60 protein-coding genes (2 of these 60 running past the window's edge) are annotated in these 55131 nt (G+C 58.3%); 32 read left to right on the forward strand and 28 right to left on the reverse strand.

Annotated features, from left to right (window positions below):
- Positions 1–1361: the 3' portion of a murein biosynthesis integral membrane protein MurJ gene (gene murJ, locus RUESEDTHA_RS04535; protein WP_180884804.1), read on the forward strand. It extends 181 nt beyond the left edge of the window; 1361 of the gene's 1542 nt are visible here — the last part of the coding sequence; its start codon lies off the left edge, out of view; its stop codon occupies positions 1359–1361.
- Here the strand turns inward: murJ and RUESEDTHA_RS04540 are convergent, their stop codons facing one another.
- Positions 1362–2048, reverse strand: a complete 687-nt coding sequence (locus RUESEDTHA_RS04540) for a rhomboid family intramembrane serine protease (RefSeq protein WP_180884806.1) — start codon at positions 2046–2048, stop codon at positions 1362–1364. It abuts the gene before it with no gap.
- A gap of 86 nt (positions 2049–2134) precedes the next feature.
- Between RUESEDTHA_RS04540 and trpS the strand changes: the two genes are divergently transcribed.
- The 13 genes from trpS (at position 2135) to RUESEDTHA_RS04605 (ending at position 13693) form a co-directional block, all read left to right on the forward strand.
- A complete protein-coding gene (gene trpS / locus RUESEDTHA_RS04545) occupies positions 2135–3163 on the forward strand; it encodes a tryptophan--tRNA ligase (protein WP_171211785.1) in 1029 nt (342 codons plus the stop codon).
- A gap of 59 nt (positions 3164–3222) precedes the next feature.
- Positions 3223–4086 carry a branched-chain amino acid aminotransferase gene (locus RUESEDTHA_RS04550; protein WP_180884808.1) on the forward strand — a complete coding sequence of 288 codons (864 nt, stop codon included), beginning with the start codon at positions 3223–3225 and terminating at the stop codon, positions 4084–4086.
- 60 nt (positions 4087–4146) lie between these two features.
- A complete protein-coding gene (locus tag RUESEDTHA_RS04555) occupies positions 4147–4602 on the forward strand; it encodes a universal stress protein (protein ID WP_171122517.1) in 456 nt (151 codons plus the stop codon).
- Positions 4603–4611: 9 nt separating this feature from the next.
- Positions 4612–5205: a 2-hydroxychromene-2-carboxylate isomerase gene (locus tag RUESEDTHA_RS04560; RefSeq protein WP_180884810.1), complete on the forward strand. Its 594-nt coding sequence runs from the start codon at positions 4612–4614 to the stop codon at positions 5203–5205.
- Between the two features lie 69 nt (positions 5206–5274).
- The gene (locus tag RUESEDTHA_RS04565) at positions 5275–5838 is read left to right on the forward strand and encodes a NifU family protein (RefSeq protein WP_180884812.1); all 564 of its coding nucleotides are present in this window, start codon (positions 5275–5277) and stop codon (positions 5836–5838) included.
- Positions 5828–6415 (forward strand): tRNA (adenosine(37)-N6)-threonylcarbamoyltransferase complex dimerization subunit type 1 TsaB, encoded by a 588-nt coding sequence (gene tsaB, locus RUESEDTHA_RS04570; protein ID WP_180884814.1) that lies wholly within the window; start codon positions 5828–5830, stop codon positions 6413–6415. Before RUESEDTHA_RS04565 ends, tsaB begins: the two co-directional genes overlap by 11 nt.
- Complete coding sequence (locus RUESEDTHA_RS04575) at positions 6412–6825, forward strand: GNAT family N-acetyltransferase (protein WP_180884815.1); 414 nt, start codon at positions 6412–6414, stop codon at positions 6823–6825. The genes tsaB and RUESEDTHA_RS04575 overlap by 4 nt, the downstream gene beginning before the upstream one ends.
- A 159-nt stretch (positions 6826–6984) precedes the next feature.
- Positions 6985–7983, forward strand: a complete 999-nt coding sequence (locus RUESEDTHA_RS04580) for a BMP family protein (RefSeq protein WP_180884817.1) — start codon at positions 6985–6987, stop codon at positions 7981–7983.
- Positions 7984–8070: 87 nt separating this feature from the next.
- The gene (locus RUESEDTHA_RS04585; RefSeq protein ID WP_180884819.1) at positions 8071–9600 is read left to right on the forward strand and encodes an ABC transporter ATP-binding protein; all 1530 of its coding nucleotides are present in this window, start codon (positions 8071–8073) and stop codon (positions 9598–9600) included.
- Between the two features lies 1 nt (position 9601).
- The gene (locus tag RUESEDTHA_RS04590) at positions 9602–10696 is read left to right on the forward strand and encodes an ABC transporter permease (RefSeq protein WP_180884821.1); all 1095 of its coding nucleotides are present in this window, start codon (positions 9602–9604) and stop codon (positions 10694–10696) included.
- Positions 10696–11664 (forward strand): ABC transporter permease, encoded by a 969-nt coding sequence (locus tag RUESEDTHA_RS04595; RefSeq protein WP_180884823.1) that lies wholly within the window; start codon positions 10696–10698, stop codon positions 11662–11664. Before RUESEDTHA_RS04590 ends, RUESEDTHA_RS04595 begins: the two co-directional genes overlap by 1 nt.
- 338 nt (positions 11665–12002) lie before the next feature.
- On the forward strand, positions 12003–12923 hold the full coding sequence (locus tag RUESEDTHA_RS04600; protein ID WP_171124458.1) for a sulfite exporter TauE/SafE family protein: 921 nt from the start codon (positions 12003–12005) through the stop codon (positions 12921–12923).
- Between the two features lie 2 nt (positions 12924–12925).
- Positions 12926–13693, forward strand: coding sequence for a TIGR02186 family protein (locus RUESEDTHA_RS04605; protein ID WP_180884825.1), 768 nt, complete (start codon positions 12926–12928; stop codon positions 13691–13693).
- Between the two features lie 3 nt (positions 13694–13696).
- Here the strand turns inward: RUESEDTHA_RS04605 and RUESEDTHA_RS04610 are convergent, their stop codons facing one another.
- From RUESEDTHA_RS04610 to RUESEDTHA_RS04640, 7 genes are all read right to left on the reverse strand, one after another.
- Complete coding sequence (locus RUESEDTHA_RS04610; RefSeq protein WP_180884828.1) at positions 13697–14425, reverse strand: SDR family oxidoreductase; 729 nt, start codon at positions 14423–14425, stop codon at positions 13697–13699.
- Complete coding sequence (locus RUESEDTHA_RS04615) at positions 14422–15954, reverse strand: ATP-dependent RecD-like DNA helicase (RefSeq protein WP_180884831.1); 1533 nt, start codon at positions 15952–15954, stop codon at positions 14422–14424. The genes RUESEDTHA_RS04610 and RUESEDTHA_RS04615 overlap by 4 nt, the downstream gene beginning before the upstream one ends.
- A gap of 61 nt (positions 15955–16015) precedes the next feature.
- Entirely contained in the window at positions 16016–16654 is a 639-nt protein-coding gene (locus RUESEDTHA_RS04620) for an acyl-homoserine-lactone synthase (RefSeq protein WP_180884834.1), read from the reverse strand.
- Positions 16655–16737: 83 nt separating this feature from the next.
- Entirely contained in the window at positions 16738–17457 is a 720-nt protein-coding gene (locus RUESEDTHA_RS04625) for a LuxR family transcriptional regulator (RefSeq protein WP_180884836.1), read from the reverse strand.
- Complete coding sequence (locus RUESEDTHA_RS04630; RefSeq protein ID WP_171122368.1) at positions 17396–17614, reverse strand: hypothetical protein; 219 nt, start codon at positions 17612–17614, stop codon at positions 17396–17398. Before RUESEDTHA_RS04630 ends, RUESEDTHA_RS04625 begins: the two co-directional genes overlap by 62 nt.
- A gap of 206 nt (positions 17615–17820) precedes the next feature.
- Positions 17821–19107 (reverse strand): crotonyl-CoA carboxylase/reductase, encoded by a 1287-nt coding sequence (ccrA, locus tag RUESEDTHA_RS04635; RefSeq protein ID WP_171122546.1) that lies wholly within the window; start codon positions 19105–19107, stop codon positions 17821–17823.
- 136 nt (positions 19108–19243) lie between these two features.
- Positions 19244–20608 carry a 1-acyl-sn-glycerol-3-phosphate acyltransferase gene (locus RUESEDTHA_RS04640; RefSeq protein WP_180884839.1) on the reverse strand — a complete coding sequence of 455 codons (1365 nt, stop codon included), beginning with the start codon at positions 20606–20608 and terminating at the stop codon, positions 19244–19246.
- A 143-nt stretch (positions 20609–20751) separates the two neighbouring features.
- On the opposite strand from RUESEDTHA_RS04640, the gene RUESEDTHA_RS04645 reads away from it, so the two are divergent.
- From RUESEDTHA_RS04645 to deoD, 3 genes are all read left to right on the forward strand, one after another.
- A complete protein-coding gene (locus RUESEDTHA_RS04645; protein ID WP_180884842.1) occupies positions 20752–22719 on the forward strand; it encodes a protein meaA in 1968 nt (655 codons plus the stop codon).
- 128 nt (positions 22720–22847) lie between these two features.
- Positions 22848–23165, forward strand: a complete 318-nt coding sequence (locus tag RUESEDTHA_RS04650; RefSeq protein WP_180884844.1) for an H-NS family nucleoid-associated regulatory protein — start codon at positions 22848–22850, stop codon at positions 23163–23165.
- A gap of 16 nt (positions 23166–23181) precedes the next feature.
- Positions 23182–23895 carry a purine-nucleoside phosphorylase gene (deoD, locus tag RUESEDTHA_RS04655; protein ID WP_180884846.1) on the forward strand — a complete coding sequence of 238 codons (714 nt, stop codon included), beginning with the start codon at positions 23182–23184 and terminating at the stop codon, positions 23893–23895.
- 249 nt (positions 23896–24144) lie between these two features.
- Here the strand turns inward: deoD and RUESEDTHA_RS04660 are convergent, their stop codons facing one another.
- From RUESEDTHA_RS04660 to RUESEDTHA_RS04705, 10 genes are all read right to left on the reverse strand, one after another.
- Positions 24145–24282, reverse strand: coding sequence for a hypothetical protein (locus RUESEDTHA_RS04660; protein WP_180884848.1), 138 nt, complete (start codon positions 24280–24282; stop codon positions 24145–24147).
- A 135-nt stretch (positions 24283–24417) separates the two neighbouring features.
- Complete coding sequence (locus tag RUESEDTHA_RS04665; RefSeq protein ID WP_170414955.1) at positions 24418–25197, reverse strand: succinate dehydrogenase iron-sulfur subunit; 780 nt, start codon at positions 25195–25197, stop codon at positions 24418–24420.
- A gap of 12 nt (positions 25198–25209) precedes the next feature.
- Entirely contained in the window at positions 25210–27018 is a 1809-nt protein-coding gene (gene sdhA / locus RUESEDTHA_RS04670; RefSeq protein WP_180884850.1) for a succinate dehydrogenase flavoprotein subunit, read from the reverse strand.
- 22 nt (positions 27019–27040) lie between these two features.
- Positions 27041–27412, reverse strand: coding sequence for a succinate dehydrogenase, hydrophobic membrane anchor protein (gene sdhD, locus RUESEDTHA_RS04675; protein ID WP_171122560.1), 372 nt, complete (start codon positions 27410–27412; stop codon positions 27041–27043).
- 10 nt (positions 27413–27422) lie between these two features.
- Positions 27423–27806, reverse strand: coding sequence for a succinate dehydrogenase, cytochrome b556 subunit (gene sdhC, locus RUESEDTHA_RS04680; protein ID WP_171211772.1), 384 nt, complete (start codon positions 27804–27806; stop codon positions 27423–27425).
- Between the two features lie 203 nt (positions 27807–28009).
- On the reverse strand, positions 28010–28672 hold the full coding sequence (locus RUESEDTHA_RS04685) for a DUF1194 domain-containing protein (protein ID WP_171239881.1): 663 nt from the start codon (positions 28670–28672) through the stop codon (positions 28010–28012).
- 57 nt (positions 28673–28729) lie between these two features.
- A complete protein-coding gene (locus RUESEDTHA_RS04690) occupies positions 28730–29758 on the reverse strand; it encodes a MaoC family dehydratase (RefSeq protein WP_180884852.1) in 1029 nt (342 codons plus the stop codon).
- Positions 29758–29964, reverse strand: a complete 207-nt coding sequence (locus tag RUESEDTHA_RS04695) for a DUF1737 domain-containing protein (RefSeq protein ID WP_180884854.1) — start codon at positions 29962–29964, stop codon at positions 29758–29760. Before RUESEDTHA_RS04695 ends, RUESEDTHA_RS04690 begins: the two co-directional genes overlap by 1 nt.
- A gap of 10 nt (positions 29965–29974) precedes the next feature.
- Positions 29975–30529 (reverse strand): NnrU family protein, encoded by a 555-nt coding sequence (locus RUESEDTHA_RS04700; RefSeq protein ID WP_180884856.1) that lies wholly within the window; start codon positions 30527–30529, stop codon positions 29975–29977.
- 6 nt (positions 30530–30535) lie between these two features.
- A complete protein-coding gene (locus RUESEDTHA_RS04705; RefSeq protein WP_180884858.1) occupies positions 30536–31393 on the reverse strand; it encodes a CoA ester lyase in 858 nt (285 codons plus the stop codon).
- A 171-nt stretch (positions 31394–31564) separates the two neighbouring features.
- Here RUESEDTHA_RS04705 and RUESEDTHA_RS04710 point away from each other — a divergent pair, with 171 nt between their 5' ends.
- Entirely contained in the window at positions 31565–31864 is a 300-nt protein-coding gene (locus RUESEDTHA_RS04710) for a hypothetical protein (RefSeq protein WP_180884860.1), read from the forward strand.
- On the opposite strand, the gene RUESEDTHA_RS04715 is transcribed toward RUESEDTHA_RS04710, so the two are convergent.
- Positions 31861–32616, reverse strand: coding sequence for a sulfite exporter TauE/SafE family protein (locus RUESEDTHA_RS04715; RefSeq protein ID WP_180884862.1), 756 nt, complete (start codon positions 32614–32616; stop codon positions 31861–31863). The two genes, RUESEDTHA_RS04710 and RUESEDTHA_RS04715, sit on opposite strands and share 4 nt — an antisense overlap.
- A gap of 147 nt (positions 32617–32763) precedes the next feature.
- Here RUESEDTHA_RS04715 and mdh point away from each other — a divergent pair, with 147 nt between their 5' ends.
- The 9 genes from mdh (at position 32764) to RUESEDTHA_RS04760 (ending at position 44014) form a co-directional block, all read left to right on the forward strand.
- Positions 32764–33726, forward strand: a complete 963-nt coding sequence (mdh, locus tag RUESEDTHA_RS04720) for a malate dehydrogenase (protein ID WP_180884864.1) — start codon at positions 32764–32766, stop codon at positions 33724–33726.
- A gap of 322 nt (positions 33727–34048) precedes the next feature.
- On the forward strand, positions 34049–35242 hold the full coding sequence (gene sucC / locus RUESEDTHA_RS04725) for an ADP-forming succinate--CoA ligase subunit beta (RefSeq protein WP_180884866.1): 1194 nt from the start codon (positions 34049–34051) through the stop codon (positions 35240–35242).
- A gap of 83 nt (positions 35243–35325) precedes the next feature.
- Positions 35326–36207: a succinate--CoA ligase subunit alpha gene (gene sucD, locus RUESEDTHA_RS04730; protein ID WP_170353524.1), complete on the forward strand. Its 882-nt coding sequence runs from the start codon at positions 35326–35328 to the stop codon at positions 36205–36207.
- Between the two features lie 40 nt (positions 36208–36247).
- Entirely contained in the window at positions 36248–36790 is a 543-nt protein-coding gene (locus RUESEDTHA_RS04735) for a DUF805 domain-containing protein (RefSeq protein WP_180884868.1), read from the forward strand.
- Positions 36787–39744, forward strand: a complete 2958-nt coding sequence (locus RUESEDTHA_RS04740; protein WP_180884870.1) for a 2-oxoglutarate dehydrogenase E1 component — start codon at positions 36787–36789, stop codon at positions 39742–39744. The genes RUESEDTHA_RS04735 and RUESEDTHA_RS04740 overlap by 4 nt, the downstream gene beginning before the upstream one ends.
- A 3-nt stretch (positions 39745–39747) precedes the next feature.
- Positions 39748–41274 carry a 2-oxoglutarate dehydrogenase complex dihydrolipoyllysine-residue succinyltransferase gene (gene odhB / locus RUESEDTHA_RS04745; RefSeq protein WP_180884872.1) on the forward strand — a complete coding sequence of 509 codons (1527 nt, stop codon included), beginning with the start codon at positions 39748–39750 and terminating at the stop codon, positions 41272–41274.
- 2 nt (positions 41275–41276) lie between these two features.
- Positions 41277–41546 (forward strand): hypothetical protein, encoded by a 270-nt coding sequence (locus tag RUESEDTHA_RS04750; protein ID WP_180884874.1) that lies wholly within the window; start codon positions 41277–41279, stop codon positions 41544–41546.
- 72 nt (positions 41547–41618) lie between these two features.
- Positions 41619–43007 (forward strand): dihydrolipoyl dehydrogenase, encoded by a 1389-nt coding sequence (lpdA, locus tag RUESEDTHA_RS04755; protein ID WP_180884876.1) that lies wholly within the window; start codon positions 41619–41621, stop codon positions 43005–43007.
- Between the two features lie 158 nt (positions 43008–43165).
- Positions 43166–44014 (forward strand): DUF533 domain-containing protein, encoded by an 849-nt coding sequence (locus RUESEDTHA_RS04760; protein WP_180884878.1) that lies wholly within the window; start codon positions 43166–43168, stop codon positions 44012–44014.
- Positions 44015–44023: 9 nt separating this feature from the next.
- Here RUESEDTHA_RS04760 and RUESEDTHA_RS04765 read toward each other — a convergent pair whose 3' ends face one another.
- The 4 genes from RUESEDTHA_RS04765 to RUESEDTHA_RS04780 are packed head-to-tail and all read right to left on the reverse strand — an operon-like array spanning position 44024 to position 46929.
- A complete protein-coding gene (locus RUESEDTHA_RS04765) occupies positions 44024–44629 on the reverse strand; it encodes a pyridoxamine 5'-phosphate oxidase family protein (RefSeq protein WP_180885906.1) in 606 nt (201 codons plus the stop codon).
- Positions 44616–45356, reverse strand: a complete 741-nt coding sequence (locus tag RUESEDTHA_RS04770; RefSeq protein WP_180884880.1) for a 1-acyl-sn-glycerol-3-phosphate acyltransferase — start codon at positions 45354–45356, stop codon at positions 44616–44618. The genes RUESEDTHA_RS04765 and RUESEDTHA_RS04770 overlap by 14 nt, the downstream gene beginning before the upstream one ends.
- The gene (locus RUESEDTHA_RS04775) at positions 45356–46255 is read right to left on the reverse strand and encodes an ABC transporter permease (RefSeq protein WP_180884883.1); all 900 of its coding nucleotides are present in this window, start codon (positions 46253–46255) and stop codon (positions 45356–45358) included. The genes RUESEDTHA_RS04770 and RUESEDTHA_RS04775 overlap by 1 nt, the downstream gene beginning before the upstream one ends.
- The gene (locus RUESEDTHA_RS04780; RefSeq protein ID WP_171122598.1) at positions 46252–46929 is read right to left on the reverse strand and encodes a cell division ATP-binding protein FtsE; all 678 of its coding nucleotides are present in this window, start codon (positions 46927–46929) and stop codon (positions 46252–46254) included. The genes RUESEDTHA_RS04775 and RUESEDTHA_RS04780 overlap by 4 nt, the downstream gene beginning before the upstream one ends.
- A 184-nt stretch (positions 46930–47113) precedes the next feature.
- Between RUESEDTHA_RS04780 and RUESEDTHA_RS04785 the strand changes: the two genes are divergently transcribed.
- A complete protein-coding gene (locus RUESEDTHA_RS04785) occupies positions 47114–47890 on the forward strand; it encodes a zinc-ribbon domain-containing protein (protein WP_180884885.1) in 777 nt (258 codons plus the stop codon).
- A 9-nt stretch (positions 47891–47899) separates the two neighbouring features.
- Here the strand turns inward: RUESEDTHA_RS04785 and RUESEDTHA_RS04790 are convergent, their stop codons facing one another.
- The 5 genes from RUESEDTHA_RS04790 to argH form a co-directional block, all read right to left on the reverse strand.
- Positions 47900–50440: a TIGR02302 family protein gene (locus RUESEDTHA_RS04790; protein WP_370456762.1), complete on the reverse strand. Its 2541-nt coding sequence runs from the start codon at positions 50438–50440 to the stop codon at positions 47900–47902.
- Between the two features lie 37 nt (positions 50441–50477).
- Positions 50478–51743 (reverse strand): diaminopimelate decarboxylase, encoded by a 1266-nt coding sequence (gene lysA / locus RUESEDTHA_RS04795; protein ID WP_180884887.1) that lies wholly within the window; start codon positions 51741–51743, stop codon positions 50478–50480.
- A 65-nt stretch (positions 51744–51808) separates the two neighbouring features.
- Positions 51809–51958: a hypothetical protein gene (locus tag RUESEDTHA_RS04800; RefSeq protein ID WP_180884889.1), complete on the reverse strand. Its 150-nt coding sequence runs from the start codon at positions 51956–51958 to the stop codon at positions 51809–51811.
- Between the two features lie 85 nt (positions 51959–52043).
- Positions 52044–52226, reverse strand: coding sequence for an argininosuccinate lyase (locus RUESEDTHA_RS04805; RefSeq protein WP_180884891.1), 183 nt, complete (start codon positions 52224–52226; stop codon positions 52044–52046).
- Positions 52226–53614, reverse strand: coding sequence for an argininosuccinate lyase (gene argH, locus RUESEDTHA_RS04810; RefSeq protein ID WP_180884893.1), 1389 nt, complete (start codon positions 53612–53614; stop codon positions 52226–52228). Before argH ends, RUESEDTHA_RS04805 begins: the two co-directional genes overlap by 1 nt.
- Positions 53615–53635: 21 nt before the next feature.
- Here argH and RUESEDTHA_RS04815 point away from each other — a divergent pair, with 21 nt between their 5' ends.
- The 4 genes from RUESEDTHA_RS04815 to RUESEDTHA_RS04830 all read left to right on the forward strand — a co-directional run.
- Complete coding sequence (locus RUESEDTHA_RS04815) at positions 53636–54202, forward strand: TlpA disulfide reductase family protein (protein WP_180884895.1); 567 nt, start codon at positions 53636–53638, stop codon at positions 54200–54202.
- A gap of 90 nt (positions 54203–54292) precedes the next feature.
- Positions 54293–54622 (forward strand): hypothetical protein, encoded by a 330-nt coding sequence (locus tag RUESEDTHA_RS04820; protein ID WP_180884897.1) that lies wholly within the window; start codon positions 54293–54295, stop codon positions 54620–54622.
- A 61-nt stretch (positions 54623–54683) separates the two neighbouring features.
- On the forward strand, positions 54684–55070 hold the full coding sequence (locus tag RUESEDTHA_RS04825; protein ID WP_180884899.1) for a hypothetical protein: 387 nt from the start codon (positions 54684–54686) through the stop codon (positions 55068–55070).
- Positions 55067–55131: the start of a sterol desaturase family protein gene (locus tag RUESEDTHA_RS04830; RefSeq protein WP_180884901.1), read on the forward strand. 907 nt of this gene lie beyond the right edge of the window; 65 of the gene's 972 nt are visible here — the first part of the coding sequence; it begins with the start codon at positions 55067–55069; its stop codon lies off the right edge, out of view. Before RUESEDTHA_RS04825 ends, RUESEDTHA_RS04830 begins: the two co-directional genes overlap by 4 nt.

Genomic DNA, 55131 nt, shown 5'->3' on the forward strand with positions numbered 1-55131 from the left:
GCGCATTCAACGCCGCGTTTGTGCCGATGTTCTCGAAACGGTTGGAGGGCGAAGAGGACGCGCAGGGCTTTGCGCAGGATGCCTTCAACCTGCTAGCGGCGGCGGTGCTGGCACTGGTCGGGCTTGCCATGGTTTTCATGCCCGCTCTGGTCTGGGTGACGGCCGAAGGATTTTATGGCGATGAACGGTTCGATCTGGCGGTCGACTACGGCTATGTGCTGTTCCCATACATCCTGTTCATGTCGTTGGCTGCGTTGTTTTCGGGCGTCTTAAATGCCACAGGCCGGTTTGCGGCTGCCGCGGCCGCGCCGGTTCTTCTAAATGTCTTTGCCTGTACCGCCCTGATCGCCGGGGCCATGTCCGGCGGGGAAGTTATCCGCTGGCTGATCGCCGTAATCCCGCTGGCCGGTATCGCGCAACTGGCGTTGGTCTGGGTCGCGACCGAGCGTGCGGGGTTCCGCATCCGCCCCGGCCTGCCGAAACTCAGCCCCGAGATGCGGCGAATGGTGCGCATCGCTGTTCCCGCGGCGCTCGCCATGGGGGTGACGCAAGTCAACCTTGTGGTGGGACAGCTTGTGGCGTCCAAGACGGAAAAGGCCGTTAGCTGGCTATTTGCAGCCGACCGCCTGTACCAATTGCCCTTGGGCGTCGTCGGCATCGCTGTTGGCATTGTCCTGCTGCCTGACCTGTCACGACGCCTGCGCGCCGATGACAAGGACGGCGCACGAAACGCGTTTTCGCGCGCGGGAGAGTTCACGCTGCTGCTCACGATCCCTTCGACCGTGGCCTTCGTGATCATTCCGAATCCATTGGTTTCAGTCCTGTTCGAACGCGGTCAATTCAGCGCCGAAGACACGGCGGCGACGGCCCTTGCCGTCGCGATTTACGGAATTGGGCTGCCGGCTTTCATGCTGCAAAAGCTGCTGCAACCTTTGTTCTTCGCGCGCGAGGACACGCGGTCACCCTTTCACTATGCGGTGGTCGCCATGATCATCAACGCTGGGCTGGCCTTTGGGCTATATCCGGTGGTGGGATGGATTGCGCCTGCGATCGCGGCCTCGGCTGCAGGCTGGGCCATGGTCGGGCTGCTGATTATCGGGGCACGGCGCATGGGGGAAGAAGCCCGGTTTGACGACCGTTTCAAACATCGAGCGTGGCGCATCATGGCCGCGTCTGCCGGGATGGGCGTTGTGCTTTTTGCCGCCATTCACCTGTTTGGCTGGGCGTTTCACGTACCCGGCTGGCGGTATCTTGCATTGATGCTGCTGATCTTGATTGCCGCTGTCACGTATTTCCTTCTTGGTCACCTGTTGGGCGCCTTCAAGGTGTCCGAGTTCAAGACGGCTCTGCGCCGTTCGTGATCAATCCCGCCGTATACGCCCCACGATCCGCGCCCAGCCACCCGGAGCCAGAAAGAACGACAGGCCAAAGCCGGTGGCAAACCCACCCAGATCAGCGACCCAATCCAGCGTTCCGCCAAATAGAAGGCCGAACAGCAACTGAATGCCCATCAACACCGCAATCAGGCTGAAGGCGCGCGACTGGTTCTCTCCGACCAGCGACAGCTTTCGCCACAAAATCCACGTGAACGCTCCAATCAGGCCGTAGACCGGGGGGAATCCTCCGACCAGCGGATATTGCGGATCAAACGGCACAGCATAGATCAGTGCGCCGCCGATGCCGGACAGCACAAAGATCACCAGCATCTGCACGCTGCCAAACACTTCGGCCACCATCTTGCCCATGGCCAGCACAAAGACACAGACAAAGACGGCCTGGGTGAAATTGGCCGACACGAACGGATAGGTCACGAAACGGATCAGATGTTCGAAAGGCCACCGGCCATTCTCAACCATCCAGTCAAAGATGTCGGGCGAAAACGAATACTGCTGCAACGCGTCCAGCCGCCAGCCGATAGCAGACGGCCCTCCAACCAGCCCGCGTGAGCCTAGCATAAAGATCAGCTCGATCCCGAAGATGAACAGAACCAACGCCACAACAACAGGCGGCAGAGGGTTAACGGCTGGCGTATAATGCTCACTGCTCATTGGGCTGGCCTTTCGCGGCTGTTGACGTCCCTTGACCTCATGGGTAAGCGACGGGGGCTGATTTTTCCAGACGGGAGTTCCCTTCGATGACCGAAACCCAGTTCACACCGCGCGTGTTTTCCGGCATCCAGCCTTCGGGAAACCTGCACCTTGGTAACTATCTGGGTGCGCTCAAGCGTTTTGTGGATATGCAGGGCGAAGATTACGAGACCATCTATTGCATGGTCGACCTGCACGCGATCACCGTCTGGCAAGACCCCGCCCGTCTGCGTGAAAAAACCCGCGAGGTTTGCGCCGGTTTCATCGCTGCTGGTCTGGACCCGGAAAAATCCATCCTGTTCAACCAAAGCCAGGTGCCCGAGCACACGCAACTGGCGTGGATTTTCAACTGTATCGCCCGGATGGGCTGGATGCAGCGGATGACACAGTTCAAGGACAAGGCGGGCAAGAACGCACAGAACGCCTCGCTTGGCCTGTTTGCATACCCGGCGCTGATGGCGGCGGATATCCTGACCTATCACGCGACCCATGTGCCTGTGGGTGAGGATCAGAAACAGCATCTGGAACTGACCCGCGACATCGCGATCAAGTTCAACCATGACTATGGTGTCGAGTTCTTCCCAGTGACTGAACCCGTGATCGGTGGCCCCGCGCCGCGCGTGATGAACCTGCGGGACGGGTCGCGCAAGATGTCGTCCTCGGACCCGTCGGACATGACGCGGATCAACATGACTGATGACGCGGACGCCATTGCCAAGAAAATCCGCAAGGCCAAGACGGACCCGGATGCCCTGCCCTCGGAAGTTGACGGCCTGTCGGAACGACCCGAAGCGCGCAATCTAGTGAATATCTACGCGGCCCTCAGCGACCAAACCGCCGAGCAGGTTCTGGCCGAGGTTGGCGGCAAGCAGTTCGGAGAATTCAAGCCCATGCTCGCGGAGTTGGCGGTGTCGAAACTGGCCCCGATCTCGTCCGAAATGGCCCGCCTGATGGGTGAAGAGGCCGAGATTGATCGCATTCTGGCCAATGGCGCGGAAAAAGCACGCGCGATTGCAGCCCCAATCCTGCAGCAGACCTACGACATCGTGGGCATGGTCGGCGCAAAACAGGGCTGATTGCGCTGGACGTTACCGTTGCGTCTTCCTAGGTTTGCCGCAAAGCTTGGGAGGGCGTCATGGCAGTCGGCAAAAACATCCGTACCTATTTCGAAGGTCAATGGCATGACGGGGACGCGCCGATCATGCGCGCGGCCGATCATGGTGCGTGGTTGGGATCGTCGGTTTTTGACGGGGCGCGGTATTTTGATGGGCTGGCACCCGACCTTACAGCCCATTGTGCCCGTGTGAACCGGTCAGCCGAGGCGCTGATGCTGACGCCGACGGTAACCACAGATCAGATGGTCGAAATCGTGCGCGAGGGTCTTGAAAGCTATGCGCCCGACTCTGCCGTCTATATCCGCCCGATGTACTGGGGCATCGACGGGGACGCGACTGCGATTGTGCCGCAGGAAAACAGCACCGGCTTTGCCATCTGTCTGGAAGAAATTCCAATGGCACCTGACACCGCCTCGGCCACGCTGGGGTACACGCGCTTCCGCCGCCCGGTTCTGGAATCGGCGGTGGTGAACGCCAAAGCGGGCTGCCTTTACCCCAACAATGCGCGGATGCTGCAAGAGGTCCGGTCCAAGGGCTTTGCAAATGCCCTGGTGGCTGACGCGCTTGGGCATGTGGCCGAAACCGCCACTGCCAATATCTTCATGGTTCGTGACGGCGAGGTCTTCACCCCCACCCCCAATGGTACCTTCCTGGCCGGGATCACGCGCGCGCGCCACATCGAAAACCTGCGTGCTGATGGTGTGACCGTGTACGAAGCCATCCTGACCTTCGATGATTTCCATAAGGCCGATGAAGTCTTCATGACCGGCAACATGAGCAAGATCACCCCGGTCACGGCGCTGGAGGATACGCAATATCAGGTCGGGCCCATCGCCCGACGTGCGCGCGAGCTGTATTGGGATTGGGCGGCCAGCACGCGTTAGGCATCGGTTGCCAGCGCGCATCAGGTCGGGCATGATCGCCCGAAATGAATGAGGACACCCATGCGTAAGTTCCTGGTCGTATTGGATGACAGCCGCGAATGCCTGAACGCGATGCGGTTTGCAGCGATGCGTGCGGCCCATACGGGCGGCGGTGTAACGATCCTGTCGGTCATTCCCCCCGATGAATTCAACCATTGGATCGGAGTGGCCGAGGTAATGCGCGAGGAAGCCCGCGAACGTATCCACGCCCATTATGAAGTTTTCGCCAAATGGATGCGCGACAAACAGGGCGTCGACCCGGAGTTGGCCATTCGCGAAGGCGAACCGGTGGCGCAGATCATAGAACACGTGCAGTCCGACCCCGAGATCGGCGTGCTGGTGCTGGGCGCTGGTGTCGAAAAGAAAGGCCCCGGGCCTTTGGTAACCCAACTCACCAAGAATTCTGGCAGTATGCCCATTCCGATCACGATTGTTCCCGGCGATCTGAGCAAGGAAAAGCTGGAAGAAATCACCTGAGGCCTAACCATGCCGCATAGCATTCAGTTCTGGTTCGAATACGCTTCGACCTATTCTTACCTCTGTGCGATGCGTGTCGAGGACGTCGCGACCAACCACGGGGTCACCGTCGAATGGCAGCCGTTTCTGCTGGGGCCAATTTTCGCGTCGCAGGGGTGGGATAATTCTCCGTTCAACCTGTACCCGGCCAAGGGCCGCTACATGTGGCGTGACATGGAACGACTGACGGCGCAGCGAAACTTGCCCTTCCAACGACCCGATCCATTTCCACAAAACGGCTTGAAGGCGGCACGGCTTACGTTGGCCATCGAAGATCACGCGCAAAGGGCTGCGCTCAGCCGCGCGGTGTATTCGGCAGAGTTTGCAAACGGGCAAAACATCGCGGACGACGCTGTATTGCGCGCATGCCTTGCCGAAACCGGATTATCGCAGGACCTGCTCGACAAGACGCAGGACCCCGCAGTCAAGGCGGCGCTTATAACACAGACAAAAACGGCACAGGATAATGGGCTGTTTGGCGCTCCCAGCTTTCTGGTGGGCGGGGAACTGTTTTGGGGGGATGATCGGTTGGAGGATGCGGTCAGGTTTGCTGCTGCAATTTAGAACGGTTCCAAATCTTGACTTCCTGCGCGCGGACCCGCATATCATGAGCAACGAAAACGGAGCCGCGCCATGTTCATCCAGACAGAATCCACGCCGAACCCTGCAACGCTGAAATTCCTGCCCGGCCAGACCGTGCTGGAGGTTGGCACCGCAGACTTTCCAACAGCGGAAGCGGCAGAAAAATCGCCTCTGGCGAGCCGTATCTTTACCGTTGATGGCGTGACCGGCGTTTTCTTTGGCAACGATTTCGTGACCGTCACCAAATCGGATGACGTGCAGTGGGATCATATCAAACCGGCCATTCTTGGCGCGGTCATGCAGCACTATCAATCCGGCCAGCCGGTCATGGCGTCGGACGCGGCCACAGCTTCTGGCCATGCAGAACACACCGGTGAAGATGCTGAGGTTGTGAACCAGATCAAAGACCTTCTGGACAGCCGCGTTCGGCCTGCCGTCGCGCAGGATGGGGGCGACATTACCTTCCACGGATTTGACCGGGGCGTTGTCTATCTGCACATGCAAGGCGCCTGCGCGGGCTGCCCATCCTCGACTTTGACGTTGAAAATGGGGATCGAGAACCTTCTGCGCCACTACATTCCCGAAGTGACCGAGGTTCGCCCAGTTGCCGTCTGAACCGGTTATTCTGGCTTTCGACACATCGGCCGCGCATTGCGCGGCCGCTTTGTTGCAGGGCGACCACATTGTCACGTCAAAGGTCGAGGCCATGACCCGCGGCCAGGCCGAACGCCTCATGCCCTTACTGGAAGAGGGTCTTGCAGAAGCTGGGCGCACATGGAGTGATCTGTCCGCAATTGGCGTCGGGATCGGGCCGGGCAATTTCACTGGTATTCGTATTTCGGTTTCCGCTGCGCGCGGGCTAGCCCTTGGTCTTGGGGTTCCTGCAGTTGGTGTGTCGGGCTTCGAAGCACTGTCAGCGGATTTTCAGGACAGAATTCCAGCAATCCGCGCGCCGCGAGAGCAGGTATATATCTCGACCCCGGAAACCGGTCCCACACTACAAACTCTGGAATCCGCAGAATCACTTGGCCCGCTGGCCTTCAATGATGACGCCGATCAACAGGTCCGGGCCATCGCACGCATCGCGGCGCATCGGTGGCGAACTGTGACTGAACCTCCGGCACCTCTTTACATAAGGTCGGCCGATGCCGCCCCTTCACGGGACGTTCCACCGGCATTGCTGGACGAATGACACCGGAAGAACTGGCCGAAACTCATGCGGCAGCGTTCACGCAATCCCGCCCTTGGACGGCTGCAGAGTTCGCCGAATTACTGTCAAAACGGTTCACGCATGTCGTTGGAATTTCAAAATCTTTCGCTCTGTTTCAGGTGATCGCGGACGAAGCGGAATTGATCACCATTGCAACGCACCCCACACTTCAGCGTCAGGGGCTGGCAAAACTGCGTATGAACGAATGGCACACCAAAGCCAAAAATTTAGGCGCATCCCGTTCGTTTCTGGAAGTGGCCAAGAACAACTCTCCTGCGATTGCTCTATATGAACAGATTGGATACCGCCCCTGCGGGTTGCGCAAAGGGTATTACCAGCAGGAAAACAATAATAAAATTGATGCCGTTGTCATGGAATTCACCCTGACCTGACATCGGGCAGCGAATTAATTCGACCAGATGGTCAAAAATCTGTTGACCGCGGCTGTTGCAAACGGCCTTAATTCCCGCCATCACAAGAGTTATGCTCGCTCATAGTGGGTGAACGGGGCTATTTTGGCTCCGACCGACAATAACAAACGGGAGTATGAAATGAGCCTGATGAAATCCTTGATGGGCGCTGCCGCCGCCGTCGCTCTGACTGCGGGTGCCGCATTGGCCGAACCGGCCCTGATCTTTGACCTAGGTGGCAAGTTCGACAAATCGTTCAACGAAGCCGCACATAACGGCGCACAGCGTTGGGCCAACAAGACCGGCGGCACATACCGCGAGATTGAGCTTCAATCCGAAGCGCAGCGCGAGCAGGCACTGCGCCGCTTTGCCGAAGCAGGCGCGAACCCGATCATCACCATGGGCTTTGCGATGGCCGACCCGCTTGCCGCTGTTGCAGGCGACTATCCGGACACCAAGTTTGTTGCCGTTGACGTGAACTGGCTGGATGCACCGAATATTCGTCAGGTCAGCTTTGCTGAGCATGAAGGCTCCTATCTGGTTGGCATGATGGCGGCCATGGCGTCTGAATCCGGCACCGTTGGTTTCATCGGTGGCATGGATATCCCGCTGATCCGTCACTTTGGCTGCGGCTACGCGCAAGGTGCCAAGGCAGTGAACCCTGATATCGAAGTGGTTGCCAACATGACCGGCACCACCCCTGCCGCATGGAATGACCCGGTGAAGGGCTCGGAACTGACCAAGGCGCAGATTAGCCAAGGCGCTGACGTGATCTACGCGGCTGCGGGTGGCACCGGCGTTGGCGTTCTGCAAACCGCCGCCGACGAAGGCATCCTGTCGATTGGCGTGGACAGCAACCAGAACCACCTGCACCCGGGCAAGGTTCTGACTTCGATGCTGAAACGTGTGGACGTTGCGGTTTATGACGCAATGACCGCAGGCGAAGACGTCGAAACCGGCGTGTTCACCATGGGTCTTGCCGAAGACGGTGTTGGTGTTGCCATGGATGACAACAACAAGGAACTGGTCTCGGCACAGATGGCGGATGCCGTCGAGGCCGCACGCAAGGGCATCATTGATGGCGACATCAATGTGGTTGCGTACTACGAGAACGACACCTGCCCGGCACTGCAGTTCTGATATAGCCCGAGGCGGGGGCTGACCTCCGCCTCGCACCCACTTTGCCGCGTTGTGCATCGCGGCCTTTCGGCAACCCAAGGACAAGACATGACCGTCCCCGCCATTGAGCTCAAAGGGATTTCCAAAGCCTTTGGGCCGGTTCAGGCCAATAAAGACATCTCGATCAGCGTTGCCCCCGGTACGATCCATGGGATCATCGGTGAAAACGGTGCGGGCAAATCCACGCTGATGAGCATCCTCTACGGCTTTTACAAAGCCGATAAGGGCGAGATCTGGATCAACGGTACCAAAACCGACATCCCGGACAGTCAGGCAGCGATCGCAGCCGGCATCGGGATGGTGTTCCAGCATTTCAAGCTGGTGGAAAACTTCACCGTTCTGGAAAACATCGTTCTGGGCGCCGAGGATGGCGGGCTGCTGGCCCCGTCGCTGTCAAAGGCGCGCAAGGAACTGAAAGCCCTTGAAGAAGAGTATGAGCTGTTCGTGGACCCTGACAAACGCATCGATGAGATTGGTGTGGGGATGCAGCAGCGTGTGGAAATCCTTAAGGCCCTGTACCGCCGGGCCGAAATTCTGATCCTGGATGAACCTACGGGTGTGTTGACGCCGGCCGAAGCGGATCAATTGTTCCGCATTCTGGACCGCCTGCGTGCCGAGGGTAAGACCATTATCCTGATCACCCACAAGCTGCGCGAGATTATGGAGGCCACAGACACCGTTTCCGTGATGCGGCGCGGCCAGATGACGGCAACCGTCAAAACGGCCGAGACCAACCCACAGGAATTGGCCGAGCTGATGGTGGGCCGCAAGGTCCTGTTGCAGGTCGACAAGGTGCCCGCACAACCGGGCAAACCCATTCTGGAAATCGAAAACCTGCGGGTCGTCGATGAGGCCGGTGTCGAACGCGTCAAAGGCATTGATCTGACCGTACGCGCAGGCGAGATCGTGGGCATCGCGGGTGTCGCCGGAAATGGCCAGTCCGAGTTGCTGGAGGTATTGGGGGGAATGCGCCCCGGCCTTGGTTCGATCAAGCTGAATGGCTCTCCTCTGGCACTGAGTGGTGCTGGATCGGACGGGCAGGCCCGGCGCGCGCAACACATCGCCCATGTGCCCGAGGACCGTCAGCGCGAAGGTCTGATCATGGACTTCCACGCGTGGGAAAACGTGGCGTTCGGCTATCACCGGGATCGCGCGTATAAGCGCGGCATCTTCATGGATAACGCCGCCCTGCGTGCAGACACTGAGCGTAAGATCGAAAAATTTGACGTCCGGCCGCCGGATGGGTGGCTGGCCGCCAAGAATTTCTCGGGTGGTAACCAGCAAAAGATCGTCGTCGCCCGCGAAATCGAGCGCAACCCCGACCTGTTATTGGTCGGTCAGCCCACGCGAGGCGTGGATATCGGGGCGATCGAGTTCATTCACAAACAGATCGTTGCCCTGCGTGATCAGGGTAAGGCAATCCTGCTGGTTTCTGTCGAACTGGAAGAGATATTCTCGCTGTCCGACCGGATCGCGGTGATGTTCGACGGACATATCATGGGTGAGCGTCTGCCCCATGAAACGGACGAAAAAGAACTGGGCCTGCTGATGGCCGGTGTTGCGGGAGAGGCCGCGTAGTATGGATAAAATGCCCAAATGGGCCGACGTCATTCTGATCCCGCTGATCAGTCTGATACTGGCCGCAATCCTGTCGGCGCTGGTCATCCTCGCCATCGGAGAAAACCCGGTCGAGGCTGTGAACCTAATGGTTACCGGCGCGCTGGGGTCCACTTATGGCTGGGGCTACACCCTGTACTACGCGACCAACTTCATGTTCACCGGGTTGGCGGTGGCCGTCGCCTTTCACGCCCGGATGTTCAATATCGGCGGCGAAGGGCAGGCTATGCTGGGCGGGCTGGGTGTTGCCATGGTCTGTCTGTATATTGACTGGCCACATTGGAGCATCGCTTTGCTGGCCGCATGTGTCGGCTCGGCGCTGTTTGGCGCGATGTGGGCTGCAATTCCGGCCTATCTGCAGGCAAAGCGTGGAAGCCATATCGTGATCACCACGATCATGTTTAATTTCATCGCCGCCGCGTTTCTGAACTATATGCTGGTCAACGTGATGCGTCCGCAGGGCTCGCAAGATCCCGCGACGGCACGCTTCCCCGAAACTGTGCATCTGCCGACTTTCCAGTCGATGTTCTCGACCGCCGAGAATGCCCTGTTCCGCGGAGCGCCTGCGAATATCTCGTTCTTTGTGGCTTTGCTGGCCTGTGTCGTGGTCTGGGCACTGATCTGGCGCACTCGGCTGGGGTACGAAATCCGCGCCTACGGCCATTCCGAAACCGGTGCCGTCTATGCCGGAATTTCACCCGTGCGTATCACCATCATCGCGATGCTGATTTCGGGCGCGCTGGCCGGCATGATGGCCATCAACAACGTAATGGGCGAGGCCGAACGTCTGGTTCTGAACTCGACCGAGGGCGCAGGCTTCATCGGGATCGCTGTGGCCCTGATGGGTCGATCTCATCCGTTTGGCGTGTTCCTTGCTGCGCTCCTGTTCGGCTTTCTGTATCAGGGCGGCGCGGAACTGGCGTTGTGGACCTCGATCCCGCGCGAGCTGATTGTTGTTATCCAGGCCCTTGTGATCCTGTTCACCGGAGCACTGGACAACATGGTTCGGATGCCGCTTGAAAAGCTGTTCCTCAGCCTGCGGAAAGGAGCGCAGTGATGGAGTTCTTCGTAACGCTCATCCAGGTCCTCGATTCCACCATCCGTCTGGCGACGCCCTTGCTGCTGGCATGTCTGGCAGGGCTTTATTCCGAGCGGGCGGGTATTTTTGACATCGGTCTGGAAGGCAAGATGCTGATGGCGGCCTTCTTCTCGGCTGCTGTGGCTGCTGTGACCGGTTCGGTCTGGCTGGGCCTTCTGGCAGGTATCGGGGCTTCGCTGATCCTGTCGGCGCTGCACGGCGTGGCATCTATCACGTTCCGGGGCAATCAGCTTATTTCGGGGGTCGCCATCAACTTTCTGGCGTCGGGGCTGACTGTCCTGATCGCCCAAAGCTGGTTTCAGCAGGGCGGCCGCACCCCGTCGCTGTTTGGCGGCGGCCGTTTTGAGCCGATCAATTTCCCCTTCGCAGACGCCCTGAGCGGCGTTCCCATTATCGGACCTATCTATTCCGAATTGCTGTCGGGGCACTCAATTCTTGTCTACGTCGCATTCCTGATGGTCCCTGCAACGTGGTGGATTCTGTATCGCACCCGATTTGGCCTCCGCCTGCGTGCTGTGGGCGAAAACCCTGCAGCGGTGGATACGGCCGGCGTTTCCGTTGTTGGCCTTCGATTCGCAGCCGTCGCGATCTGCGGCGTCTTGTGTGGTATTGCCGGAGCGTATCTGGCCACCGCCCTGCAGGCCGGGTTCGTCAAAGAGATGACAGCCGGGCGCGGCTTTATCGCACTGGCTGCGTTGATCTTTGCAAAATGGCGCCCGTGGCACGCGATGTGGGCCTGCCTGTTGTTCGGCCTGCTGCAGGCCGTGGCGTTGAGGTTCCAGAATATCGACCTTGGCGGAGTTGTCATTCCTGTGCAGGTCATGGACGCCCTGCCCTATATCCTGACCGTGGTCATTCTGGCCGGGTTTGTGGGCAAAGCAATCCCACCGCGCGCAGGTGGCGAGCCTTATGTGAAAGAGCGCTGATAAGTCCAGATATGGACATGTTTCAGTCCTGTTCGCTGCAGAGCGGCATGCAGAGTTGATTTTGCATGCCGCAAAGGTTCTAAAGAGGTATGCGCGTGTTTCCTGTGATATCCGGCCTCGAACAAAGACCCACCGGGGATCCGGGCGCACTGGAACACAATTGGGAAGCGGCGGTATCGCAATTTCCTTTGCTCAACCCCGGTGTTTTGATCGGACGGATCACAGCCGGGTCGCCAAGCTTTTTCACTGCCTCTGAACGCGTTAATGCGCAACCACGTCACTTATTGCCGGACCGTGTCGCAGCCTGCGATGCATCCAGCCTCAACCGTTAAATAGTCATGCAGATATATCTACCAATCGCCGAAGTCTCTGTGAACGCCTTTCTGTTGCTAGGGCTGGGCGGGATGGTTGGCATCTTGTCGGGCATGTTTGGTGTCGGCGGCGGCTTTCTGATGACGCCGCTGTTGTTCTTTATCGGAATTCCCCCGGCCGTGGCCGTGGCGACCGAAGCCAACCAGATCGTCGCCTCTTCGTTTTCCGGCGTTCTGGCGCATTTCCGACGACGAACTGTGGACTTCAAAATGGGCACGGTCCTTCTGACAGGGGGGTTGATCGGTGCGGCGCTTGGGGTGGTCGTCTTTAACTATCTCAAAAGTCTGGGCCAGGTCGATCTGCTGGTGACGCTGTGCTATGTCGTCTTTCTTGGGGTCGTCGGCAGCCTGATGTTCGTCGAGAGCCTGAACGCATTGCGCAAATCAAAGAAGGGCGGCGGTGCCCCAGCCCCCCGGCGGCAGCGCGGTTGGGTTCACGCGATGCCGTTCAAGATGCGGTTCCGCACCTCGGGCCTGTATATCTCGGTCATCCCGCCCATGCTGGTCGGCCTGTGCGTCGGTGTTCTGTCTGCAATCATGGGTGTCGGCGGCGGATTTATCATGGTGCCCGCGATGATCTATCTGCTGGGGATGCCTACAAAGGTCGTTGTTGGAACGTCGCTGTTCCAGATCATCTTTGTGACCGGCTTTACCACAATGCTACATGCGACCACCAACTATACGGTGGATATCGTACTGGCCGTCCTGCTTTTGGTCGGCGGGGTTGTCGGTGCGCAGATCGGAACAGTGATCGGATCACGGATGCCTGCGGAACAGTTGCGCGTGCTTCTGGCGGCGCTGGTTCTGGTTGTTTGCGGCAAACTGGCCCTGGATTTGCTGATCGAACCTTCCGAGCTTTATTCGCTTGGCACGGAAGGGGGGCATTGATCATGCTGAAACGGCTGATCCTGCTTTTTGCGTTATGCGTCACCCCTGCACTTGCCGAGGATGAGCAGGTCGTGCTTGGCCTAAGTCATGACCGCGTGGCCATCACTGCCACATTTGATGGTTCCGAAATCCTGATCTTTGGCGCGGTCAAACGTGAAACTCCCATCCCCTCGGGCCCGCCGCTGGAGGTCATTGTGGCCGTTGCTGGCCCCTCGAGCCCTGTCATGGTCAGACGCAAGGAACGCAAGCTGGGAATTTGGGTAAATACCGACAGCGTTCTGGTTGACCTCGCGCCCAGCTTCTATGCCGTTGCCACCAGTGCGCCGCTGGATGACATTCTATCGGATACCGAGGATCTGCGATACAGAATTTCAATTGAACGCGCCATCCGGTCCGTTGGTGCAGCGATGCATATCCGAAGCGCACAGGACTTTGCCGATGCCGTCGTCCGCATCCGCGAAGATGAAGGGCTTTACTCGATCCGCGAAGACACAGTGGCCGTGGACGAGCAAACCCTGTTTCGAACTTCGATCGCAATGCCCGCCGACCTGACCGAAGGCGACTATACCGCGCGAATTTTCCTTACCCGTGACGGCCGCGTGATTTCTCAGTTCGAAACGACGATCGACGTTCGCAAAGTCGGTCTGGAGCGGTTCCTTTACAACATGTCCCGCCAGCAACCGGTCTGGTACGGGCTGATGTCTCTGGTGATTGCCATTGCTGCGGGCTGGGGCGCGTCCACCGCTTTCCGTTTGCTGCGCGAGAACTAAAGGTTACCCGCGACCGATATAGGGCATGGTTGTCGCCATCACGGTCATGAACTGCACATTGGCCTCAGCCGGCAAGGACGCCATGTGAAGCACGGACCGGGCCGCATCCTCAACTGCCATGGTTGGGTCGGGCTGCTCGCCCGCCGCGATCGCATTGTCGACCAATCCCTGAACCATCTGCGTCCGCGCGTTGCCGATATCAATCTGGCCGCAGGCAATCCCGAAGTCGCGCCCATCCAAAGACAGGCTGCGGGTCAAACCGGTGATTGCATGTTTCGTCGCTGAATAGTGGACCGAGTTCGGGCGCGGCACATGCGCTGCAATCGAACCGTTATTGATGATCCGGCCACCCTGCGGGGTTTGGTGCCGCATGATCCGAAACGCCTCGCGCGCAGACAGGAACATCCCATTCAGGTTGACGTTGACGCTTTGGTACCAATCTTCCAGCGCGATTTCGTCAATCGTTCCGCCGGGTGCAAAAATTCCCGCGTTGTTGAACAGCACATCCAATCGTCCGGCTTTGTCCAGAAAGCGGTTGAACGCGCCCGAAACCGCCTCGGGCTCGGTCACATCCGCCGGCAAGGGAACAGCGTTAGATCGGCCATTGGCCATCGTCGCCAAAGTATCCGCGCTGCGCGCCAAAAGCCCAACGGTCCACCCCTCATCCAGAAATAGCTCGGCCGTCGCGCGACCGATACCTGCGCTGGCCCCTGTGACGATGATGGTCTTCATGTGTCTTCCGCCTCCAATGTCAGCGAGGCCGCCGGAACTGCGCGTAGATCATCCACACGCAATGGATGCGAGGGTTTCGCCAACCGGTTGCGCACCACCCAGATCAATCTCTCTTGCGCGCGGGTGATGGCCACATAGGCCAACCGCTTCCACAACGGCTGCCCGGCCTCTGTCCGGCCCATCCGGGCGGCTGCATATATGTCCGGGGCAAAGACCTGAACCGTGTCCCATTGCGATCCCTGCGCCTTATGGATCGTCACAGCGGCCCCATGCAGAAAGGTTGCGCCCATTCGCGCGGCATAGGGGATAAAGGGCTCTTCCTCATCCGGCATCTCAATTTTAACAATCGACGCAGCGCTGACCTGCGGGTCTTCGGCCCCCATGACGTGCAACCGGGAAAACCCCGGTTTACGCCCCGGCCCCAGATAGATGACCTGCGCACCCTTGATCAGCCCGCGCGCCTCAAGGTCCAGACGCTTTTTGCGATGTTTCAAGGGCAACTCAATCCCGTCGCAGATCAACGGCTCACCCTCCAACAACTCGGTGTCGGGGGCGCCGTGGACGTGCCGGAACGCCTGAATCAGACGGATACGCGTCGCATTGCGCCAGACCAGAACGGGGCTGCGAGCCATCAGATCAACTTCGACTCTTTGCCCCCAGACAACACGCTCATCCTTTTGGGCGGTCTGTTCGACCAGCCGTTCGAAATCTTCAAAACCCATCTGCGGGTCTGCCAGCGCATGAGCGAGGTCCAGAATAGGGTTATCCGCAGTCTGTCTGTGAACCCGGTGCAAAATCTGTTTTCGCGGCTCGGGCAGCGCATCAAACACCATGCTGCCGGATTGATTGACCGGGGCCAACTGAGCGGGATCACCAAACAGTAAAAGTGTTGGAAAAATCTCTTGCAGGTCCTCGAACTGGCGATCATCCAACATCGAGGCCTCGTCCACGAACCCGATATCAAGAGGTTCATCCCGACGTTTCCAGCCCGTTATGAAATCGGACCCGCGCAACCCTGCGGCCGCCAAAGCGCCGGGAATGGATTTGTTGTTCTGATAAAACGCAGCCGCGCGGTCCAGCGCTTCGTCCGTCAGCCCTTCGATCTCGGGGCGTTCATCATTGCCTGCCAGCCATTCGGCGATGCGTTCGTATTCCGGATCATATACCGGCGTATAGAGGATACGATGGATCGTCGTCGCGGGCACCCCGCGCAGGCGCAACACACTTGCTGCCTTGTTGGTCGGCGCAAGGATGGCCAAGCTGCGCTTTTCGCGGGCCTTGCGGCTTTCGAAATCGCCCGAGACAACCTGAACGCCCGTTTCTGCAAGGGCCTTGTAAAGTTCGGCCAGCAATAGGGTCTTCCCGGAACCCGCCTTACCGATAACCGCCATGACACCGGATTTTCCGTTGCCGGGAAGCTTTAGCAGGGCGTCGTCATCCAAATCAACTCCGGCGGATTTGAGCATCTCGGCGATGCTGTCATAGGCGGCGGCCTGATCGTCAGAGAAGGTCACGGGGGGCAAAGACATGGCGCGACCCTACAGGGCCGCGCCAGCTATCACCAGATACGGAATTACGTTTTCGCGCGCTTCAGGCGGACAAGGCAAATCGGTGTTGCCGCCCGGTCCCGAACGCGGTCTTGAACCACAGCCGGGACAATTCGCGCGGGATACCCGCGCGCTCTGCAACCCGATAACAGTCTTCAGCCGAATAGGGCCAAAACCCGACGGAAATCTGGTCACGGCCTTTACCTTCGGAGCCCAGAACGATCGGCGACGACCCAATAAGGCGATAGATCCGAATCATCCGCGCATCAAAAACACCCGCAATATGGGTCAGGCCGAACCCTTCCATAATTTCACCCCCACTCAACATGATTGCCCCGGCGGTATGAGGGCTAGCGGTGCGGGACAGGCAAAAGCGGGTCACTTCCCAGATCAGGGGGCTATTGATCGGTTCACCCCCTGTCAGATGCCCGAAGACCTCATTCACCATAACCCGGCCCGTTGTCGGCAAGACCCGCATGGATCCGCCGTGATTGCCGTCCTCTTCCTCCCAGATGACATAAAGCGGGTTCAGATCGTCGTATTGATCCCGCTCCTCTCCGTTTTCATTGACGTGAACATCCCAGCCCAACCGGGTTTTGAACTGATCCGCGCGATCATGGAACATCCCGGCGGCCAGTTTCGGAAACTTATGCAATTCATCCGCGAACAAATAACGCAACATGACTTTTTCCCCTTGTCGTCCTGTGCAGGAACGAAGGGGCTACAAAGCCGTAGTTAATTTCCCGTTCGAGGAGCGTCCGACCGTTAAACCACTATTAATCCTCGGCTTAGCGCCGTTGCGATGGCGTGGGTTGTGTTCTGCGCCCCAAGCTTGGCCCGGGCGCTTTCGATATAAACACGCAGCGTATGCTCTGAGATTGACAGGGAATGGGCCACCTGCGCCCGATTATAGCCCAGCGCCAGCAAGGTCATGGCATCCACTTCTCGTGGAGACAGCCCGCGTGTCGCGTCCGGCTGCCTGTCACTTTCAAACTCCAGCGCCTTGCGGTTGAAAAAATGCGCAATCAGGATCAACTCGCGCCCATGGGTTTCCATGAAGCCTTTCCAGGTGTCATCGTCACATGAGTGATTTACCGTAAACAACGCGAATTGCCCGTTCGGGCCACGGATCGGGATCGAATAGCCCTGATTACCTACCCCGTGTTCCAGTGCATCTTTATAGAAGTTCTTTGCGACCTTTCCCGACCAATCCAATGTCTTCCAGTCAACAGGATGGAATCTTTGGAAACACCCCAAAATCACAGGGTCAATTCGGTGGTAGTTTTTCTCTCGGTATCTTTCGGCCCACCGATCAGGATACGTCGTATAACCGTATTGATCACCGGCCCCGTCAACCCAATGGTAAATGATATGTTCGATCTGCAGCCTGTCGCGAAGACGAACGGCGACGTCGCCAAGTTCGTCAAGCGTGCTGGTGTTTTCCAAGTCCTCCAGAACTTGACTCAAATCGAGTTGTATTCCCATCCGCGGGTGCCCGTGCCTCATTGCTCGCGGACGCAATCTCGGCTGCGGCGATCAGTTTGGTGTCATCCAACTGTTCGGCAAGCGCGGTCAGACCGTTCTCAACCGCAAAGGCGTTGAGGTCCGACAGAACGTCCAGTATCCACTCATTTCTCGCCATCTAGGGTCGCTCCGAAAGGGTTAACGAAGGGTTAACACAACTATAGCATGCGGGATGTTTTTTGCCCTATTCACCGGTTTCTACTCCCCCAAAATAGGGGGCAGCGCTTCGGTAACTTATTGAAACAAAAAGATATGGATGAAATAGAAAACGCCCGCGAACCGAAACAACGATTCGCGGGCGAAACTGTTTAGGATTCAGCCGGTTTAGCTGCGTGCGTCCAGAACCTCTTCCAGTGTACGCATTCCTGTCCGCGGTGCCTGAACCAAAACCGACATGTTGCCTGGCTTGTGCTCGTTCCGCATCATCTTCATGTGCGCTTCGGGCAGTTCATTCCACGAGAACACTTCGGACATGCACGGATCCAGACGACGCTCGACCATCAACTGGTTCGCGGCTGACGCCTGTTTCAAGTGAGCAAAGTGTGAACCTTGCAAACGCTTCTGGTGCATCCACATGTAACGCACATCGAAGGTTAGGTTATAGCCGGTGGTCCCTGCGCAGATCACAACCATGCCGCCCTTTTTCACCACGAAGGTCGACACCGGGAATGTGCTTTCACCGGGGTGTTCGAAGACCATGTCGACGTTCACACCCTTGCCAGTGATGTCCCAGATCGCCTTGCCGAATTTGCGGGCTTCTTTGAACCACTCGGCATATTCCGGTGTGTTCACCGTGGGCAGTTGACCCCAGCAGTTGAAGTCTTTGCGGTTCAGAACGCCCTTGGCACCAAGGCCCATCACAAAGTCACGCTTGCTTTCATCCGAGATCACACCGATCGCGTTTGCACCAGCGGTGTTGATCAACTGGATAGCATAGGACCCCAGACCGCCCGAGGCACCCCAGACCAGTACGTTCTGGCCGGGCTTCAGGTCATGCGGCTCGTGCCCGAACAGCATCCGGTAAGCAGTTGCCAGCGTCAGTGTGTAACAGGCGCTTTCTTCCCAGGTCAGGTGCTTGGGGCGCGGCATCAACTGCTGTGCCTGCACGTTGGTGAACTGAGCAAACGAACCGTCGGGCGTCTCATAGCCCCAGATCCGCTGGCTGTCCGAATACATCGGATCACCACCGTTACACGCTTCGTCGTCACCATCATCCTGGTTGCAGTGGATCACGACCTCGTCGCCCACTTTCCAGCGCTTAACCTTGTCACCAACGGCCCACACGATGCCCGATGCATCGGAACCCGCGATATGGAAAGGCTGACCATGGCCGTCAAACGGGCTGATCGGCTTACCCAGCGACGCCCAAACGCCGTTATAGTTCACACCGGCGGCCATAACCAGAACCAGCACCTCGTGGCTGTCCAGCTTGGGAACATCAACCACTTCAAGCTGCATTGCCGTGTCCGGCTCACCATGGCGTTCTTTGCGGATCGCCCATGCATACATTTTCTTTGGAACAAATCCCATCGGAGGGATTTCGCCCATCTCATAGAGGTCTTTTTCCGGCGCGTCGTAGGACGCGATACCGCTTTCGGTGTCCAGAGCCATGTTGGCCTCCTATTATTTCAACCCTTCGCCGCGATGCAGAATCGCAGCATTAACAGATGAGATATTGGGCATTGAGCAACATTGCAATAGAATTTGCACCTATTTTGTAATTTTATGACCCAGCAGATGCAGAAATTTACTTTGCTATCGCAGCATTCATGCCTGCGACATCTATGGGCGCGGACGCCGCGTAATAGTTCAACAGGTCAACCCTTTGGCCGGATTGAGATATTTTCCCGTCCACCTGTTTCAGAATGCGCCGCTGCACGAGTTGGTCCAAAGCCTGCGTGATTGCTGTATCCTCGGGGCCTACCAAAGTTCCGTCACGTCGCATGAGTTCGGACACGAAGATGCGCACGTCGTCTTCCAGCAATTCCCCGCGTTCTTGAATCAGTTTGCAGATGGCAGGCAAGGGAACCAAAGGAATCGCGTCGCGGATTTGACCCATCAAGGCGCGGGCAAGGTCTGTCATGACATCCCGGTCGTGATCTGATCGGAAGTCCCGCAAAGAAATCGGCTGACCATACCGGACCGAGGCCAAGCCAAATCGCGTGTACCGCCCGATCAGCTTTCGGCCAATCTGTTTCATGATCCAACCGGTGATCACCCCGATCCGGGCACGAAAACGCCGGTCCCTTCCAAGGGCTGCTTTGGTCAGAATCGTATCCTCTAACACACGGTCATAATTCAGGGCCACCGGAACAAAGACGACGTCTTTCCCTTCTGGACTGGTGCCATCCAGAATATATTTCAAAAGTCCCAGCTTCGGACGCCCCAATGCCCCGGTCAGGCTTAGCCCCCCCTCTGGGAACATGGCCTGTGTCACCCCGGCTTCGGTTGCATGTCGCACGTAGCAGGCCAGCACCTGACGATAAAGTTCACTGCCCGATCTGCGCCGAATAAAGTAAGCCCCCATCGCCCGGATCAACCGGCTAAGAGGCCAGACCCGCGCCCACTCACCAACGGCATACGACAGGGCAGAGTGCTGGGCCGCCAGGTAGGTCACCAGAACATAGTCCATATTGCTTCGGTGATTCATCACGAACACAACGGTCGCGTCTGGATCAATATTCTTGATGACCTCTTCGTCCTGATAGCTAAGGCGCACATCATAGAACGCGTTGCTCAGCATCCGCGCCAATCTGATCGCAAAGCTGAAATAGGCAACTGCGGAAAAGGATGGCACGATCTCACGCGCATATTTTCGCGCCTGCTCGAATGCGACCGCCTCGGGGACGCCTGTTTCGCGTGAATGATCCTGCACCGCCTGCCCCACCTGAGGATCGTAGATCAGGCGCTGAATCATGTCATGACGTTCAGCCAGCTTGAACGGCTGTATCGGTCGTTGAAGCCGTTCGTTCAGGCGCTTGACCGCGCGTTCCAGACGACGCCGAAAGAACCACCGCACGGATGGGAACAGGAAATGCGATGCCAACGTGACCGCGGCAAACACCAGGATCAGCAAAAATAGCCAAAGCGGAAGCTCAACGGTCTGAGTCATGCGCGCACCCTGCCAGCAAACGTTGCGTCCTACAATCAGAACAAGCCAGAATGCCGCGTCGCAGCGAATTGACATATCCCGAAAATTGCGCTTTAGAACCCATGGACGTAATTTTCTTACCCACCTGAGATACGAGGCACGTTATGACGCAGACGCAGAAAGATCGCCCCTGGCTCATCCGAACCTATGCCGGTCATTCCACCGCCAAGGCATCGAACGCGCTGTACCGTGGGAACCTTGCCAAGGGTCAGACCGGCCTTTCCGTGGCCTTCGATCTGCCGACGCAAACCGGTTACGACAGTGACCATATCCTGGCGTGCGGCGAGGTTGGCAAGGTGGGTGTGCCGATCAGCCATCTGGGCGACATGCGGGTTCTGTTTGACCAGATTCCGTTGGAACAGATGAACACCTCGATGACCATCAACGCAACCGCTCCTTGGTTGCTGGCGCTCTATATTGCAGTCGCCGAGGAACAGGGCGCGGATGTCTCGAAACTGCAAGGGACCGTTCAGAACGATCTGATCAAGGAATACCTTAGCCGCGGCACTTATGTTTGCCCGCCCAAACCGTCTCTCAAGATGATCGCGGATGTGGCCGAGTATTGCTATTCCAACGTGCCAAAATGGAACCCGATGAATGTGTGTTCCTATCACCTGCAAGAGGCTGGCGCGACACCTGAACAAGAGCTGGCCTATGCGTTGGCTACCGCAATCGCCGTTCTGGACGAATTGCGCCCGCGCGTCCCGGCCGAGGATTTCCCGGCGCTCTGTGGTCGGATTTCGTTCTTCGTGAACGCAGGCATCCGATTTGTGACCGAGATGTGTAAGATGCGCGCCTTTGTCGACCTGTGGGATGAGATTCTGCAGGACCGCTACGGCGTCGAAAATCCAAAGTTCCGCCGCTTCCGGTATGGCGTGCAGGTGAACTCTTTGGGTCTGACGGAACAGCAGCCTGAAAACAACGTCTATCGTATTCTGATCGAGATGCTGGCTGTGACCCTGTCCAAGAAAGCCCGTGCCCGTGCCGTGCAGTTGCCTGCGTGGAACGAGGCGTTGGGCCTGCCCCGACCGTGGGATCAGCAATGGTCCATGCGGATGCAGCAGATTCTGGCCTATGAAACCGACCTGCTGGAATATGACGACCTGTTCGAAGGCAATCCCGCCGTGGATGCCAAGGTCGAAGAGTTGAAAGAAGGCGCGCGCGCCGAACTGGCCAACCTGGATTCGATGGGTGGTGCGGTCGCGTCGATCGAATACATGAAGTCCCGCCTCGTCGACTCGAACGCCGAGCGCCTGAACCGGATTGAGCGGAACGAAACTGTTGTGGTCGGTGTGAACAAATGGACCGACGGCGAAGCTTCGCCCCTTCAGACCGAGGATGGCGGCATCATGGTTGTCGATCCGGCGGTCGAACAGGAGCAGATCGACCGCCTGAACGAATGGCGCACTCAACGTGACGAGGCGGCAGTAACCACAGCACTGGCTGCACTCCGCAACGCCGCACAGACGGGCGCCAACGTCATGGAGCCGTCGATTGCCGCCGCCAAAGCGGGTGTAACCACAGGTGAGTGGGCCGAAGAAATGCGCAAAGTCTACGGCACCTATCGCGGCCCGACAGGGGTTTCAGGGTCTGTGTCCAACAAGACCGAAGGCCTGGATGACCTGCGTGCCGCCGTTGACGCGGTTAGTGATCAATTGGGGCGCCGCCTGAAGTTCCTAGTTGGCAAACCCGGTCTGGACGGCCATTCCAACGGGGCCGAACAAATCGCCTTCCGGGCACGCGATTGCGGCATGGATATCAGCTATGAAGGTATTCGCCTGACGCCCGAGGAAATCGTCGCGGCCGCATCCGAAGACAAGGCACACGTCATTGGATTGTCGATCTTGTCTGGCAGCCACATCCCGTTGGTTCAGGACGTCATGACCCGACTGCAAGAGGCTGGCCTGACGGATATCCCTGTTGTCGTCGGCGGGATTATTCCTGATGAAGATGCAGCAAAACTGACAGCTATGGGCGTCGCGAAAATCTACACGCCAAAGAATTTCGAGCTGAATACGATAATGGGCGACATTATCACTCTGGCTGATCCGCAAAATTTGGCAGCGGAATAACCGACCCTCTCGTTTCTTTTATCGGTATGCCTATTCCCTTTGGTAAAGGGGATAGGTAAAACCCATGCCTGCGCTTAAAGTGCGCCTTAAGGGAGGCTGCCCATTCGGGCATGGCATGGAGAATAATAATGACAATTAATCTCGAGGTTATGTCGCGCAAGGAACTAATTAAACTGCGTGATAGAATCGAAAAGGCGCTAAAGAAGGCGGAAATACGGGAACGGCAAGAAGCATTGAAAGCCGCTGAACAGGCCGCTGCTCAATACGGGTTCTCTTTGTCTGAATTGGCTGCAGACGGCGCTGCATCGGGAAAAGGGTTTAAGGCCAAGGCCAAGTACCGCAACCCCGCCGACCCCTCACAAACCTGGTCTGGTCGGGGGCGCAAGCCGCAATGGATACACGACGCGCTTAAGTCTGGTGCAAGTATCTCGGATCTGGAAATCTGATTGGAATAAAAAACAAATGACGATTCATATTGGCGCTGAAAAAGGCGAAATCGCAGAAACTGTTTTATTGCCGGGTGATCCTTATCGGGCAAAATGGGCGGCGGAAACATTTTTGGATAACGCGAAACAAGTCAATAATGTGCGCGGCATGCTTGGGTTTACCGGAACCTGGAAAGGAAACCCCGTTTCCATTCAAGGCAGCGGAATGGGAATGCCATCATTGTCGATCTACGCGAACGAATTAATTCGCGACTTTGGCGCAAAGACGCTGATCCGGATCGGATCGTGTGGGGGAATGCAAGATAGTGTCAATGTCCGCGATGTCATTCTGGCAATGACTTCGACAACACTAAGCACCCCATCGCGTGGCATCATGAAGGAACTCAACTTTGCGCCCTGCGCGGATTGGGGTCTGCTGCAAGCAGCCGCTCAAGCGGCCGAGGCCAGCGGTACGCCGACCCACATCGGGGGAATCTATTCCTCGGACGTGTTCTATGATGAACGGCCCGACCTTAACGAACAGATGGTCCGTCACGGAATTCTTGGCGTCGAAATGGAAGCGGCCGAGCTTTACATTCTGGCCGCACGGCACAAGTGCCGGGCTCTGGCCGTTCTGACCGTATCCGATCACCTGCTAACCGGTGAGGCTCTGCCCGCATCCGATCGGGAAAGCAGCTTTGGCGACATGGTTGAAATCGCTCTGCGTGCGGCGTTCCCAAACGCCGCCTAAACATGACGTGACGATCAGGGTATCCTTTTGAGATTACTTCCTTAGGCAGGTTTTAGGGCTATCAGCCCCTACCTGTTGCGCCCCGCAATAGGCGCAAATCCAGACACCCTCCTTACGGTGCTGACGCCAGCGGCAGTCACGTGTCAAAGATGATGTTCGTGACCGCCAGATGAAATACGCAAAAACGCCAGCGGCCAGCAAAAGCAATAGAATGGGCATACTTATGCATTGCCCATTCTTTAAATGCGTTCAAGCGGCGTTCGCATATTCGAACAAGTCTGGTTCGTGGGTGTCAGACGCGACAGGTTCCGGCGTGTAATAGGTCCAAGCCTGTTCCAGCGCCTCAAGCGCTTCGTCTGCTTTGGTTTTTTGGTTTTGATCCTGCATCGGAGCGATCCCTTTTACGGTTGAATCACTCCTCCCTGCGCACAAGATAGTGCCGAGCAAGGAAGGCTGCATCGCATTGTTTTGCAACCTCGCCATGCGCTTGCCGCAAGGCGGCAAGCACTGATTTTGCGCACCTTAAACTGCGCGTTCGACCATCATCTTCTTGATCTCAGCAATCGCCTTGGCCGGGTTCAGACCTTTAGGGCAAGTCTTGGCGCAGTTCATGATCGTGTGACAGCGGTACAGCTTGAACGGATCTTCCAGCTCATCCAAACGCTCACCGGTTGCCTCATCCCGGCTGTCGATGATCCAGCGATAGGCGTGCAGCAATGCTGCGGGGCCAAGGTAACGGTCGCCGTTCCACCAGTAGCTGGGGCATGAGGTCGAGCAGCTTGCGCACATCACGCATTCATACAGTCCGTCCAGCTTTTTGCGATCTTCGATAGACTGCTTCCATTCTTTCGCCGGGCGGTTGGTCTTGGTTTCCAGCCACGGCATGATGGATGCGTGTTGCGCATAAAAATGGGTCAGGTCAGGAATCAGGTCCTTGACCACCGGCATGTGCGGCAGCGGATAGATTTTCACGTCGCCCTTGATCTCATCCATACCATAGATACAGGCCAGCGTGTTGATCCCGTCGATATTCATCGCGCACGACCCGCAAATCCCTTCGCGGCAGGACCGGCGGAAAGTCAGAGTGGGATCAATCTCATTCTTGATCTTGATCAGCGCGTCCAGAACCATCGGGCCGCAGCTATCCATATCAACGAAATACGTATCAACACGCGGGTTCTGTCCGTCATCCGGGTTCCAGCGATAAATCTGGAACTTGCGCACATTGGTTGCGCCTTCGGGCTTTGGCCATGTCTTACCGGTGGTGATCCGGGAATTCTTGGGGAGGGTCAGTTGTACCATAAGTTCCTCTCCTTAGAACGTCCGCGCTTTGGGCGCGATTTTCTTCAGGCTGATGCCGCCTTCATCCTCGGTGGTCAGAGGATCGACGATAACGGGGCGATAGCTGAGTTCAACCTTGTTGCCTTCAACCCGGCTGACCGTGTGAACGCGCCAGTTTTCATCGTCACGCTCGGTGAAGTCCTCATGCGCGTGGGCACCACGGGATTCCTTACGCGCCTCGGCCCCGACAATGGTGGCAAGCGCGCTTGGCATCAGGTTGGTGAGTTCCAGCGTTTCCATCAGATCACTGTTCCAAACCAACGAGCGGTCAGTAACCTTTAGGTCATCCATCTTGGCAGCGATCGCCGTCATCTTATCGACGCCTTCAGCCATGGTCTTGGCAGTCCGGAAAACGGCTGCGTCGGCCTGCATGGTTTTCTGCATCTCAAGCCGCAGGTCAGCCGTTGGGATAGACCCGCTAGCGTTGCGAACAGCATCAAACCGGTCAAATGCCTTATCGACCGAAGCTTGGTTCAGCACCGGGTTCGGCGCGTCGGCATCGACAACCTTACCCGCCCGGATCGCAGCCGCGCGGCCAAACACAACGAGGTCGATCAGCGAGTTGGACCCCAGACGATTCGCACCGTGGACCGAGGCACATCCGGCCTCACCCACCGCCATCAGGCCCGGAACAACTGCGGTCGGATCATCTGCGGTCGGGTTCAGAACTTCGCCCCAATAGTTCGTCGGGATACCGCCCATGTTGTAGTGGACGGTCGGCAGAACCGGGATCGGCTCTTTGGTGACATCAACACCGGCAAAGACGCGCGCGGATTCCGAAATCCCCGGCAGTCGTTCAGCCAACGCTTCGGCGGGAAGGTGGCTGAGGTTCAGGTGAATGTGGTCGCCATTGTCGCCATGACCGCGACCTTCGCGGATCTCCATCGTCATCGAACGGCTGACATAATCGCGTGGCGCAAGGTCTTTGTATTGGGGCGCGTAACGCTCCATGAACCGTTCGCCTTCTGAGTTGGTCAGATAACCACCTTCGCCCCGTGCGCCTTCGGTGATCAGGCAGCCCGAGCCGTAGATGCCGGTCGGGTGGAACTGTACGAACTCCATATCCTGCAGGGCCAGACCCGCGCGGGCCACCATGCCTCCACCGTCGCCGGTGCAGGTATGGGCCGATGTCGCGCTGAAATAGGCGCGGCCATAGCCGCCGGTTGCCAGCACCACCATCTTGGCGTTGAAGACATGCATCGTGCCATCGTCCAGCTTCCAGCAAACGACGCCCTGGCATTGCCCGTCATCGGACATCACAAGGTCGATGGCGAAATATTCAATATAGAACTCGGCATTGTTCTTCAGCGACTGACCGTACAGCGTGTGCAGGATCGCGTGACCGGTCCGGTCAGCGGCGGCACAGGTCCGCTGCACGGCGGGGCCTTCGCCGAATTCAGTAGTATGGCCACCGAACGGGCGCTGATAGATCTTGCCTTCTTCAGTGCGGCTGAATGGAACCCCGTAATGTTCCAGTTCGTACACCGCCTTTGGTGCCTCACGCGCCAAATACTCCATCGCGTCGGTGTCACCCAACCAGTCCGAGCCCTTGACGGTGTCATACATGTGCCACTGCCAATGGTCTGGTCCCATGTTCGACAGGGACGCAGCAATACCGCCCTGCGCCGCAACCGTGTGCGAGCGGGTCGGGAAAACCTTGGTGACACAAGCCGTGCGCAGGCCCTGCTCGGCCATGCCCAGAGTGGCGCGCAAACCGGCGCCGCCGGCGCCGACAACAACCACGTCATAGTCGTGTGTTTCGTATTCGTATGCAGCTGTCATTTGTTTTTATCCCTACCGCGCCTTAAAGCGCCAGCTTCACAAGGGCAAAAAGCCCCGCAGCAATCAAAGTGTATCCAAAAGCTGCAACTGCCATCAGGCTCAGCTTTTCTGCGACGCCGTGCACATAGTCCTCAATCGCCACCTGTGCCTCGCGGACTAGGTGAATAATAACGACGACCAGCGTCAGCCCAGTTATGATCGCCGGGAACGGACGGCTGTAATAGGCAAGAACCTCTTCGTAGGTTCCGCCCAGCCCGTTGGCGAAAGTGAACACAAATAGTGGAACAAGGAAAACCAGTGCCGTTGAACTGGCCATCATTTGCCAGTGGTGATGTGTCCCCTGCCGGCCTGCACCTGTGCCCTGCGCACGCTTACGGTCTGTCAGATAACTCATGGTGTCCCCCTTAGACCGCAATCGCTGTTATGAACGAAAGAACAGTGGCCAGCACCAACATGCCGATCCCCAGCTTTTCCGAGATGTTGACGTCCACGCAATACCCCAGATCCCAGATCACGTGGCGCAAACGCCCGAGCATGTGGTAAAAAATCGCCCAGGTCGCGCCAAACATGACCAGATCGCCCAACCAGCTTCTCATCAAGCTATCAATAAAGTTGAACGCGGTCTCTGACGTTGCGGCTGCCAGCAGCCACCACACAACGAAGAAGGACATCGCCAAGGCTGCGATTCCGGTGATCCGCACCAGAATAGAGGTCGCAGAGGTCAACTGCGGACGATAAATCGTAAGATGTGGTGAAAGAGGGCGATTGCCCCGATTTACATCGGCCATGTCGGATTGGCTCCTTTTCGGTTGCTTCCGAAGGTTTTACTGTTTTTTGCAAGTCTGTCACGCGCTGCAACTGCAAAAAAGCTCATATTTGGCGCAAAATGGTGGATAATTTCAAATTGTGATCACACAAAATAATGACGTGATCACAAATGAAATCACAGCTTTCAGATGTTAGCGCCTTCACCTCCGAATCTGACCCAAAGCTATTCCAGCCCCGCGGTTTGTTGTGTCACTTCGCGCAGCAGTTTCTTACGAATTCGTTCAGGGTAATCTTCGAAACCGGCGGCAGAAACGACAAATGCGCCTTCGCCGACAATAACATTCTCAAAGAAATACGCGGTCAGGTCCGGTTCGGTTTCCTCGATGGCAATCGCGTTGACAGTCACGCCCCGGCTGCGCAAAACGCCGTGAATTTCCGTGGGTTCGACCCCTTCGTTTGAAATTCCGTCACCCGAGATGTCAATCAAGTGCCTTTTGCATTCGGAAACCGTATTGAAACTGGTCAGGGTCATTTCCAAGGCTTCGCCTATCGCCGTTGAAAAGTTGCGCCACACACGCGGATCCGATGCCACCTGCCCAGCAAAGGCGTCCAGCGTTTCAAAACTGTCAATTCGCGTCCAGGGTATCGTTACTTTCTGACGCGACGCGCCAGTCCACTGTACCAGCATCAGGCGCGCGTCACCGCGCACCAATGCCTCGGACACAATGGGATCGCGCAATCCGGCCGCAAGGCCGTCCATCTGGATACGGTACTCGGTGGAATCAACAGACCCCGAAACGTCCACAGCCAAAGCCAAGGCCAGATCACATGCCAAAGCAGGCGGGGTCAGACAGACACAAACAGCAATCGAGCGAAACACGAGCATGACCGCAGCCTAGCACGTTTGGGAAAGGCTGCGATCACATGAATGTGGGCAGGCTGATTAGACGGGCATCAGGGCCCAATAATCTAGATCAAGCAGGATGTTCGGCATGTACCGGCCATCTTCGTTTTTAAGTTCAAAAGGCTCTCCACCTTTGGTGGCCACCAGACGCAGGCGGATCGCCCCCACACCGGGAACATCTGTCTCGGCCTTGTCCAGAACCTCGGACCAGGTTTTGATCGTATCGCCCGCGAAACACGGGTTAGCGTGCGCACCGCCATTCAGGCCGACCACCATCTGTGCATTCGCCAGACCATTGAATGACAATGCCCGCGCCATCGAGATTACGTGGCCACCATAGATCAGTCGCCCCTCGGGGCGGAAGGTCAGGTCGAAATGCACCTTGGCGGTGTTTTGCCACAGGCGCGTGGCCAGCATATGTTCGGCCTCTTCGACGGTGACGCCATCCACATGGTCGATCTTTTCGCCGATCTCATAATCGCTCCAGCGATGCGCCTCACCGGCCTGCGTGAAATCGTAGTTCGAAAAATCCAACCCCTTCGGGATGACCAGATCGCCCGGCTCCAGCGCCTTTTTCAGTTGCGGCACAACCGCCTCGGGCGCTGCCGTGGACAGGTCCGATTTGCGCACCATCACCCAGCGGACATACTCCATGACCGCCTCGTCGCGCTGGTTCAGACCACGGGTGCGCACGTAAACCACCCCGGTCTTGCCATTCGAGTTCTGCTTGACCCCGATCACCTCGGATTCCGACCGCAGCGTATCACCGGGATAGACCGGCTTCAGCCAGCGCCCCTCGGCATAACCCAGATTGGCCACCGCGTTCAGCGAGACATCGGGCACGGTCTTGCCAAACACCACGTGAAACGCCGCCATGTCGTCCAACGGGCTTTGCGGCAAACCCGACGCCCGGGCGAACTCATCCGAAGAATACAGCGCATGACGCGCCGGATACAGCGCGTGATACAACGCACGTTCGCCATCGGTCACAGTGCGCGGCACTGCGTGGTGCAGCACCTGCCCGACGGAATAATCCTCGAAAAAGCGGCCCGGATTTGTTTTTGCCATTATTGCTGTCCCAGTTTCATGTCAGAGGAGTAATCTGCCGCGACCTCTTTGGTCACAGCCTGCGCGCAGCGCATCACGTTATTTGCGGCGTCAAAGGCATAGGACGGGTCGCCATACAGCTCCCACCCCTTGGCCAGCGCGTCGGACACTTTGTGGCAAAAGACCGAGGTGTCCTCTTCGGTCAGCAAGCGATAAAGTTTTGCCATCCTCAGTCCCTTATGATCCGAACGGCGACGGGCCAACCAGCCCGTGAATATAGCCGATCACGCCCAGCAGAACGATCGAGGCCGCAAAGAACATCGCATCCTTGCCATAGGTGCCGGGCTCGCCGGGGGTCCAGTCGGGTTCGGACTTGTTGATCACGATCACTTCGACCACAGCCCAGGCCAGCAAGCCGCCGAATAGGATGATCGACGCCAAATCGCCATTCACCAGCAGATGCGCAAAGGCCCACAGCTTGAACCCGCCCAGCATCGGATGGCGCAGCTTGTTCAGCAGGCGGCCTTTTTTGGGCGCGGGGCTCATCAGGAAGATGGCGATCAGCACCAGCAGGTTGTTGACGTGGATCAGGAACGTGGGCGGTGCCCAGACATAGATGAAATCGGTCATGCGATAGCCGAAGATCATCAGCAAAATCGCCGCCACTAGCGCCAGAGCTACCGCGCCTTTACCACCATTGCCCATGGCCGCGCGCCGCGCGGGCGCGACGCGTTTGAACAGATGTGCGGCCCACCAAAGCGCCACACCAAGGATCAGAAGAACAAAGCCCATGCTGGCTTACCCCGCTTGCAAAGCTGAAATCGCCTCTGCTTTTGCCAGAATTTCGCGGGCGGTTGCAACGTGCAGGTTTTCCACGATCTTGCCATCCACAACAGCAACGCCCTGCCCTTGTGCTTCGACCTCTTCAAAGGCGGCAATCTGACGTTGCGCCAGGTCAATTTCGGCGTCCGACGGGGCAAAGGCTGCGTTCGTGATCTCGACCTGAGCGGGGTGGATCAGGGTCTTGCCGTCAAAGCCCATGTCACGGCCCTGCGTGCATTCTGCGGCCAGACCTTCGTCATCCTTGAAAGCGTTATATACACCGTCCACGATGATCAGCCCCTCGGCCTTTGCGGCCAGCAGGCACAGGCCCAGCGAGGTCATCAGCGGCAGGCGGTCGAGGCGGAACCGGGTCTGCAATTCCTTGGCCAGATCGTTGGTTCCCATAACAAAGCCCGCCATCAGCGGATGCGCGGCGATCTCGGCGGCGTTCAGCATTCCGCGCGGGGTCTCCATCATCGCCCAGATCGGGATATCGCCAGTGATCGCGCCCAGCGCGTCCACATCAGCGGCCGAGTTCACCTTGGGCAGCAGAACCACATCGGCGTCCATGTCCCGCACGGCCTCGGCATCGGCGCGGCCCCATTCGGTGTCCAGCCCGTTGATCCGCACAATCTTAACCCGCGCGCCATATCCACCCGCGGCCAAAGCGGCCTTGAGCGTTTCCCGCGCGTTCTCTTTTTCGTCGGCGGCGACGGCATCTTCCAGATCAAAGATAATCGCGTCGACCGGCAAGGTACGTGCCTTGTCCAGCGCCCGATCTTTCGAGCCGGGGATATACAGAACAGAACGATAGGGGCGCTGACGGGGGTCCATTGGCCTCTCCCTTGTGAAATAAAGTTGCGCGGAATGGGGCATTTTTTGTCGGAAAGTTCAAGGACAAAATCGCCGCATTGCAGCATTCGCGACGCAACGTGCGTTGGTTTAACCAGATTTCGGCACGTCACTTGCACCCTTTTGGACATATGGAATCGAAAGGTTGCAAGGATGCAGAAGACACTGTTCAAGATGACGATGGGGCTGGGCATCATGGTTCTGGCCGCCGTTCAGGTGCAGGCACAGACCTGCGCGCCCCGCGAGGAGATCATAAAGCGACTGGCTGAAACCTATGGCGAGACCCGACAGGGTATTGGCATCGCGCGACAAGGTGCGGTGATGGAGGTCTATGCCTCGACCGCAAGCGGTAGTTGGACGATCACGGTGACGTTGCCGGACGGGATGACCTGCCTGATCGCATCCGGTCAATCCTATGAGGATATGGCCGAGGCGTTGCCGCCCAACGTCTAAGTCAGCGCATCCCAGATCAGTTTGCTGCCCGTGAGGGTCAGCAGAACATAGGCGATGCCAAAGAACAGGCGCTCGGACAGCATGAAATGTGCCCGGACGCCCAACCACGCGCCAAGAATGGCGAACGGAGCCAGCAGCAAATCGGCCAGCGCCGTGTGCCATGTGAACAGGCCCAGATAGGCAAAGGGCACGAATTTCACCGCATTGATGACCCAGAAGACCAGCACGGTGCTGGCTTGAAACTCGGTCTTCGTCAAGCGTTGCGACAGCAGGTACACGGCGGCAGGCGGTCCGCCGGCATGGCTGACAAAGCTGGTGAACCCGGCCACCAACCCTGCAAACAGACCGGCCGACGGCGGCAGACGGTTGGCAAAACCACGAATCCAGCCCCTGCTTTGCGCCACATGCCAAATCACGAACCCGACCGAGATCCCTCCGATCAGCAGGCGAAGCAGGTCGTCGTCGGTGACACGATAGAGCCACGCGCCCAGCGCGACACCCGGCACAGCCCCCAGAATCAACAGGCGCGAATCCGGCCAGCTCCACCGCTTCCAATAGGGTTTCAGGGTGGCAACGTCGATCACCATCAGAATCGGCAACATCAGCGCCAGGGCCTGTCCGGGCGTCAGGATCAACGCCAGAATCGACGAGGACGCAAAGGCCACGCCCGACCCGAACCCGCCCTTGGAAATGCCTGCAAAGATCACGGCAGGGATCGCCACGGCAAAGAACATCAAGTCCAGTTCGAACATTCAGCCTTCCTGAAATGCGATGTTTAGCGCCCGACGGACGCTACGAAAAACGGTATGCGGTTGTATGCCACGCAGCAGAACACTTGCACAAATCCGTTTTACCGACTAGCACAACCGCGATTTCAAAACCCATCGGAGATATCCCAAATGGCCAGACCCAAGATCGCGCTGATCGGCGCAGGTCAGATCGGCGGCACGCTCGCCCACCTCGCTGCAATGAAAGAACTGGGTGATGTCGTCCTGTTTGACATCGCCGAAGGCACACCGGAAGGCAAGGCGCTGGACATCGCTGAATCCGGCCCCTCCGAAGGGTTCGACGCCAAGCTGAAGGGCACCCAGTCCTACGCGGACATCGCCGGCGCGGACGTCTGCATCGTGACTGCTGGTGTCCCCCGCAAGCCGGGCATGAGCCGCGACGACCTGCTGGGTATCAACCTGAAAGTCATGAAGTCGGTTGGCGAAGGCATCGCTGCCAACGCGCCCGATGCGTTCGTCATCTGCATCACCAACCCGCTGGACGCGATGGTCTGGGCGCTGCGCGAATTCTCGGGCCTGCCGCACAATAAGGTCTGCGGCATGGCAGGCGTTCTGGATTCGGGCCGTTTCGCGCACTTCCTGTCGGAAGAGTTCAACGTGTCCATGCGCGACGTCACAGCATTTGTTCTGGGCGGCCACGGCGACACGATGGTTCCATCGGTGCGCTATTCGACCGTTGCCGGTATCCCGCTGCCCGATCTGGTTGAAATGGGCTGGACCACACAAGAGAAACTGGATGCCATTGTTCAGCGTACGCGTGATGGTGGCGCCGAGATCGTTGGCTTGCTGAAAACCGGTTCGGCCTTCTATGCCCCTGCGACTTCGGCGATCGAAATGGCAGAAGCCTATCTGAAAGACCAGAAGCGCGTCCTGCCCTGTGCCGCCTATTGCAACGGCGAGCTGGGCGTTGACGGCATGTATGTGGGTGTTCCCACTGTGATCGGCGCGGGCGGAATCGAACGTGTTGTCGACATCAAGCTCAACGAAGAAGAGCAAGCCGGTTTCGACAACTCAGTCAACGCTGTGAAAGGCCTGATCGAGGCATGTAAGGGCATCGACAGCTCGCTGGCCTGATTTCAGCCTTTTTTGACATTCCAAACCGGCCCACAAGTTGGGCCGGTTTTCTTTTGTACTGGCCTCTTGATCTGCAATACTTGCGGGAAGAGTATTAGCGCAAACACCTCAAACACCTTTTTTGAATGTGTTTTCAAAGGCGCGAAACGATTTATCGAATCATAAATTCAACTTCCGCCATTTTGTGATCACACCCCAAAAAAGTGTGATCACAAACAGTAAAAATCTCTGTGAAAAAGAGCTTTGAAAACAAAAAAACCTTTAAATTTACCCCTTGGACATTTCTATAACGAAGTAATCGTAGTCAAACGGGACAGTTTCGATGAACATTCACGAATATCAGGCCAAGGCTCTTCTTCGCAGCTATGGCGCTCCGGTCTCTGAAGGTCGCGCGGTTCTGCGCGCCGAGGAAGCCAAAACCGCAGCCGGTGAACTGGACGGCCCCTTGTGGGTTGTAAAGGCCCAAATCCACGCGGGTGGCCGCGGCAAGGGCTCGTTCAAAGAGGCTGACGCTGGTGAAAAAGGCGGTGTCCGTCTGACCAAATCGGTGGAAGAAGCCGCCGAAGAAGCCAAAAAGATGCTGGGCCGCACGCTGGTCACGCATCAGACCGGCCCCGCTGGAAAGCAAGTCAACCGAATCTATATCGAGGCTGGTTCTGGCATCGAACGCGAACTGTATCTGGCCCTGCTGGTGGATCGCCAGACCAGCCGCATCTCGTTTGTATGCTCGACCGAAGGCGGCATGGACATCGAAGAAGTGGCCGAGTCCACGCCTGAGAAAATTCTGTCCTTCTCGGTGGACCCTGTGACCGGCTATCAGGCCTATCACGGCCGCCGCATCGCCTTTTCGCTGGGTCTGGAAGGCGCGCAGGTCAAGCAATGCGTGCGTCTGATGGGTCAGCTGTACCAGGCCTTCGTCGAGAAGGACATGGAGATGCTGGAGATCAACCCGCTGATCGTGGCCGAAGGCGGCGACCTCAAGGTGCTGGACGCCAAGCTGGGCTTTGACGGCAACGCGGTTTACCGCCATCCCGACATCGCCGAGCTGCGCGACGAGACCGAGGAAGACCCCAAGGAACTCGAAGCCAGCAAATACGACCTGAACTACATTGCGCTGGACGGTGAGATCGGCTGCATGGTGAACGGTGCCGGTCTGGCAATGGCCACGATGGACATCATCAAGCTGTACGGCGCCGAGCCTGCCAACTTCCTCGACGTGGGCGGCGGTGCCACCAAAGAGAAAGTGACCGAGGCGTTCAAGATCATCACCTCGGACGAAAACGTCAAAGGCATTCTGGTCAACATCTTCGGCGGCATCATGCGCTGTGACGTCATCGCCGAGGGCGTTGTCGCCGCGGTGAAAGAGGTCGGCCTGAAGGTTCCGCTGGTCGTGCGTCTGGAAGGCACGAACGTCGAGAAAGGCAAAGAGATCATCAACACCTCTGGCCTGGACGTGATCGCCGCGGACAACCTGAAAGACGGTGCCGAGAAGATCGTTAAGGCGGTAAAAGGCTGATTGTCATCCCGTAGGGCGGGCTTCAGCCCGCCTTTCCCAAGATTTTGGCGGGCTAAAACCCGCCCTACAAAGGAGAACGCCAGATGGCAGTCCTCATCGACGAAAATACCAAAGTGATCTGTCAGGGCTTTACCGGCTCGCAGGGCACATTCCACTCTGAACAGGCCATCGCCTATGGCACCAAGATGGTCGGCGGCGTGACCCCCGGCAAAGGCGGGATGACGCATCTTGACCTGCCCGTGTTCAACTCGGTCCACGAGGCCAAACATGTGACCGAAGCCAATGCCTCGGTGATCTATGTGCCGCCGCCCTTCGCGGCCGACTCGATCCTCGAAGCGATTGATGCCGAGATGGAAGTGATCGTCTGCATCACCGAAGGCATCCCGGTTCTGGACATGATGAAGGTGAAGCGCGCGCTGGAAGGTAGCAAATCGCGCCTGATCGGCCCGAACTGTCCCGGTGTCATCACGCCCGACGCCTGCAAGATCGGCATCATGCCCGGCCACATCCACAAGCGCGGCTCGGTCGGCGTTGTGTCGCGTTCCGGCACTCTGACTTATGAGGCCGTCAAGCAGACCACCGATGTGGGTCTGGGCCAGTCCACCTGCGTGGGCATTGGCGGCGACCCGATCAAAGGGACCGAGCATATCGACGTGCTGGAATGGTTCCTGGCCGATGACGAAACCCACTCGATCATCATGATCGGTGAGATCGGTGGTTCCGCTGAAGAAGAAGCCGCACAGTTCCTGGCGGATGAGGCCAAGAAGGGCCGCAAAAAGCCGGTTGCCGGTTTCATCGCAGGCCGCACGGCCCCTCCGGGCCGCCGCATGGGTCACGCGGGCGCGATCGTCGCTGGCGGCAAAGGCGGAGCCGAGGACAAGATCGAAGCCATGCGCTCGGCCGGTATCGTTGTGGCGGAAAGCCCGGCGACGCTGGGTGAGGCCGTGCTGGAAGCGATTGGTTAAAGCGGCGGCTTAGCCGTCTACTTTGGGAGGAACGGAAAACATGACCTTTGGTGAGGCTGTCAAAACGTGTTTCTCAAAGTTCTTAACTTTCTCGGGCCGCGCCTCGCGGCCCGAATACTGGTTCTTTTTCCTTTTTATCGTGATCTGGAATATCATCGCCGGGGTTATTGACTGGCAGTTTTTCACTCAGGTCACCACGACGGAAACGGACACGACGAAATCCGTCGCCGCCACCTCAAGCCAGCCGGTGCAGTCGATTGTCAGCCTGATCGTCTTTTTCCCGCATCTGGCTGTTGCATGGCGTCGGATGCATGACACCGGGCGCAGCGGGCTTTATGCGCTGCTGCCGATCCTGCTGATCCTCGGAGCCGCCGCAGTTCTGATTTTCGGAATTGGTCTGGCGTCCAGCTTCCAGCACGGTGGCAATCTGGACATCCTGTTTACCCGCGCCACTTTGCTGGTCGTCATTCCGACGCTGCTGGTTCTGGTGGTGTCGCCTCTCCTGGTGCTGTGGTGGCTGACCCGCCCCAGTCAGCCGGGCACAAATCAATACGGTCCCAACCCATATGAGGTAACCCAATGACCGAACACTCGCCCAACTCTGCCTTTCATGCCTCAAGCTTTATGCAAGGGCATAATGCCGAATACCTAGAGCAGCTTTATGCTCAGTACACAAAGGACCCCGGCGCGGTAGACGCGGCCTGGGCCGAGTTTTTCAAGGCCATGGGCGACGCGACGCCGGACGTCCAGAAAGAAGCCGAAGGGCCATCATGGGCGCGAACCGACTGGCCGCCGATGCCAGCGGATGATCTGACCGGGGCGCTCACTGGGGAATGGGCTGAGATTGACGCCAAGGCGGCAGGAAAAAAGATCAAGGACAAGGCGGCAGACAAAGGCGTTGCGGTCAGCGACGACCAAATCAAGCGCGCCGTTCTGGACAGTTTGCGGGCGCTGATGCTGATCCGGGCCTATCGCATCCGGGGCCATCTGGCGGCCAATCTGGATCCGTTGGGGATGCGGGCGGCCAGCACCCATCCGGAACTGGACCCCAAGACTTATGGCTTCACCGAGGCCGACATGGACCGGCCTATCTTTATCGACAACGTGCTGGGTCTGCAGATGGCCTCGATGCGGCAGATCGTCGATATCGTGAAGCGGACCTATTGCGGCACCTTCGCGCTGCAGTACATGCATATCTCCGACCCGGAACAGGCCGCTTGGCTGAAGGAACGGATCGAAGGATACGGCAAGGAAATCGCGTTCACAAAGGAGGGCCGCAAGGCGATCCTGAACAAGATGGTCGAGGCCGAAGGTTTCGAGAAATTCCTGCACGTCAAGTACATGGGTACCAAACGGTTCGGTCTGGACGGGGGTGAGGCCCTGATCCCCGCGATGGAGCAGATCATCAAGCGTGGCGGTGCCTTGGGCGTCAAGGAAATCGTCATCGGGATGCCGCACCGTGGCCGTCTGAACATTCTGGCCAACGTGATGCGCAAACCCTATCGCGCGATTTTCAACGAGTTTCAGGGCGGCAGCTTCAAGCCCGAGGACGTGGATGGCTCGGGCGATGTGAAATACCACCTCGGTGCTTCCAGCGACCGTGAATTTGACGGCAACAGCGTGCACCTGTCGCTGACGGCCAACCCCAGCCATCTTGAGGCAGTGAACCCGGTTGTTCTAGGCAAGGTCCGCGCCAAGCAAGATCAGTTCAAGGACGCCGAGCGTACCTCTGTGATGGGCATCCTGCTGCACGGCGACGCAGCTTTTGCCGGTCAGGGTGTTGTTGCCGAAGGGTTCGGCCTGTCTGGTCTGCGCGGTCACAAGACCGGCGGCACCATGCATATCGTCGTGAACAACCAGATCGGCTTTACCACCGCGCCGCATTTCAGCCGCTCCAGCCCATATCCGACGGATATCGCGCTGATGGTTGAGGCACCGATTTTCCACGTGAACGGCGACGACCCCGAGGCCGTGGTTCACGCCGCCAAGGTCGCCACTGAATTCCGCCAGAAGTTCCACAAGGACGTGGTCATCGACATCTTCTGCTATCGCCGGTTTGGTCACAACGAGGGCGATGAGCCCATGTTCACCAACCCGATCATGTACAAGAAGATCAAGACGCATAAGACCACGCTGTCGCTGTACACCGAGCGTCTGGTCAAAGACGGCCTGATCCCAGAGGGCGAGATCGAGGACATGAAGGCCGCGTTCCAGGCCCATCTGAATGATGAGTTTGAAGCCGGAAAAGACTACAAACCCAATAAAGCTGATTGGTTGGACGGGCGCTGGTCGCACCTGGACAAGAACAAGGAAGAATATGTGCGTGGCGACACTGCGATCACGCCCGAGACAATGGCCGAGATCGGAAATGCGCTGACCCATGCGCCTGCAGATATCGCCGTTCACAAGACGGTGTCGCGCCTGCTCGATCACAAGAAGCAGATGTTCGAAAACGGCAAAGGTTTTGATTGGGCAACAGGTGAAGCGCTGGCCTTCGGGTCCCTGCTGACCGAAGGTTATCCGGTGCGTCTGTCTGGTCAGGACGCGACACGCGGCACATTCAGCCAGCGTCACTCTGGCTTTGTGCACCAAGAGACCGAGGAACGGTATTACCCGCTGAACAATATCCGCGCCGGCCAGTCACAGTACGAAGTGATCGACTCGATGCTGTCCGAATACGCGGTGCTGGGCTTTGAATACGGTTACTCGCTGGCCGAACCCAATGCCCTGACCCTGTGGGAGGCGCAGTTTGGCGATTTTGCCAACGGCGCGCAGATCATGTTCGACCAGTTCATCAGCTCGGGTGAATCGAAATGGTTGCGGATGTCCGGGTTGGTGACGCTGCTGCCGCACGGGTTCGAAGGGCAAGGCCCGGAACACTCGTCGGCGCGTCTGGAACGGTTCCTGCAAATGTGCGGTCAGGACAACTGGATCGTGGCGAACTGTACGACGCCAGCGAACTATTTCCACATCCTGCGCCGACAGTTGCACCGGACATTCCGCAAACCGCTGATCCTGGTAACGCCCAAGTCGCTGCTGCGTCACAAGCTGGCCGTTAGCACGACCGAAGATTTCACCACCGGATCCAGCTTCCACAGGGTGCTGTGGGATGACGCCCAGCAAGGGAATTCCGACACCAAGCTGGTCGCAGACAAAAAGATCAAGCGGGTCGTTCTGTGTTCCGGCAAGGTCTACTATGACCTGCTGGAAGAGCGCGACGCGCGTGGTATCGACGATGTCTATTTGCTGCGGATCGAACAATACTATCCCTTCCCTGCGCATTCACTGATCAACGAGCTTGAGCGATTCAAAGGGGCCGAGATGGTCTGGTGTCAGGAAGAACCAAAAAACCAGGGGGCCTGGACCTTTATCGAGCCGAATATCGAATGGGTCCTGACCCGGATTGGTGCCAAGCATACACGGCCGCGCTATGTCGGCCGCGCGACGTCGGCCTCGCCCGCAACGGGTCTGGCCAGCCAACACAAAGCCCAACAAGAAGCGCTGGTGAACGAAGCGCTGAGCATTGAAGGAAAATAAGCAATGTCCATTGAAGTTCGTGTTCCCACGCTGGGCGAGTCGGTCACCGAGGCCACGGTTGCAACCTGGTTCAAAAAACCGGGCGACGCAGTGGCTGTGGATGAGATGCTGTGCGAGTTGGAGACCGACAAAGTCACCGTCGAAGTCCCCTCTCCGGCCGCTGGCGTGATGGGTGAGATCGTTGCAGCCGAAGGCGAAACCGTAGGCGTTGACGCTCTGCTGGCGACGATCGCAGCCGGAGAAGGCGCAGCCCCGGCTCCGGCGGCGGCCCCAAGCCCTGCACCTGCCGCCGCACCCGCAGCATCTGGCGGAAGCGTGGACGTGATGGTTCCGACGCTGGGCGAATCCGTCACCGAAGCGACTGTGTCCACTTGGTTCAAACAGGTCGGCGACAGCGTTGCGCAGGACGAAATGCTGTGTGAACTGGAAACCGACAAGGTTTCGGTCGAGGTTCCCGCCCCGGCGGCTGGCGTATTGGCCGAGATCGTAGCGCCCGAAGGCACCACCGTCGACGCAACGGCAAAGCTGGCCGTGATTTCCGGCGCAGCGGCAGGTGCAGCCCCGGCACCGGCAGCACCGGCGCCGGCACCTGCCGCAGGCACCGGCGATGGCGGTGGCAAGGATGTCGCCAACGCACCGTCCGCTGAAAAAGCAATGGTCGAAGCAGGCCTGTCAGCAAATCAGGTCACCGGAACCGGGCGCGATGGCCGCATCATGAAAGAGGACGTCGCAAACGCTGTTGCAGCGGCCGCTACGGCGCCAGCACCTGCGGCGGCTGCGCCCGCCCCTGCTGCCCCTGCCCCACGCGCGCCGGTTGCCGCAGAGGATGCCGGGCGCGAAGAGCGTGTGCGCATGACCCGTCTGCGCCAGACCATCGCCAAGCGCCTGAAAGACGCGCAGAACACCGCCGCGATCCTGACCACCTATAACGAGGTGGACATGACCGAAGTGATGGCCCTGCGCAGCCAGTACAAAGACCAGTTCGAGAAAAAGCATGGCGTCCGTTTGGGCTTTATGTCCTTCTTCACCAAAGCCTGCTGTCACGCGCTGAAAGAAGTACCTGAGGTGAACGCCGAGATCGACGGCACGGATATTGTCTATAAGAACTTCGTCCACATGGGCGTGGCTGCGGGAACTCCGCAAGGTCTGGTGGTTCCGGTCATCCGCGACGCGGACAGCATGTCCTTTGCCGAAATCGAAAAGGCGATCGCAGAAAAAGGCAGACGCGCCCGTGACGGCAAGCTGTCCATGGCCGAAATGCAGGGCGGCACCTTCACCATCTCGAATGGCGGTGTCTACGGCTCGCTGATGTCTTCGCCGATCCTGAACCCGCCGCAATCGGGCATTCTGGGTATGCACAAGATTCAGGACCGCCCTATGGTGATCAACGGTGAAATCAAGATTCGTCCGATGATGTATCTGGCCCTGTCCTATGATCACCGGATCGTTGACGGCAAAGGCGCGGTGACGTTCCTTGTCCGCGTGAAAGAAGCGCTGGAAGACCCACGCCGCTTGCTGATGGACCTGTAATCATGGCGACTCATGTACTTTGGGAGGCTGACGTGGCGGACTTTGATGTCTGGCTGAAAGTCTTCCGCGAAGACCAAAAAATGCGAGAGGCTGCGGGAATCCGCGACCTCCACATCTGGAAGGACCCAGATCAGAACGACCACGCAGTTGCGTTGTTTGAAATCACGGATCTGGAGCGCGCTCAGGACTTTATTGAATCTGAGGAACTGGCCATGCATCACGAGCGTGGCGGGGTTGCCCATATCAAAACAAAAATTCTGACACCGGTCTGACTATTGCCGGGTGCGCCATCCCATGATGGCCACCCGATTTCAATTTAACTCCTCAGGTTCTAGGAGAATAAAATGGCAAACTATGATGTCATCGTTATTGGCGCCGGCCCCGGCGGCTATGTCTGCGCGATCCGCTGCGCCCAGTTGGGTCTGAAGACCGCTGTCGTTGAAGGGCGTGAAACCTTGGGCGGGACCTGCCTGAACGTAGGCTGCATCCCGTCGAAGGCTTTGTTGCACGCATCGCACCAGCTTCATGAGGCCGAGCATAACTTTGCCAAGATGGGCCTGAAGGGTAAGTCCCCCTCAGTCGATTGGAAGCAGATGCAGGCCTATAAGGACGAGGTGATTGACGGTAACACCAAGGGCATCGAGTTTCTGTTCAAGAAGAACAAGATCGACTGGCTGAAGGGCTGGGGCTCGATCCCTGCCGCGGGTCAGGTCAAGGTGGGCGAAGAGGTCCACGAAGCCAAGAACATCATCATCGCCTCTGGGTCCGAGCCGTCCTCGCTGCCGGGTGTCGAGGTGGACGAGAAAGTCGTCGTGACTTCGACCGGTGCGCTGTCGCTGGGCAAAATCCCGAAAAAGATGGTCGTGATCGGCGCGGGCGTGATTGGGCTGGAGTTGGGCTCGGTCTATCAGCGTCTCGGCGCCGAGGTGACGGTGATCGAATTCCTCAACGAGATCACGCCGGGTATGGACCCCGAGGTACAAAAGACGTTCCAGCGGATTCTCAAGAAGCAGGGCCTGAAATTCGTCATGGGCGCCGCCGTGCAAAAGACCGAGGCCACCAAGACCAAGGCCAAGGTCACCTACAAGCTGCGCAAAGATGACAGCGAACACGTGATCGACGCCGACACCGTGCTGGTCGCCACCGGGCGCAAACCGTTCTCGGATGGTCTGGGGCTTGAGGCGTTGGGCGTTGAGATGACGCCGCGCGGCCAGATCAAGGTTGGCAGTGACTGGCAAACCAACGTGCCCGGCATCTATGCCATCGGTGACGTGACCGAAGGCCCGATGCTGGCCCACAAGGCCGAGGATGAAGGCATGGCCGCCGCCGAGCAGGTCGCAGGCAAGCACGGCCATGTGAACTACGGCGTTATTCCCGGTGTGATCTACACTTGGCCCGAGGTCGCCAATGTCGGCGAAACCGAAGCCACGCTGAAAGAGGCGGGTCGCGCCTATAAGGTCGGCAAGTTCATGTTCATGGGCAATGGGCGCGCCAAGGCGAACTTTACCGCCGACGGTTTCGTCAAGATTCTGGCCGACAAGGAAACCGACCGCATTCTGGGCGCACATATCATTGGCCCCGCTGCCGGCGACCTGATTCACGAAGTCTGCGTCGCGATGGAGTTCGGTGCGTCGGCTGAAGACCTGGCCCTGACTTGTCACGCCCACCCGACCTACTCGGAAGCCGTGCGCGAGGCTGCGCTGGCCTGCGGGGACGGCCCAATCCATAGCTGACCTTTCAGCACTCAAAGCGATTTAAAGGCGGGCCAATGTGTCCGCCTTTTTTATTCCGCGACTCTGCCTTAGTTTTGCTCTCGCTTAGGTTGATCAACACTTTGTGACCGCTGGGCGCGTCCCTGCGGCTGGGATCGAACAATTTTTTTGAGGCTGATATGAGATTTCTTTCGCTTTGCGCTGCGGCGCTGATTATCACGTTATTTTTCGGACAAGAGGCACAGGCGGGGCGCGCGGGTGGCGTCTGGGGTACATCCGAGCAGATGACCCTAATTACGCCCACGGATATTGAAGACAACACCGGACAAAAGCTGTCATTGTGCCATCTGACCAAGAAAACGCACATCATGTTCGCCGGGGTTTGGCGCAGCTCCATCGGTTATGTGATGGCACCGAATGAGTGCGACAGCGACAGTTACTACAACATGCCCGCAGACAGGCTGGAGCTTGGGAAAGCGCTGGGTGACTTTCCCTCGGACTTGCCAGCGCAACCCAAAATGTCTCGTGCGGACATGGTGTCCGGCTTTTGGGGCTTGGGTGCAATCGCCGTTCTTCTGATTTTGGCCGGAGCAAAAAAGGCGGGACAATCCAAGCGCACGAAAGAACGCTATGCGGAAATGGGCACAGCAAATCCCGCAGCGTTGCAGGCAATGGATGCGATGTGCCATGCAGCAAAAGCGGACGGCTCGCTTGATGCCGCAGAAATTAAGATGATGGCCAATATCGCCAAGCAGATGACGGGTGAGACCTTTGATGAATCCCGCATTCGCCGCATCTATAACATGGCCGAGGCCAAGCCAACGGATGCGCAATTTGCGGCCTTTGGCCGTGGGCTGACTGCCGATCAGAAACGCATGATCATGCAAGCCACGCTGATGATCGTGGGCGCAGATGGCGATCTGGACAAGGCTGAAACAGTGTTCATTCAGAAATTGGCAAAGGGTCTCAGTATCAGCGTGGACGAGGTCAAGGCGATGTTCCAGAATATGGCCGCTCAACCCGCCTGATCTGCGGATTTACCACATCGTTTTCGCGGCGCGCGCTTGCCATTCCTGATCATAGCGTGCGCCGCCCTCTTCTCCGCTTGAGGCTTCGGCCAGAATTTCACCGATCGTGGGAAGGTTGGTGCTTTCGTCACCGCTGTTCCAGGTGCGCGCCCGGATAAGCGCGCGGGCGCATTGTGTGTAGACCTCGGCTATGTCGACAACGATCACCGTCGCTGGACGTTTGCCGTTTTTCCCAAACCGCTCCGTCAAAGTCGTATCTGCTGTCAGTCGGGCCGTGCCATTCACACGTACGACATTGTTTGACCCCGGCACCATGAACATCAGGGAAACGCGCGGGTCGCGCACGATGTTGCGCAGACTGTCCAGCCGGTTGTTGCCCCGCCAGTCGGGCATCGCCAGCGTTCTGTCATCCAGTTCCAGAACCACGGGCCCGTCATCTCCGCGTGGGCTGCCATCCACACCTTCCGGACCGACCGTGCTGAGGACGCATAAACGCGACGCCATGATCCATTTTCGGTACAAAGGGGTCAGCCGGGCCGCCACTTTGCGTAGGGATGGCGCTGCCGGAGTCCCATAGAGACCTTCGAGCGTTTCTAAGTCCTCAATGAACTCCATCTGGATCAAACCCCACTTCCCGCATCAACGCATCTGAACGCGTTTCGATTGCCTCTTCCAGCCGGGTCAGAAACGCCTCCCGCTCGACACCCGGCTCGATCGGGTCCAGGAAATCGACAATCGCCAGACCGGGTTTCCGCATCACCCCGGTCCGAGGCCAGAAAACTCCGGCGTTAGTAGCCGCCGGAACACAGGCAAAACCCAACCCTTCGTACAGCACTGCGGCACCAACCTTATAAGGTTTCCGCGCGCCAGGGGCGACACGTGTGCCTTGCGGATAGATGACCAACTGACCCGGCTCGGCAAACTCTGTCGCGACGTCCTTTACCATCTTGGCCACCGCTGCGCCTTTTTTGCCGCGATTCACCGGGATACACCCAAGCCGACGGGCATAAAGACCAATCATCGGCGTCCAGAGCAGTTCCCGCTTCATGATAAACTTTCCATGCGAGACCGCGTGGAAGATTATCATGATATCCAGAAACGACTGGTGTTTGGCCCCGATTACCACTTCATCCACGGGCACCGTGCCGCGAACTTCGAAACGAATACCGACCATCCAACGCGCCAGCCAAAGGGTTGTGCGGGCGTACAGCTTGCAGGCCTGCAACGCGCCTTTCTTGGCAAACAGGGCGTAAGGCGCAAAGACAATGCCCAGAACCAACATCCAAGCGTAAATCACGATCATGAAAATCAACGATCGAATCCACTGAATCGCATCAGCCATCACGAAAGCTCCGTCAATTTGCGGGTTGCCGCGGTCCAGGTGGCCAGAAACGCAACTGCGGCTCCCATAAGGGGGATAAGTAACGGCAGAAACCAACCCAGCCCCTGAAACCCGAGGCCGGTCAGGAACCCACCCTCATCCGAGGCTTCGGGCAACAGCAAGACCCCTGTCATCCCAAGCACAACGCCGACCAAGGCACCAAAGAACGCGCGATACGTGAACCGACGCACGAAAGCACTTGCGATGAATCTGTCGCGCGCGCCCACAAGCCGCAGAACTTCGATAATCTGCGCATTGGCCGCAAGTGACGCGTTTGCAGCCAACGTGATCATGGCCGCCGTCGCAACACCGATCAGCAGGATTGAAATCCACCCCAGCCGACGCAGCGACGTCGCCGCATCGACCAATGGCTCGCGCCAACGGGTGTGGTCATCCAGCACAGCGCCCGGCACCTCGGCCCCAAGCCGCAAGCGAAGGCCGGTTACATCCAGCCCCGGCGCGCCCTCGACAATCTCTATCAGTTGCGGGACGGGCAGCGTATCCAACGGCAGGTCCGAGCCAAACCACGGAGACAACAGGGCCAATTGCTCATCCGATGTCAAAGCCCGCGCAGATGCAACTCCTGGCGTTTGCGACAGCACCGTAAGCGCGGCCTCGGTCTGCGCGGCAAGCTGATCGGACGGGGCATTGATGCGCAACGTAGCCGCACCTGCCAACTCAGTCGCCCAACGGTCAGCCAGTCGCCCCGATGCCAGTGACAAGGCCAATGCAAACACCGCAAGGAAAGCCATCGCGCCTGAGACAAACACTGTAAGCTGCGCCGTATACCCCGTTGGGGGAACAACGCGATCAGCCCGCTTGTCCCGTTTCAGCAGATTGCGAATGGTGCCCTCGCTCATAGATCTGCTCCGGCCAGTTGGACCTGTCGTTGCGAGATGCGCAGCACACGCGCCTGAACCTGACTTTTGGCCGCACGGATTAGGCTAAGGTCATGGGTGGCGATCAAAACGGTTTTTCCCATCTTGTTCAGTTCCACCAATAGACGCAGCAGGCGTTGGGACATCTCCCAATCGACGTTCCCGGTGGGCTCGTCCGCCAGCACGACATCCGGCGACAGGATCACCGCCCGGGCCAGGGCTGCGCGTTGACGCTCACCACCCGACAGTTCGGGCGGAACCGCCTCTTGCCGCGTGCCCAGCCCGACCCAGTTCAACAACTCGGTCAAGTCCTGCTGCTGCGCAGATTCGGCACGGCCCGACACCATCAGCGGCAGGGCCACGTTCTCGGCCAATGTCATGTGATCCAAAAACCGGCAATCCTGATGCACGACTCCGATCCGGCGGCGCAGCAACGCCATTTGATCGCGGTCCAGCGTGGCAACATCCTGCTCAAATGCCTTAAGCTGCCCCGAGGTCGGCAACAGCGCCCCGTAGCAAAGTTTCAAAAGGGTCGTCTTACCCGCGCCCGACGGCCCGGTGAGAAAATGGAACGAACCCGGGTTCAACTGTAGGGAAACATCGCTCAGCAATGCTCCCCCACCATAGGTATAGCTGACGTTTTCCAGCTCGATCACAGGCGCCCCCCGGTTATTCTGTTGTTCTTCTTGCCCGAGCATGGTGACGGTTTCAATGCCTGCACCGGGTCGAATTGGTGACACTTGCGGCGTGAAACCGAAAACACTCTTTGCTGTCAGGTCTTAACGGAATATCATTCCTGAAAAAACTATCATCAGGTCAATACTATGGCCGGGAGGCAGCATGCGTCTTACTTGTCCGAATTGCGGTGCCCAATACGAGGTGCCAGACGAGGTCATCCCTGCAGAGGGGCGTGACGTTCAATGCTCCAACTGCGAAAAGACATGGTTCCAAAGCAAAGACCCAGAACCCGCGGCCACGCCGGAACCAGCCGAGCCCGAAACCGACGCGGCTGAGAAAACCCCGGCAGAACCTGTGCCCGAACCACCGCAGGAACCCGCAGGGGACCCGGAACCGGAAACCCAAAAGGCCGAAGCCAAGCCGTCTGAGGAATCCACTTCGGGCAACGTCGATCCTGCCGTCGCGAATATCCTGAAAGAGGAAGCCGCGCGTGAGGCCGACCTGCGCGCGAAAGAAGCTGAAACTCTGGAAACACAGCCCGATTTGGCACTGGACGCTCCCCCAGAGCCCGAGCCAGAGCAAGCAATCAAGGAACTAACGGCAAGGGAAACTGCCGAGGATGCGGGTCAGAAAGACGCGCTTCCCGATGTCGAAGCGATCAATTCCTCACTGCGTAGCGAAGAACCCGCTCCTAAGAAGAAAAAGAAAAAAAGAGAAGAGGTGGAGCTGCTACCGCGCAAGTCTGGCGGTGGATTCCGGCGTGGTTTCCTGCTGATGATCATCATCGGCGTTATCCTGTTCCTGATTTACGGCAACGCGCAACGCATTTCCGAGGCCGTACCGCAGGCTGATCCTGTCCTTGATGGCTATGTCACACTTGTCGATCAGGCACGCGTTTGGCTTGAGGCGCAGACCGGAGCCGGCACGCCGCAGAACTGACTTGTCGCGTTAGAACCGCTCCAGCAGGCGCTTGAGATATTCCAGCTCAATCTCTGGCCGGTCCGATTCTCCGGTCCGGCGGCGGATTTCATCCAGCAATTCCCGTGCCCGGCGATAGACATCTTCGCCCTGCAGCAGGTTGTCATCGGTTGAGATCGACCCGGCTGCACCTGGGCTACGACCCAGGGGATCGCGATTGTTGGCTTGCATGTCGCCTTCCTGCGCGCCTTGACCGGGCTGGTTCTGCTGGTTCTGGGCCAACGCCTCACCCAGTGAACGCATACCTTCGCGCAAGGCTTCCATCGCCTCGGACTGGCGATCAATCGCCTCGGCCAGATCGTCACCACGCAGCGCCTGCTCGGCCTCGTCCATGGCACGGCCTGCACGACCCAGCGCGTCGCGGGCAGATTCGCCCTCGGGCGTTCCAGCGCCAGGCAAGTTTTGTTGCTGCCGACCAAGCTCATCGCGCAGGGCTTGCTGGCGATCAGCCAACGATCCCTGACCCTGCTGACCCTCGCCCGCCTGATCCGAACCTTGACCCTGACCGCCTTGACCCTCATGGCTTTCGCCACGGCCCTGACCACCATTTCGGCCTTCATTGCCCTGATTTTCACCAGCTTGCGCGCCAGGGTTGAACTGTTCCTGCAAATCGCGGAAGGCCTGATCGCTCAGCCCCTGCTGTTCGCGCAGCGTCTCGGCCAGACCTTCCATCGCCTGCTGGCCTTCGGACTGCTGTCCCTGACCCTGACCTTGCGTGATGCGCATGTTTTCCATCATCTGCTGGAACTCTTCCAGCGCCTGCTGCGCCTCGGCCATACGGCCCTGTTCCATCAGTTCCTGAATACGGTCCATCATGCGTTGCAGGTCGTCCTGCGTCATTTGCATGGTTTCGCCGTTCTGGCCTTGCTGACCTTCCTCACCGTTGTTTTCCTGCGCCAGCCTCTGAAGCTGCCGCATATAGTCCTGCGTGGCCTCGCGCAGTTCTTGCATCAGTTCGGCGATTTCTTCATCGGTTGCGCCGTTCTGCATCGCTTCGGTCAGGCGTTCCTGCGCGCGACGCATCCGTTCCAACGCATCCGCCAGCGTTCCTTCCTCGATCAGAACCGCCAAATCCCACAGGGACTGAGCAATCTCAGCCTGCTGTTTTGGTTTCAGGCCGTATTCGGTGAATGTTTCAAGCCGCCGAAGGGTCACACGCAACCGCAGATAGGCCGTATCCGAACGGAACACGTCTTCGGGCAAATGGGACACTGCCCGCAAAAGCTGCGCAACGCGCGGGGCGTTCTCGCGTGTCCACAGCAGATCGCGCCGCTGTTCGATAATCGCCGCCGCCAAGGGATCGAAAAAACGGCGGGCAGGCAGCGCCGTCATATACGGCTCGGACTGCGTTTCCTGATCTGCGGCATCGCGCGCGGTCAGAGTGATTTTGACAGGCAGATGCGCCCAGGGGTGTTCCGAGAAATCTTCGATGAAGTCCTCGATAAAATCAGTGCGATCCCCTGTAATCGGCATCGGCAATTCAACAGATATTACGTCGCGTGGTTCTGGCTCATGCGTCAGACCATAACGGCGGTCAACAGAGGCGAGATCAAGCTCAATGGTGGCCGAACCGGATTGAACGCCATAGTCATCACCGGCCGCAAAGGGCAGCTTCATCTGCCCGCCAGCTTCGGCCTCGGCTATATCCGCAACGGCAATCTGGGGCGGTACGTCCGCTATGATATCCAGCGTCCAATCTCGTCCCGAAGGGCCATCAATCCGCAATAATCCGGACCGGTCAGCAACAAATTCCTGCTCAGGCGCGGTTGCAGCTTCGGTCCCCAGCGGAGTGGTTGTTTCGGTAAGGCTGTGCGCACCAACCTCGCCATAAAAGCGAAGCGTTACCCGGCTGCCCTGAGGGATCGAAAGCGTTGGGTCGGATTGATCGGCCAGATAGAGCGTCGGTAGGCCGGTGTATCTTGGCGGCTCTACCCAGCCTTCCCAACTTGGCCCCTGCCCTGCCATCGCGGCCCCCGGTGTCATCTCGGCCACCGATCCGATGCGCCAGAATGACCCGAACAAGGCAGCGATCACCAAGGCCAGCAGTGCCGAATAGCGCAGGGCATAGGGATCGCGATCCGCAAGGCGCAAGTTTGGCTTTACCGGTTCGGCCTGTGCCGCACGCTGGGCCATCCGGTTTTGGTGCGCGTGCCACAAAGCGACAGAGTCAGCATCCATCGCGCCAATTGCCTGACTGTCCATAAGCGCCTGAATAGGTCGACCCGGAAGGGTCTCATCCAGACGCATCAACGCTTCGGCCCGGGACGGAAGATGGAATCGCCTTGCCCCCAAAGCCAGCGCAGCCAAAAGACCCAGCACCGAAAGTGATCCGACGATCCAGACGGTTTCAACCGTCACAAGATCTTGCAGGCCCAGCATCAACGCGGCCAGAATCAACATAAGTACAGAAAAAAACGGCCAAAAAGCGCGCCAGACCCTCTCGGCCAGCATCCCTGCATGCGTCAGCAGCAGGGACAGTCTTGGGATCGGCAAGATCGGTCTTTTGCGCAAGGCGGGCCTCCGTCAACGGGCCCGCGCGCCTATCGCGTCAAAGCCACTCTGGTATGGTATCGCGGTTTATCATTTCGTCAAAGCTTGGGCGTTCACGAATTACGGCGTATTGATCACCATGCACCAGAACTTCGGGGATCAGAGGGCGCGTATTGTATTCGCTGGCCATGACCGCACCATAGGCCCCGGCGCTGCGGAAGGCGACCAGATCGCCCGGCGCAAGCGGCGGCATATTGCGCTGTTTGGCAAAGGTATCCCCGGTCTCGCAAACGGGGCCGACGATATCATAGGGCTGTTGTTCCACACCTGGCGCGGGTTCCTGAACGGCGACGATATCGTGATGCGCCTCGTACATTGCGGGGCGGATCAGATCGTTCATGGCCCCGTCAAGGATCAGGAAATCGCGCCCTTCACCCGATTTTACGTAGATTACTTTGCTGACCATCAGACCCGCATTGCCCGCAATCAGGCGACCCGGTTCGATCTCGATCTCACAGTCCAAATGACCCAGTGTCTTTTTGATCAGTGCGCCATATTCCACCGGCAACGGCGGCGCGTCATTGGCGCGGGTATAGGGAATGCCCAGACCACCACCCAGATCGAGACGACGGATATCGTGCCCCTCGGCCCGAAGCTGTTCGGTCAGCTCGGCAACCTTGGTATAGGCCAGCTCGAACGGCTCCAGCTCGGTCAGCTGCGAGCCGATATGGACATCGATCCCAATCACCTCCAACCCAGGAAGGCTGGCTGCATGGGCATAAACCTCGGACGCGCGGGCGATCGGGATGCCGAACTTGTTTTCCGACTTGCCGGTGGCGATCTTGGCGTGGGTCTTGGCGTCCACATCCGGGTTCACCCTCACGGTGATCGGTGCCACAACGCCCAGTTCCAGTGCAATCGCGTTGATCACTTCCATCTCAGGTTCGGATTCCACGTTGAACTGGCGAATGCCACCAGTCAGCGCGGTGCGAATCTCATCCGCCGTTTTGCCAACACCCGAGAATACGATCTTGTCGCCCGGCACGCCTGCAGCCTTGGCCCGCAGATACTCCCCGCCCGAAACCACATCCATCCCCGCACCCGCCTGCGCCAGCGTCTTCAGGATCGCCTGATTGCTGGCCGCTTTCATCGCATAGCAGACAAGGTGGTCCATGCCGTCCAGCGCATCATCAAACAGCTTAAAATGCCGCAGCAGGGTCGCTGTGGAATAGACATAGAAAGGGGTTCCGACGCTCGCGGCGATTTCGGAGATTGGGACATCCTCGGCGAAAAGCGCGCCGTCGCGATATAGAAAGTGATCCATACCCGCGCGCTTAGACCAAAAAGGGCGCGCGGATCAATGGATTCTGCGCGCGCCCTTGCGTTGCGTTAGTTGGATGTTGAAACGCCGACCCGCCCGTAGCCGGAAATCTTGATCCCTGACTCGCCCGAGTTGGTCTCGGGCTCTGGGCGTGGGTTGTACGAAGGATCACACGCCGCCAGAACGGCAAGCGACAGGATCAGGCCAATAGTTTTCATTCGTGTCTCTTCGGAGTTAAGGCGACAAAGCGCCGGCTACCGGGTGCAAATGGGCGCGGAGCCAGAGAATTGCAATCTTCGTTCGTCAGCGGCCCAGGTAAATTCCCAACCCGCCGCGTCGCAGACCAATTCCGCCACCTACATGCGTGCCGCTGCTGCCAACGCCGATATTGGCGTTCATCGTCGGCTGAATCGGCTCGCCATCCGCGCCGCACCCGGCCAGCACCGCGCCAACCGAAACCAAAAGCAAAACTCGCATGATCCGCATTACACCAACGCCTTCCACCGCTTGATCTGCGCACGCACCTGATCGGGGGCCGTGCCGCCGTAGGACTGACGCGAGTTTACCGAGTTTTCGACAGTAAGAACAGAATAGACATCCTCGGTGATATCGGCGTGAACCGATTGCATGTCTTCCAGCGTCAGGTCAGGCAAATCGCAACCTTTGTTTTCAGCCATCGCCACCAACGAACCGGTGACGTGATGCGCGTCGCGGAACGGCAAGCCCAGCACCCGCACCAGCCAGTCGGCCAGATCGGTCGCAGTCGAGAAACCAGACCCAGCGGCAGCGGCAAGGCTTTCCCGGTTGGCGGTCATGTCCTTGACCATGCCTTCCATCGCAGCCAGCGCCAGCATCCAGTTGTCGGCGGCGTCAAAGACCTGTTCCTTGTCTTCCTGCATGTCTTTGGAATAGGCCAGCGGCAAGCCCTTCATCACCATCATCAGGGCGGTATTCGCCCCGTAAATCCGGCCCACCTTGGCGCGGATCAATTCCGCCGCGTCGGGGTTTTTCTTCTGCGGCATGATCGACGAGCCGGTCGAGAACCGATCCGACAGCGTCACAAACCGGAACTGGGCCGAGGACCAGATCACCAGCTCTTCGGCAAAGCGCGACAGGTGGACGGCGCAGATCGAGGCGGTTGACAGGAATTCCAGCGCGAAGTCGCGGTCGCTGACGGCGTCCAGCGAATTCGCTGCGGGGCGGTCAAAGCCCAGCGCCTGCGCGGTCATGTCCCGATCAATCGGGAAGGACGTTCCGGCCAGCGCCGCAGCACCAAGGGGGGATTCGTTCATCCGTGCGCGCGCATCGCGCACACGCGATAGGTCACGGCCAAACATCTCAACATAAGCCATCATGTGATGGCCCCACGTCACCGGCTGCGCGGTTTGCAAGTGGGTGAAACCGGGCATGACCCAATCGGCCCCGGCCTCGGCCTGTGTCAGCAGTGCACGGATCAGGGCCAACAGGCCAGTCTCAGCCGCGTCGAACTGATCACGCACCCAGAGCTTGAAGTCGGTCGCCACCTGATCATTGCGGCTGCGGCCTGTGTGCAAACGGCCTGCAGGTTCACCGATCACCTCTTTCAGACGCGCCTCGACATTCATGTGGATGTCTTCCAGCGCGGTCGAAAACTGAAACGAACCGGACTGGATTTCTGACAAGACTGTGAGCAGCCCTTCCCGAATGGCCTGCGCATCACTATCACTTATGACGCCTGTGGCAGCCAGCATGGCGGCATGGGCGCGCGAGCCTGCGATGTCCTGGGCTGCCATCCGCTGATCGAACCCGATCGAGGCATTGATTGCCTCCATGATCGCGTCTGGACCGGCGGCAAAGCGGCCGCCCCACATCTGGTTCGAGGATTGATCGGTCATGTAAGAAAACCCGGAGTTGATATGCGCCTATTTCGTCTGATCCCCCTTTATATGGCCCTTGCGCTGGGTGCAAATGCGGCTTTGGCTGCGGATGTCGAATCTCTGAAGCCGCTCCGTGACGGCACGCTGAAACGGCTGATCCTGCACAAAGAACCCAAACCTCATGAGTTGGTCGAATTCCAGCTTGAAGATGACGGCGGCACCGCAACGCTGGCGAATTACAATGGCAAGTATGTTCTGGTGAACTTCTGGGCCACGTGGTGTGCCCCTTGCCGTAAGGAAATGCCCCAGATCGCCGAATTGCAGGAAGAGTTCGGCGGTGACAAGTTTGAGGTTGTCACCCTGGCCACAGGCCGCAACTCGGCCGCCGGAATCAAGAAGTTCTTCGAGGAAAACGGCATCAACAACCTGCCCCGCCATCAGGATGCGGGCTCGGCCGTTGCGCGTGAGTTCGGTGTGATCGCATTGCCGATCACCGTGATCCTGGATCCTAATGGCGACGAGATCGCCCGACTGATCGGAGATGCCGAGTGGAATTCAGACAGCGCGAAAGCCATTATCGCGGCACTGGTGGGTGCGGAAAGCTAGGCCCAACGCACCAAACTCCATTCTGTGCTACACTAAAACCGGCCCCAACGGGCCGGTTTTCGTTTGTAACCTGCAGAAAGGGAGACAGCGATGAAACCGGTAGTCTTACTGATTGGCCGTTTGCCAAATGTGATCGGTGATGTCGCACGGCAATTAGACCATATGCCAATCCAATGGCTCGGCGCGCATGATCAGGACGAAGTCAGGCGGCAACTGGATGCCGAACCGCAGATTGCCTGCGCCATAATCGGAGCAGGGCTGGACGACAGAATACGTGGCGAACTGGTTGGTATAATTGCGTCGCGCAGGCCGGACATCTGTATCCACCTCAAAGATCGGGCCTCCGGTCCCGAAGGGTTGGTTCCGTTCGTCAGACGCGTGGTTCAACACGAAGTCTTGACCGACGCCCCGGCAAGCTGACGCTACGCCACCTTTGACAGTTTCCGCCGGGATTTGCACTCTGCCCGTCGGGAGGAAGGTTATGCCGCTTGAATTACTGCTGGTTCTAGTGGTTGGAGGAATCGCCGGGATCACGTTGATGATGCATCTCGCGGGCAAATCCCGTGTGCGTACCCTGACGCCGGAAAGCGCGCGGTCGGAATGGCTGCGCCATGTGCCGGATGATGACATCATAGATGTGACAGTGGCCCATGATGGCCATAGCGCGCTGATCCGCACCCCTGCTGGTAACGGGCTGGTGTGGTCCTTTGGCGCAGACACTGTGGCCCGTCATCTGCTGGATTTTGACTGGATGGACCATCCGGACGGGCTTGAAGTCTTTTTCCACGAATTCGGCACACCCAAAGTCCTTGTCCGCCTTGACGAATTCGAACGCCAGCACTGGCAGCATCTGTTGGAGCCCGCATGACCGATCAAGTTACATTTCCAGACGCCGTGCAATGGGCCATTCCCTTTTTCATTGCAGCCAT

The sequence above is a fragment of the Ruegeria sp. THAF57 genome, from assembly GCF_903914075.1.
GTDB lineage: Bacteria > Pseudomonadota > Alphaproteobacteria > Rhodobacterales > Rhodobacteraceae > Ruegeria.

What these genes read in the sequence shown, in the direction of transcription:
- RUESEDTHA_RS04540 (WP_180884806.1), bottom strand. Translation starts at nt 2,048, where the DNA reads ATGAGCAGTGAGCATTATACGCCAGCCGTTAACCCTCTGCCGCCTGTT.
- trpS (WP_171211785.1), top strand. Translation starts at nt 2,135, where the DNA reads ATGACCGAAACCCAGTTCACACCGCGCGTGTTTTCCGGCATCCAGCCT.
- RUESEDTHA_RS04550 (WP_180884808.1), top strand. Translation starts at nt 3,223, where the DNA reads ATGGCAGTCGGCAAAAACATCCGTACCTATTTCGAAGGTCAATGGCAT.
- RUESEDTHA_RS04555 (WP_171122517.1), top strand. Translation starts at nt 4,147, where the DNA reads ATGCGTAAGTTCCTGGTCGTATTGGATGACAGCCGCGAATGCCTGAAC.
- RUESEDTHA_RS04560 (WP_180884810.1), top strand. Translation starts at nt 4,612, where the DNA reads ATGCCGCATAGCATTCAGTTCTGGTTCGAATACGCTTCGACCTATTCT.
- RUESEDTHA_RS04565 (WP_180884812.1), top strand. Translation starts at nt 5,275, where the DNA reads ATGTTCATCCAGACAGAATCCACGCCGAACCCTGCAACGCTGAAATTC.
- RUESEDTHA_RS04575 (WP_180884815.1), top strand. Translation starts at nt 6,412, where the DNA reads ATGACACCGGAAGAACTGGCCGAAACTCATGCGGCAGCGTTCACGCAA.
- RUESEDTHA_RS04580 (WP_180884817.1), top strand. Translation starts at nt 6,985, where the DNA reads ATGAGCCTGATGAAATCCTTGATGGGCGCTGCCGCCGCCGTCGCTCTG.
- RUESEDTHA_RS04585 (WP_180884819.1), top strand. Translation starts at nt 8,071, where the DNA reads ATGACCGTCCCCGCCATTGAGCTCAAAGGGATTTCCAAAGCCTTTGGG.
- RUESEDTHA_RS04590 (WP_180884821.1), top strand. Translation starts at nt 9,602, where the DNA reads ATGGATAAAATGCCCAAATGGGCCGACGTCATTCTGATCCCGCTGATC.
- RUESEDTHA_RS04595 (WP_180884823.1), top strand. Translation starts at nt 10,696, where the DNA reads ATGGAGTTCTTCGTAACGCTCATCCAGGTCCTCGATTCCACCATCCGT.
- RUESEDTHA_RS04600 (WP_171124458.1), top strand. Translation starts at nt 12,003, where the DNA reads ATGCAGATATATCTACCAATCGCCGAAGTCTCTGTGAACGCCTTTCTG.
- RUESEDTHA_RS04605 (WP_180884825.1), top strand. Translation starts at nt 12,926, where the DNA reads ATGCTGAAACGGCTGATCCTGCTTTTTGCGTTATGCGTCACCCCTGCA.
- RUESEDTHA_RS04610 (WP_180884828.1), bottom strand. Translation starts at nt 14,425, where the DNA reads ATGAAGACCATCATCGTCACAGGGGCCAGCGCAGGTATCGGTCGCGCG.
- RUESEDTHA_RS04615 (WP_180884831.1), bottom strand. Translation starts at nt 15,954, where the DNA reads ATGTCTTTGCCCCCCGTGACCTTCTCTGACGATCAGGCCGCCGCCTAT.
- RUESEDTHA_RS04620 (WP_180884834.1), bottom strand. Translation starts at nt 16,654, where the DNA reads ATGTTGCGTTATTTGTTCGCGGATGAATTGCATAAGTTTCCGAAACTG.
- RUESEDTHA_RS04625 (WP_180884836.1), bottom strand. Translation starts at nt 17,457, where the DNA reads ATGGGAATACAACTCGATTTGAGTCAAGTTCTGGAGGACTTGGAAAAC.
- RUESEDTHA_RS04630 (WP_171122368.1), bottom strand. Translation starts at nt 17,614, where the DNA reads ATGGCGAGAAATGAGTGGATACTGGACGTTCTGTCGGACCTCAACGCC.
- ccrA (WP_171122546.1), bottom strand. Translation starts at nt 19,107, where the DNA reads ATGGCTCTGGACACCGAAAGCGGTATCGCGTCCTACGACGCGCCGGAA.
- RUESEDTHA_RS04640 (WP_180884839.1), bottom strand. Translation starts at nt 20,608, where the DNA reads ATGACTCAGACCGTTGAGCTTCCGCTTTGGCTATTTTTGCTGATCCTG.
- RUESEDTHA_RS04645 (WP_180884842.1), top strand. Translation starts at nt 20,752, where the DNA reads ATGACGCAGACGCAGAAAGATCGCCCCTGGCTCATCCGAACCTATGCC.
- RUESEDTHA_RS04650 (WP_180884844.1), top strand. Translation starts at nt 22,848, where the DNA reads ATGACAATTAATCTCGAGGTTATGTCGCGCAAGGAACTAATTAAACTG.
- deoD (WP_180884846.1), top strand. Translation starts at nt 23,182, where the DNA reads ATGACGATTCATATTGGCGCTGAAAAAGGCGAAATCGCAGAAACTGTT.
- RUESEDTHA_RS04660 (WP_180884848.1), bottom strand. Translation starts at nt 24,282, where the DNA reads ATGCAGGATCAAAACCAAAAAACCAAAGCAGACGAAGCGCTTGAGGCG.
- RUESEDTHA_RS04665 (WP_170414955.1), bottom strand. Translation starts at nt 25,197, where the DNA reads ATGGTACAACTGACCCTCCCCAAGAATTCCCGGATCACCACCGGTAAG.
- sdhA (WP_180884850.1), bottom strand. Translation starts at nt 27,018, where the DNA reads ATGACAGCTGCATACGAATACGAAACACACGACTATGACGTGGTTGTT.
- sdhD (WP_171122560.1), bottom strand. Translation starts at nt 27,412, where the DNA reads ATGAGTTATCTGACAGACCGTAAGCGTGCGCAGGGCACAGGTGCAGGC.
- sdhC (WP_171211772.1), bottom strand. Translation starts at nt 27,806, where the DNA reads ATGGCCGATGTAAATCGGGGCAATCGCCCTCTTTCACCACATCTTACG.
- RUESEDTHA_RS04685 (WP_171239881.1), bottom strand. Translation starts at nt 28,672, where the DNA reads ATGCTCGTGTTTCGCTCGATTGCTGTTTGTGTCTGTCTGACCCCGCCT.
- RUESEDTHA_RS04690 (WP_180884852.1), bottom strand. Translation starts at nt 29,758, where the DNA reads ATGGCAAAAACAAATCCGGGCCGCTTTTTCGAGGATTATTCCGTCGGG.
- RUESEDTHA_RS04695 (WP_180884854.1), bottom strand. Translation starts at nt 29,964, where the DNA reads ATGGCAAAACTTTATCGCTTGCTGACCGAAGAGGACACCTCGGTCTTT.
- RUESEDTHA_RS04700 (WP_180884856.1), bottom strand. Translation starts at nt 30,529, where the DNA reads ATGGGCTTTGTTCTTCTGATCCTTGGTGTGGCGCTTTGGTGGGCCGCA.
- RUESEDTHA_RS04705 (WP_180884858.1), bottom strand. Translation starts at nt 31,393, where the DNA reads ATGGACCCCCGTCAGCGCCCCTATCGTTCTGTTCTGTATATCCCCGGC.
- RUESEDTHA_RS04710 (WP_180884860.1), top strand. Translation starts at nt 31,565, where the DNA reads ATGCAGAAGACACTGTTCAAGATGACGATGGGGCTGGGCATCATGGTT.
- RUESEDTHA_RS04715 (WP_180884862.1), bottom strand. Translation starts at nt 32,616, where the DNA reads ATGTTCGAACTGGACTTGATGTTCTTTGCCGTGGCGATCCCTGCCGTG.
- mdh (WP_180884864.1), top strand. Translation starts at nt 32,764, where the DNA reads ATGGCCAGACCCAAGATCGCGCTGATCGGCGCAGGTCAGATCGGCGGC.
- sucC (WP_180884866.1), top strand. Translation starts at nt 34,049, where the DNA reads ATGAACATTCACGAATATCAGGCCAAGGCTCTTCTTCGCAGCTATGGC.
- sucD (WP_170353524.1), top strand. Translation starts at nt 35,326, where the DNA reads ATGGCAGTCCTCATCGACGAAAATACCAAAGTGATCTGTCAGGGCTTT.
- RUESEDTHA_RS04735 (WP_180884868.1), top strand. Translation starts at nt 36,248, where the DNA reads ATGACCTTTGGTGAGGCTGTCAAAACGTGTTTCTCAAAGTTCTTAACT.
- RUESEDTHA_RS04740 (WP_180884870.1), top strand. Translation starts at nt 36,787, where the DNA reads ATGACCGAACACTCGCCCAACTCTGCCTTTCATGCCTCAAGCTTTATG.
- odhB (WP_180884872.1), top strand. Translation starts at nt 39,748, where the DNA reads ATGTCCATTGAAGTTCGTGTTCCCACGCTGGGCGAGTCGGTCACCGAG.
- RUESEDTHA_RS04750 (WP_180884874.1), top strand. Translation starts at nt 41,277, where the DNA reads ATGGCGACTCATGTACTTTGGGAGGCTGACGTGGCGGACTTTGATGTC.
- lpdA (WP_180884876.1), top strand. Translation starts at nt 41,619, where the DNA reads ATGGCAAACTATGATGTCATCGTTATTGGCGCCGGCCCCGGCGGCTAT.
- RUESEDTHA_RS04760 (WP_180884878.1), top strand. Translation starts at nt 43,166, where the DNA reads ATGAGATTTCTTTCGCTTTGCGCTGCGGCGCTGATTATCACGTTATTT.
- RUESEDTHA_RS04765 (WP_180885906.1), bottom strand. Translation starts at nt 44,629, where the DNA reads ATGGAGTTCATTGAGGACTTAGAAACGCTCGAAGGTCTCTATGGGACT.
- RUESEDTHA_RS04770 (WP_180884880.1), bottom strand. Translation starts at nt 45,356, where the DNA reads ATGGCTGATGCGATTCAGTGGATTCGATCGTTGATTTTCATGATCGTG.
- RUESEDTHA_RS04775 (WP_180884883.1), bottom strand. Translation starts at nt 46,255, where the DNA reads ATGAGCGAGGGCACCATTCGCAATCTGCTGAAACGGGACAAGCGGGCT.
- RUESEDTHA_RS04785 (WP_180884885.1), top strand. Translation starts at nt 47,114, where the DNA reads ATGCGTCTTACTTGTCCGAATTGCGGTGCCCAATACGAGGTGCCAGAC.
- lysA (WP_180884887.1), bottom strand. Translation starts at nt 51,743, where the DNA reads ATGGATCACTTTCTATATCGCGACGGCGCGCTTTTCGCCGAGGATGTC.
- RUESEDTHA_RS04800 (WP_180884889.1), bottom strand. Translation starts at nt 51,958, where the DNA reads ATGAAAACTATTGGCCTGATCCTGTCGCTTGCCGTTCTGGCGGCGTGT.
- RUESEDTHA_RS04805 (WP_180884891.1), bottom strand. Translation starts at nt 52,226, where the DNA reads ATGCGGATCATGCGAGTTTTGCTTTTGGTTTCGGTTGGCGCGGTGCTG.
- argH (WP_180884893.1), bottom strand. Translation starts at nt 53,614, where the DNA reads ATGACCGATCAATCCTCGAACCAGATGTGGGGCGGCCGCTTTGCCGCC.
- RUESEDTHA_RS04815 (WP_180884895.1), top strand. Translation starts at nt 53,636, where the DNA reads ATGCGCCTATTTCGTCTGATCCCCCTTTATATGGCCCTTGCGCTGGGT.
- RUESEDTHA_RS04820 (WP_180884897.1), top strand. Translation starts at nt 54,293, where the DNA reads ATGAAACCGGTAGTCTTACTGATTGGCCGTTTGCCAAATGTGATCGGT.
- RUESEDTHA_RS04825 (WP_180884899.1), top strand. Translation starts at nt 54,684, where the DNA reads ATGCCGCTTGAATTACTGCTGGTTCTAGTGGTTGGAGGAATCGCCGGG.